The sequence below is a fragment of the Arthrobacter sp. P1_H7 genome (assembly GCF_056405215.1).
Genome location: NZ_JBFUCO010000014.1, coordinates 1 through 56468, shown reverse-complemented (window position 1 = coordinate 56468; position 56468 = coordinate 1). Strand labels below are relative to the sequence as shown.

Here is a 56468-nt window from a genome sequence, read left to right as displayed (position 1 = left end):
CCGGAGACCTGCTCGCAGATTTCGGTGAGCCGGGCCCGGAGGGAGTTCTCGCCGCCTTCGGGGCGGTAGAGTCCGCGGACCTTCATGGCGACCTTGCCGCCGTCGGCGCTTTCAATGTTCGCGATCTTGGCGAGCTGGTCGTTGTTGATCACGGGGAACGGCAGCGAGACCTGCGGCTGCCGGACCTGCTTGGTGTCCAGCAAGTTGCCGTTCGGGCCGATTGCGCACGTCAGGGACGTGACAAGCTCTTCACGGATGGCGTCCAGGGGCGGGTTGGTGACCTGCGCGAAGGACTGCACGAAGTAGTCGAAGAGCAGCCGCGGGCGCTTGGACAGCACGGCCACCGGGGTGTCCGAGCCCATGGCACCGAGCGGTTCGGCGCCGGTGCGGGCCATCGGGCCGAGCAGGATTTTCAGTTCTTCGGTGGTGTAGCCGAAGGTCCGCTGGCGGATGTTGACCGACGCGGCGGTGTGCACGACGTGCTCGCGTTCGGGCAGGTTCTTGAGGTCGATCAGGTTGTCCTTGACCCATTCGGCCCAGGGGTTCGCGGCGGCGACCTCGGCCTTGACCTCGGCGTCGTCAATGATCCGGCCGGCTTCCGTGTCCACCAGGAACATCTTGCCCGGCGAGACGCGGCCCTTCTTGACCACCTTTGAGGGTTCGACGTCGATCACGCCGACTTCGGAGGCGAAGATGATCAGGCCGTCCTCGGTGATCCAGTACCGGCCCGGGCGCAGCCCGTTGCGGTCCAGCGTGGCACCGACCAGGTTGCCGTCCGTGAAGGAGACGGCCGCCGGGCCGTCCCACGGCTCCATGAGCATCGAGTGGTATTCGTAGAAGGCGCGGCGGGCCGGATCCATGGTGGCGTGGTTTTCCCATGCCTCCGGGATCATCATCATGATCGAGTGCGTGATGGGCCGGCCGGAGAGCCAGAGCAGTTCGGCGACCTCGTCGAAGGAGGCCGAGTCCGAGGCGCCCGGGGTGCAGATCGGGAACAGCTCTTCGGGTGAGTCCCCCAGCAGCGGGCTGGAGAGCTGGGACTGCCGGGCCCGCATCCAGTTGCGGTTGCCCTTGACGGTGTTGATCTCGCCGTTGTGCGCGATGGTGCGGAACGGCTGGGCCAGCGGCCAGGACGGGAACGTGTTGGTGGAGAAGCGCGAGTGGACGATCGCGAGCTTGGTCTTGAAGCGCTTGTCCGACAGGTCCGGGTAGAACGGCTCGAGCTGCGCGGTGGTGAGCATGCCCTTGTAGACGATGGTCCGGGAGGAGAGCGACGGGAAGTACACGCCGAACTTGTTCTGGGCGCGCTTGCGGATCCGCCAGGCACGGGAATCGAGCTCGTTGCGCTCGAGGGTTTCCCCGGTGCTGGAGGCGAAGAAGGGCTGCGAGAAGTACGGCATGCAGGCCCGGGCCATGGCCCCGACCAGGTCGGCCACGATCGGGACTTCGCGCCAGCCCAGGACGGTCAGGCCCTCGTCCGCGGCGAGGCCTTCGATGCCGGAACGGGCGGCGTCGGATTCGCGCTGCTCGGCGGGCAGGAACGCGGTTCCCACAATGTACTGGCCGGGGGCCGGGAGTTCGAAGTCCGTGACTGCGCGGAAGAATTCGTCCGGCACCTGCATCAGGAGGCCGGCGCCGTCGCCGGTACCTTCATCGGCGCCCACGGCACCGCGGTGCTCCAGGTTGCGCAGGGCGGTCAGGGCGGCGTCGACGATGTCGTAGCCAGGCTCACCGCGGAGCGTGGCGATAATGGCCAGGCCGCAGGCGTCCTTCTCGTTCTCCGGGTTGTAGAGTCCGGCAGCGGCCGGAATCGCCGCGAAGCGGCTGAAGGGTGACGTGGCAGCCGAGGGCTGGTCCGGATCGGACCAGCTGGGGCTGTGAAGAGTTTGGGTCATTGGAGACGTCCTTCCTCCTGATCGTGCGTATGGGAGGGACAACATTGGCCCCACTCGGCACGCCGGTGTGTGACGGGCGCAACAGAGTGTTTTCTAACTGGAATTGTAGGCCAGCCCGGCCTCCTGTACTAACAGTTACGCAGGGTGCTGGCCCGGGCTTGCATGGACAGCTTCGATCTGCTGTCCACACCAAGCCCTCTTGCCACGACGCTGTGGAGTCGGGTCCGGTGAGCGGTGGCTCCGGTCAACCCGAAGTGCCGGCGCTGAGCTACTTGGTGCCCTCAGCCTCCGGCGCGGTTCCAGTTCCCTGGCGGCCGGAAACTCCGGCTGCCGGAGCTCCGTTGGCGGGCGCGGTGCCGCCCGTGGAGTCCTTGCCCGCATCCTCGGATGCGCGAACTGGTCCGCTTTGGTTATTCCGGAGATTAGCACGGGATTCACTATCTGAGACAGCAGCGTCCGAATGGCGGATAGTTGCCGCGTCTGCGGGAACGGTGGCGCGGTCGTCGTCGGTGGCGTCAGCGTCCGGCTTTGACACTGCCGCCTTTTCCTCAGCCGGCCTCGTCTCCACCGGCGTTGCCTCCACCGGTGCGCGGCCCGGGAGGAACGGAGTGTCCGGCTCGGTGCGCTTGCGCAGTCCGAGGAGGATGAAGGCGAGCAGGGCCCCTGCGAACACGATGATGCTGGTCCAGACATTGAGCCTGGTGGTGAGCCCGAAGAGGGTGATCTGTTCGGCGTCGTCGATCCGCATGGCCTCGATCCAGACGCGGCCCAGGGTGTAGTACATGGCGTAGACGCAGAAGAGGCGGCCGCGGCGGAAGCTGAATTTGCGGTCCAGGGCCAGCAGGATCAGCACGCCGGCCAGGTTCCACAGCGACTCGTAGAGGAACGTCGGGTGGAAGAGTGTCTCTGCCGGCATGCCGGCGGGGAAGTTCGGGTTGTTGGGATCGATCTGCAGCCCCCACGGAAGCGTGGTGGGGCCGCCGAAGAGCTCCTGGTTGAAGTAGTTGCCCCACCGGCCGATCGCCTGGGCCAGCAGCAGCCCGGGGGCCGCGGCGTCCATGAAGGCGCTCAGCTTCACCCCGGCGCGCCGGCACCCGATCCAGGCGCCCACGGCGCCGAGCACCACGGCGCCCCAGATGCCCAGTCCGCCGCGCTGGATCTGCGGAATCAGGGACAGGTCCCCTGTGCCGTCGAATCCCGGGCCGAAGTAGGCATCCGGAGAGGAGAACACGTGGTAGAGCCGTCCGCCGATAATGCCGAACGGGATGGCCCAGATGGCGATGTCCCAGACACTGCCCTCTGGGGCGCCACGGCGTGCCCAGCGGACCGAGGTCAGCCACAGGCCGGCAATAATGCCCGCGAGGATGCACAGGGCGTAGGCGTGGATGCGCAGGGACCCCCACGGCAGCGGGATGTCGAACCCGGACCAGCTAGGGCTCGGAATGCTCGCGGGAATCATCGCCGCCGCGTGGAGGACTGACTGCATTGCTTACGCTTCTTCCTTGGTAAGGCCGGTGCTGAGGTCTTTCGTCAAGGAGGCTACCGCATCCACGCCGCCGTCCCGGATGGCCGCGACGAGGGCGGTGCCGACAATCACGCCGTCGGCGTACTCGGCGATCTCGCGGACCTGGCCGGCGTTGGAGACGCCGAGGCCCACGCAGACGCGTTCGGCCCCCGCGGCGTGCGCGGCGGCGACGACGTCCCTGGCCGCGGAGCTGACCGAGGTCCGGGCGCCGGTGACGCCCATGATGGAAACGGCGTACACGAAGCCGCGGCTCGCATCGACCGTGCGCTTCATGCGTTCCGGCGAGGACGAGGGAGCCACGAGGAACACCCGGTCCAGTCCGTACTTGTCCGAGGCCGCCATCCATTCGGCGGCCTCGTCCGGGATGAGGTCGGGCGTGATGAGCCCGGCTCCCCCGGCCTCGGCCAGGCGGCGGGAGAACTCATCCACGCCCATCCGGACCACGGGGTTCCAGTAGGTCATGACCAGCACGGCGGCATCGGTCTTGCTCGTGATGCCGCGGACGACGTCGAAGACCTCCCGGACGTGAAAGCCCTTCGCGAGGGCCTCCGTCGTGGCCGCCTGGATGACCTGGCCGTCCATGACCGGGTCCGAGTACGGGATGCCGATCTCGATGAGGTCGGCGCCGTTCTCGGCCAGCGCGATGCCGGCTGCAATGGTCTCTTTAACGCTCGGGTAACCGGCGGGCAGGTAGCCGATCAGGGCCGCCCGGCCCTTGGCATGGGCGCGGTCAATGGCCGCGGCCGACTTGCTGGCGTGCTGCGCGGCGCGCTGGTTGACGTCCTGGCTGGTGCTCACAGCTGTTCCCCCTCTTTGGCGATTTCGGCTTCAGGTGAGTCCTTGTCCAGCAGGTCGAACCATTCCGCGGCGGTGGCCACATCCTTGTCGCCGCGGCCGGAGAGGTTCACCATCACGATCTTCTCCGAGGCTTCGCCCTCTGCGGCGAGCCGCTGCCCCACCTTGATGGCGCCGGCGAGGGCGTGAGCGGATTCGATGGCGGGGATGATGCCCTCTGTGCGGCACAGGAGGCGGAAGGCCTCCATGGCTTCGCTGTCCGTGATGGGCTCGTAGCTGACCCGGCCAATGTCGGCGAGGTAAGAGTGCTCGGGGCCGACGCCGGGGTAGTCCAGGCCCGCGGAGATGGAGTGCGACTCGATGGTCTGGCCGTCGTCGTCCTGCATGAGGTAGGAACGCGCGCCGTGCAGCACACCGGGCTTGCCGAGGGTGATGGTGGCCGCGTGGCGTCCGGTTTCGACGCCCTCGCCGCCGGCCTCGAAACCGTAGATCTTGACCGACGGGTCATCGAGGAAACCGTGGAAGATGCCGATCGCGTTGGAGCCGCCGCCGATGCAGGCACAGACGGCATCCGGCAGCCGGCCCGTCTGCTCCAGGATCTGGGCGCGGGCTTCCTCGCCGATCACTTCGTGGAAGTAGCGGACCATCGCCGGGAACGGGTGCGCTCCGGCGGCGGTGCCCAGCAGGTAGTGCGTGTTGCCCACGTTCGCCACCCAGTCGCGCAGGGCCTCGTTGATGGCGTCCTTGAGCGTCTGGGAGCCGTTGGTCACCGGGATGACGGTGGCGCCGAGGAGCTCCATCCGGGCCACGTTGAGGGACTGCCTGCGGCAGTCCTCGGCACCCATGTAGACCACGCATTCGAGTCCGAGCAGGGCTGCCGCCGTGGCGCTGGCAACACCGTGCTGGCCGGCGCCGGTTTCCGCGATGACGCGGGTCTTGCCCATCCGCTTGGCCAGCAGCGCCTGGCCCAGGACGTTGTTGATCTTGTGCGAGCCGGTGTGGTTGAGGTCTTCGCGCTTGAGGAAGATCCGCACCCCGCCGGCGTGCTCGGCGAAGCGCTTGGCCTCGGTCAGCAGGGAGGGCCGGCCCGAGTAGTTCTTGTTCAGCTCGGCGATCTGGGCCGTGAACTCGGGGTCGGCCTTGGCCTTCTCGAAGGTGTCCTCGAGCTCGTCCAGGGCTGCGATGAGCGACTCCGGCATCCACCGGCCGCCGTAGTTCCCGAAGTAGGGCCCCGGGGCGTGGCGCAGGGACGGTTCGCCCTGCGCGGGATGCTCCTCCGGGCGGCCGCCCTGCAGGAACGCGTCCACGGCACTTTCGTCAGAGCCGGCTGCTGGCGCATCGACCATCAGTCTCACCATCCTGTTCCACTGCTAGCGTTGGGGATCTGCAGATGAGATCCGCTCATTGGTCCGGGCAAAATTGCGGGCCCGGTACCGCTCACGGTCCGGACGGAGGCGCCAGGACCGGCCGGCCTCAGGCGCGGGCGGCGATTGCCGTCGCGCCGGCAGCCATGAATTCGGCGATCCGCTCGCGGGGCGTCGCGTCACTGACCAGCGCCTCGCCGACCAGGACCGCGTTGGCGCCGCGGGCCGCGTAGTGCTTGACGTCCTCGACGTCGCGCACACCGGATTCGGCGACCACGAGCGCACCGGCGGGAATGCCGCCGGCCAGCTCCGCGAACACGGAACGGTCGACGTCGAGCGTCTTGAGGTTGCGCACGTTGACGCCGATGATCCGGGCCTCCGCGGCTACTGCGCGCTCGATTTCCTCGGCCGTATGGGTCTCGACCAGCACGTTCATGCCAAGCTCGCGGCTGAGGGCCGTAAACTCACGCAGCTGGGCGTCCGAGAGCGAGGCCACGATCAGCAGGATCAGGTCGGCACCGTGTGCCCGGGCCTCCCAGATCTGGTACTCGTCAACCATGAAGTCCTTGCGCAGCAGCGGAATGTCCACTGCGGCCCGGACGGCGTCGAGATCGGCCAGGGAGCCGCCGAAGCGGCGCTCCTCGGTCAGGACGCTGATCACGGCGGCGCCGCCGTCGGCGTACTGCGCGGCGAGGGACGCGGGATCCGCGATGTCCGCGAGGCGGCCCTTGGACGGGCTGCGGCGCTTGACCTCGGCAATCACCTTGAGCTGGTCCCGGGTGCTTGAGGTCCCGCCGAGGGCGGCCCAGGCATCACGGGCGGGGGGGGCGCGCTCCTTCAGCTCCGCGAGCGTGACCAGACGCTGGCGCGCCTGCATATCCTCCCTGACACCGGCATTGATGTCGTCGAGAACGCTCACGCTCAGTGGCCGGAGTTCTTCAGCTTGCTGCCGCCGACGCCGTAGCCGGCCTTGCGCATGGCCCAGCCGGCGAGCAGGCCGGCCACCATGACCGCCGCACCCGCAACAAAGATCGGGGTGTTGGCGATGACGAAGGCGATGGACGCAATGAGGGCGCCGATCAACATCACGATCACGCAAGTCCACGCGGCCGGGCTGTTGCCGTGACCCGGCGCTTCGCTGTGATCGACGTCGTCGTAGACGCCCTTCGGTGCAGCGGACGTGGATGCGGAAACAGTGGCTTTGCTCATTGAAATCTCCTCAGGATGAATACTGCTTACATTCTGCCATTTTTTGGCGGTGATATTTGGCCGCGTTGCTGGGCCGCGCTGCTGGCCGCGCCCGTCATCGGCTCAGGTGGGGTCGTCACCGCGGGACAACCGGTCCCAGCTGTCAATCTCGTCCGCGGGGGCGGCCGGCGCATTACCAGCAGCCGCAGTCCCGCCGGCGGCGGCCGCGGTGGAGGCCGCGTCATATTTGGTGCGGCTCTTCCAGTAGCGGCCGGCCGGCACGATCGCGAGGGCGCTGAGGCCCAGCAGGACACCGGCGACGACGGCGAGGACGGGGAACACTGTGACGTCCACCTGCACGCTGCTGCCGCTGATCCCGGTGGCGGCCGCAATCGATCCCTGCGCCGCGGCCAGCGGGTCCGCCAGCACGACGGCTGCCGCGGCGACGATGCCCGCGGCCGCGAGGAGGATGATCGCCGTGATGACCCAGCGGGCCACGCGGCCGGCGATGGAGGCCGCGAGTCCGCCGGCGAGGGCCACAAGCGCCAGGGCCGTCACAGTGGTGGCAGCCTTGCTGCCCTGGACCTGCAGGCCGTCCTGGCTGGCCACGGCCGCGCCGAGCTGCTTGGGGTCAAGGTGCACGGTGAGCCAGGTCTGGGTGGTGGTCCCGAACACGGCAAGGGCCAGGGCAGCGATCACCAGGACCAGGGTGGACTTGCGGGCCCAGCCCGGGACGGCGGCCCGCGTGTTGCTTATCACAGTGCTCTTCACGGTGTTCGTGGCGGAGGCTTCCGGCTCCCCCATCAGGACTCCGCTCCGGCGTCGGGCGCTGAGTCGGTGACTGCGTCACCGTTGATGTTGTGCAGCGACCTGGCGGTGTGCACGGCGCGCAGCGGGGCGGCGGCCTTGTTCACGGTTTCCTGGGCCTCGGTCGGGTTCACCGAATCTGCGACGATCCCGCCGCCGGCCTGGACGTACGCGCGTCCTTCCCGGAGCAGGGCCGACCGGATGGCGATCGCCATGTCCATGTCCCCAGCGAAGTCCAGGTACCCCACCACGCCGCCGTAGATGCCGCGCCGGTGCGGTTCAAGTTCGTCCAGCAGGCGCAGGGCCCGCGGCTTCGGGGCACCGGAGAGGGTGCCGGCCGGGAACGTGGCCTTGAGGACGTCGTAGGCCTTGGCGGCCGGGGCGAGTTCTCCAACCACGGTAGATACCAGGTGCATGATGTGGCTGAAGCGCTCCACTTCCATGAATTGGGTGACGTCGACGGATCCTGCCACGCAGACCTTGGAGAGGTCGTTGCGGGACAGGTCGACCAGCATCAGGTGCTCGGCGCGTTCCTTCTCGTCCGCCAGCAGCTCCTCAGCCAGGGCCTTATCCGCCTCCACCGTCTTGCCGCGCGGGCGTGAGCCGGCGATGGGGTGGGTGATGACCTCGTGCCCGGTCACGGTGACGAGGGCCTCCGGCGAGGAGCCGACGATCGTGTATTCCCGGCCGGCGGCGTCCTCGAAGCTGAAGAGGTACATGTAGGGACTCGGGTTGGTGTTCCGCAGGACCCGGTACACGTCGAGGGGGTCGGCGCCGCACTCCATTTCGAAGCGGCGGGAGATCACCACCTGAAAGACCTCACCGTCCACGATCGCCTCCTTGCCGCGGTCCAGGGCGGCCAGGTACTCGGTTTCGTCCCAGCGTTCCTGCACGCTCGACGCGAAATCGAGGGCGGCCGTTGCCAGCACGGAGACGGGCTGCTCCACGGGGCGGCTGATTTTTTCGAGCAGGGCTTTGACGCGGGCGACGGCGTCATGCCAGGCATCGTCGACCCGTTCGGTGCTGTTGTCGAAGTTGATGGCGTTGGCGATCAGCAGGACGGTGCCGTCCATGTTGTCGTGGACCGCCATGTCCGTGACCAGGTTGAGGGCCATTTCCGGCAGTTGGAGGTCGTCCTCCGGCGGGCTGGTCAGTTTCTCCCAGTGCCGGACGGTTTCCCAGCCCAGGAACCCGACCAGGCCGGAGGTGAACGGCGGGAGGCCGTCGAAGCGCTCGGTGCGCAGCGCGGCGACGGTGTCGCGGATGGCGTCCACGGGGTTGCCGTCCAGGGGCACACCGACAGGGGGCTCGCCCAGCCAGTGCGCGCTGCCGTCCTTGGTGGTCAGTGTGGCGCGGGAGCGGGAGCCGATGAAGGAGTAGCGGGACCAGGCGCCTCCGACGGCCGCCGATTCCATCAGGAACGTTCCGGGCTGGCCGTGAGCGAGCTTGCGGTAGAGCCCGATCGGGGTTTCGGCGTCAGCCAGCACCTTGAGCCGGACGGGGATGACTCGGCTGTGGCCTGCGAGTTCGCGGAACTCTTCGAGGCCGGGGCTGATGATTCCAAGGTCCTGCATGGCTGTGCTTTCCGCCTGTTCTTTAGGTGGACCTGTCACCGGATCCGGTCGAGGGATCCTGCGTGGGGTCCGGTTCGTGAAGCTGTGGAAGCGCCGGGGCGCTCTGCCTGTTTGCCGGGGGCGCCTAGCCTCCGTGGCCGACGACGGCGTCGAGCTCGCGGCCGTCGAAGCAGGTCCGGGTTCCGGTGTGGCACGCCGCGCCGACCTGGTCGACCCGGACCAGCAGTGCATCGCCGTCGCAGTCCATGGCGAGCGACTTGACCCATTGCACGTGCCCGGAGGTGTCTCCTTTGCGCCAGTATTCCTGGCGGGAGCGCGAATAGAACGTCACGCGTCCGCTGGTCAGGGTGCGGTGCAGCGCCTCGTCGTCCATCCAGCCCAGCATCAGCACCTCGTGGGTGTCGAATTGCTGGACGATGGCGGCCACCAGGCCGGCGCTGTCGCGTTTGAGGGCGTCCGCCAGTCCGGCCGGAAGGGGGCTGCCGCTGACGGGGCTGCCATCGACGGCGCTGCCGCTGATGGGGCTGCCGTTGATGGGGCTGGGGGCGGAGGCGGGCTGCTCAGACATCAGATCAAGTCTAGTGCCTTCGGGCCGGTCACCGGCCTGCGGGCAGGTCCCGCCGCTTAACACTGGGTCGCCAATCGGGCCGCCCGCCGCGGTCCGGCACCGGATGGCGCCGGCGGGCGCGGTTGCGGCGGCGATTCCTGTGCCCACGCACGGCCGTCTCGTGCTAGTTTCACAAGTGATGCATTTCGTCGAACCGTCCCGAGAAGTCCTGGCCGAAACCCTGCTGGCGGCCGGCCCTGATGCCGCCACGCTCTGCACAGGTTGGCTCACCCGCGATCTTGCCGCGCACTTGTACCTGCGCGAGCGGAAAATCGCCGTCGGACTGGGCCTGCTGATCAAGCGCCTGTCCAAGGCCTCGGACCAGGCGACGGCCGAACTGGCGGGCACGCTGAAGACCACCGAGGACTACGCCAAACTGGTCAACGACTTCCGTTCCGGTCCCCCGGCGCTGTCCCCGCTGCGGATCAAGGCCCTGGACGAAAGCTCCAACCTGATCGAGTACTTCGTGCACACCGAGGACGTCCGCCGCGCCGTGGACCGCTGGGCCCCGCGGGCACTGGACCAGGCCTACTCGGACGCGCTGTGGGCTGAGCTCGTCAAGCGCGCCGCGATCCTGTACCGCGGCGTGGACCTGGGCATTGTGCTGGTGAGCCCCTCGGGTCCGCGGCACGTCGCCAAACGCGCCCCCGTGTCCGTGGCCATCGTCGGCGAACCGGGCGAGCTGCTCATGCACGCCCACGGCCGCACCCGCCACGCCCTCGTGACCTTCGAAGGCCAGCCGGACGCCGTCGCGCTCCTGCAGTCCGCCGAAGTCGGCCTCTAACTCCCACCAACGCAAATAAAGCAACGCGGGGTCACTTACCGCCCATAATCCCCTTCGGGACGGGCGCCAAGTGACCCCGCGTTGGTTTTGAGGGGGCGGGTGGGGACTAGCGGACTTCGAAGCCTGCGTCCCGGATCGCGGCCTTGACCTGCGCAATCATGTCCAGCGGGCCGAAGTGGAAGACCGAGGCCGCGAGGACGGCGTCGGCGCCTGCTGCCACGGCCGGCGGGAAATGCTCCGGCTTGCCGGCGCCGCCGGAGGCGATGAGCGGGACCTTGACCCCCGCCCGCGCCAGGCGGATGAGTTCCAGATCGAAGCCGTCCTTGGTGCCGTCGGCGTCGATCGAGTTCAGCAGGATTTCACCCACTCCGCGGTCGGCCGCTTCCCGTGCCCAGGCGATCGCGTCGATTCCGGTCCCCTGCCGTCCGCCGTGCGTAGTGACCTCGAAGCCTGACGGCGTGGGCTGCGAGCCCGGACGGGTGCGCCTCGCGTCGAGGGAGAGCACCAGGACCTGGGAACCAAAGTGCCGGGTGATCTCGTCGATCACGTCCGGCCGGGCCACGGCTGCGGTGTTGATGGCGGCCTTGTCCGCGCCGCAGCGCAGGAGCTTGTCCACCTCGGCCACGCCGCGGACGCCGCCGCCGACCGTCAGCGGGATGAAGACTTCCTCGGCGGTGCGGCGGACGACGTCGAACGTGGTCTCCCGGTTGCCGGAGGACGCCGTGACGTCAAGGAACGTCAGCTCATCGGCGCCGCTGTTGTCGTACCGGTGCGCCAGTTCCACCGGGTCCCCGGCGTCGCGGAGGCCCTCAAAGTTGATGCCCTTGACCACGCGGCCGGCATCGACGTCGAGGCACGGGATGACGCGCACGGCAACAGTCATGACTTCTCCTAGGTATTGACGGAGGTTTATTGACGGAGGGGAATTGCTGGTGGAACTCGGCGGGTGTGGCGCCTAGATGCGGCAGGCGTGGATGCTGCTGACCAGGATGGCGCGGGCGCCGAGGTCGTACAGCTCGTCCATGATCCGGTTGGTTTCCCGCTTGGGCACCATCGAGCGGACGGCCACCCAGTCCGAATCGCGCAGCGGCGACACGGTGGGCGACTCCAGGCCCGGGGTGAGCCCGGCGGCTTGCTCCACGAGCTCCTTGCGGATGTCGTAGTCCATCATCACGTACTGCCGGGCCACCAGGACGCCCTGGAGCCGGCGGATCAGCACTTCCGTTGCCGGGTTCTGCTCGCCCTTGCGGCCGATCAGCACCGACTCGGAATTCAGGATCGGCTCGCCGAAGATTTCCATGCCGGCGGCTTTGAGCGTGGTGCCGGTCTCGACGACGTCGGCAATCGCGTCCGCGACGCCGAGGCGGACGGAGGATTCCACGGCACCGTCGAGGCGGACCACCTTGGCCTTGATGCCGCGCTCGGCCAGGTAGCCGCGCAGCAGCCCGTCGTAGCTCGTGGCGAGGCGCTTGCCCTCAAGCTGGTCGATCGTGGTGAAATCGCCCACCGGGCCGGCGAAGCGGAAGGTGGATGCGGCGAAGCCCAGCGGCAGCAGCTCCTCGGCCTCGACCTCGGCGTCGAGCAGGAGGTCGCGGCCGGTGATGCCGACGTCGAGCGTTCCCTGGCCGACATACACGGCAATGTCGCGCGGGCGCAGGAAGAAAAACTCAATGTCGTTGTCCGGGTCCACCATGACGAGCTCGCGGGTGTCGCGGCGCTGGCGGTAGCCGGCCTCGGCAAGCATGGCCGAGGCGGCTTCGGACAGGGATCCCTTATTCGGGACGGCAACTCTAAGCATGGGAAAAAGTCTCTCTTGGGTTGGAAGTCTCTGTTGGGGCACATCGGCCACGCAGTGCACGGGATCCGCCAGCTAGGTCATGGCGGTGTCCGGTGCGGGCGCGGCTACAGATGCTTGTAGACGTCTTCCAGGGTGAGTCCTTTGGCGAGCATCAGAACCTGCAGGTGGTACAGCAGCTGGGAAATTTCCTCGGCGGCGGCCTCATCGGATTCATACTCGGCAGCCATCCAAACCTCGGCTGCTTCCTCCACGACCTTCTTGCCGATGCCATGGACTCCGGAATCCAGTTCGGCGACGGTGCGGGAGCCCTCCGGGCGGACGGCTGCCTTTTCACTCAGTTCTGCGAACAGCGACTCGAAATTCTTCACGCCCCCAAGCCTACTTGCTTCCGGCACGGGAACGCCCGCCGCGGCGTTGCATGACGGCGAAGGTGTGAGGCAATACATATCCAGCACAGCCATCACAGTCAATACAGCCGGCGCGGGCGGCCAGGGTGGAGCCCGCGCCGGCAAAAGCTGCAGCGTGGCGGCTCAGCCGAACTGCTTGAGCGTCACTGCCGTGGCCAGGGCAGCGGTAACGGCCTCGTGCCCCTTGTCCTCGGTGGATCCGGGCAAGCCGGCCCGGTCGATCCCCTGCTGTTCGGTGTCGCACGTCAGCACGCCGAAGCCCACGGGGACGCCGGTGCGGACGCTGACCTCGGTCAGGCCCAGGGTGGCCGCCTCGCAGACATATTCGAAGTGCGGAGTACCGCCCCGGATGACGACGCCGAGCGCCACGACGGCGTCGAAGTGCGGTGCCAGCCGGGCGGCCGCGACCGGGAGCTCAAATGTGCCCGGCACACGCAGGACGGTCGGCTCATTGATGCCGGCGTCCTTCGCGGCGCGCAGGGCGCCGTCGAGGAGGCCGTCCATGATCTGGGTGTGCCAGCTCGCGGCCACAATGGCCAGTTTGAGCCGTGAGGTTTCCTCGGGCTTGAAGGTGCTGAGGTCGATCTGGGGGGCGCCGTGGCCGCTCATGGGGTATTCCTTGCTGTTGTGTCTGGTGGTTGTGCTGCTGCCGGTCAGTCCTGGTCGTGCTCGAATCCGGAGAGGCCGACCGCCGGAGCGGGTTCACCGTCCAGGACCAGGCGGTGGTCCATCCGGTCCTTCTTCGTCTGCAGGTAGCGGATGTTCTGCTCCCGGGAGGGGACCTCCGTGGGGACCATCTCCACTACCTTGACGCCTGCCTGCGCGAGCCGGTCCTGCTTGTCCGGGTTGTTGCTCAGCAGCCGGATCTCGTGAAGACCCATTTCCGCGAGGATCTGGGCCGCGGCCTTGTAGCAGCGCGCGTCGACCGGCAGCCCGAGCTGCTCGTTGGCCTCCACGGTGTCAAACCCGGCCTCCTGCAGCGCGTAGGCCTTCATCTTGTTCGCCAGGCCGATCCCGCGGCCCTCCTGGCCGCGCAGGTACAGCAGGGTGCCGCCGAGTTCGTTGATCAGCTCGAGGGCATAGGCCAACTGCTCGCCGCAGTCACAGCGGTAGGAACCAAACACATCGCCCGTCAGGCATTCCGAATGGAGGCGGACAAGCGGCGCCTGCCCGTCAACCGGGGCCATCGGTGAACTGACCGCCAGGTGTTCCGCGCCGGTGGCCAGGTCGGTCCAGGCCTGAGCCACGAAATCGCCAAAGGCGGTGGGCAGCTGGACAATGGGTCCTGCGCTGACCGGATGCGGTTGACGGGCCATGTCCGTCTCTTCTTGGGTCTCCGAAGTCGTCACTATTTCTCCTCCATCAGACAGGATCCGCTGTGTGGCTGCCGTGCTGTCCCGCTTCAAGGTACGCCACCAGATCCGCAATCGAAATCAGGGGGCAGCCATGCTCGATGGCGAAGCCGCGCAATCCGTCCAGCCGCATCATTTCTCCGTTGTCGTACACAAGCTCTGCAATCACGCCCACGGGCTCCAGGCCCGCCAGCCGGCACAGGTCCACGGCCGCCTCGGTGTGGCCGGGACGTTCCCGCACTCCCCCCTTAACGGCGCGGAGGGGAAAAACATGCCCGGGGCGGGTCAATGAATTTGGCCGGCTTTGCGGGTCGGCCAGGATCCGGGCCGTCAGGGCGCGGTCCGTGGCGGAAATTCCGGTGCTGACACCCACGGCGGCGTCGCAGGACACGGTGTAGGCGGTGCCCTTGGCGTCTTCGTTGATTGCCACCATGGGCGGCAGGGCCAGGGCGTCGGCCCGGTCGGCGTCGAGCGGCACGCAGATCACTCCGGAGCTGTAGCGGACTGTCCAGCCCATCAGCGCCGGGGTGGCGTGCTCGGCGGCGAAAATGATGTCGCCTTCGTTCTCGCGGTCCTCGTTGTCCACCACCAGGACGGGGCGCCCGGCTGCCATGGCGCTGATGGCGTCCTCGATCGGATCGAGGCCAGCACGCCCGGTGCCGGTGCCGGCAGCGGGGAGCACGTCGGCCAGGTCGTGGCCGGGCTGGTCCTTGACCCGGCTCATTTCGCGGGCCTGTCCGTGCGGGCGGCTTCTCCGGCGGAACCTTCGGCCGCCCGGTGCGCGGCGGGCGACGTACCGCCGGCAAAGGACAGCAGGCGTTCGGTGTACTTCGCCAGGACATCGACCTCGAGGTTTACGTGGCTGCCGAGCGTTTTTTGGCCCAGGCCGGTCTCGGCCAGGGTGGTGGGGATCAGCCCCACTTCAAACCAGGGCGCCGGGTCGTTGGCCGGGCTGACTGTCGTGACGGTGAGGGAGACGCCGTCGACGGCGATGGATCCCTTTTCGGCGATGTACCGGGCCAGCCCGGCCGGCACCGAGAACCGGAGCCGGTCCCAGTTGCCAAGCCCTTCACGCTCCACGAGCTGGCCGACGCCGTCGACATGTCCCTGCACCACGTGGCCGTCCAGCCGTCCCCCGGCGGGGACGCAGCGTTCCAGGTTGACGGGATCGCCCGCAGTGAGTTCTCCGATGGTGCTGCGGTTGAGCGTCTCGCCCATGACGTCGACGCTGAAGTCCCTGCCGTCGATCTGCGTGGCGGTGAGGCAGACGCCGTTGACTGCAATGGAACCACCCAGGGCGAGGCCATCCGTGGTGCCGGGCGCGTGGAGCCGAACGGTGGCGCTGCTGTCCCCGTTGCGTTCAACGGACAGCACCTTCCCCTGCTCGGCGATAATTCCGGTAAACATCAATTGCCTCCTGCGGCGGTGTCCGCGCCGGTGCGGTGCGGGGTTGTATCGGATGAAGTAGGGGTGGCGGCCGGGGCAGCCGGTCGAAGATGCAGCCGGAGGTCGCGGCCGAGGACCTGGACGGCGCCGCCGGATGCCGGGTCCCATTCCCAGTGCTGGGCATCGGCCAAGGTAGTGATGCCGAGGTCGTCCAGGGCGGCGGTGCCGGAGCCAAGCAGTGTCGGCGCCAGGTAGACGATGAGTTCGTCGACCAGGCCGGCGGCCAGGAAAGCGCTCAGGATCCGGGAGCCGCCCTCGACCATGAGGTGCCGGACGCCGCGTGCGAACAGCTCGTCCAGGGCCTCGCGCGGGTCGCGGGTGGCCAGGTGCAGGACGTTGCCGTCGGCTCCGTGGATGGCGGCGTCGTCGGGGATGCCCCGGTACCCCATGACGGCGCGCAGCGGCTGTTTGCCGGCCGGTTCGCCCGCGGTGTTCCGGGCGGTGAGCCGGGGGTTGTCGATCAGGACCGTCTGGGTGCCCACCAGGATGGCGTCAATCCGGCCGCGCAGGGCGTGGTTGTCCGCGAGCGATTCCGGGCTGGAGATCCACTGGCTCGTGCCGTCGCTGGCGGCGATGCGGCTGTCGAGGGTCTGGGCGATATGCAGGGTGACGAAGGGCCGTTTGGCGGCGACGGCGTCGAACCAGCGCCGGTTCAGGTCCAGCGCCGCATCGGCTGCCAGCCCGGAGCGGACGCGGACGCCCGCGGCGCGGAGCGTCACGGCTCCGCCGGCGGCCGGGTCGTGGGGATCGTCGACGGCGTAGATGACGTCGGTGATGCCGGCGTCGATGATCGCCTGCGCGCAGGGCCCGGTGCGCCCGCAGTGGTTGCAGGGCTCCAGCGTCACGACGATCGCCGCGCCGCGGAGGTCCCGGCCCGCCGCCTTCGCCTGGCCGATCGCGTCAGCCTCGGCATGGGCAGTCCCTGCTCCGCGGTGGTATCCGGTGGCGAGGTGCGTCCCGTCGGCCCCGACAACGACGGCTCCCACGAGCGGGTTGGCGCCCCGCGGGCCCCGCGCCGCGGCGGCCAGGGCGGCCTGCATCGCAGCGTTTTCGGCTGCGCTGAACGGGGCTGCGCTGAACGGGGCCGCGCCGAACGGGACGGTGCCGCGCGGGGCGGTGCTGAACGAAGCGGTGCCGCGCGGGGCCGCGCTGGATCCGGCGCTCACGCCGGCGCTGTTGGGGGCGCTCACCTGGCCACCAGCGGGTCAAGGGATGCGGTTTCGACCGTGGCCGGCCGGTTCGCCAGCTTCGAGGCACGCCACCAGACAAAGAACCCGGCCAGGGTGAAGAAGCCGTAGAAGAGGTACATGACGGCGCTGGCGTAGTAGCCCGCGCTGAACAGCAGTGGCACACCGACGATGTCCACCGCCACCCAGATGAGCCAGAACTCCGTCCAGCCGCGCGCCATCCCGTAAGTCGCCAGCAGCGAGCCCATGAACGTCCACGCGTCGGCCCAGACCGGCGGGTAGGAGCCGAGGGAGTCGAAGACCGGGGTAAGCGCCATGGTGCCGGCCACGAGGCTGAGAGCCAGAATCACCCGGGTCCGGTTGCTGGCCCAGCGCGGCGCGAGGACCGCCCCGCTGCTGGCTGGCTGCCTGCCCTGCTGCCAGCGGTACCAGCCGTAGAGGGCGACGCCGATGAACATGACCTGGCGTCCGGCCTGGCCCCACAGCGTGGCGGGCGTGGCGGAACCGAAGACGTTGCCCAGGAAGACCGTCAGGAGCAGTAAGTTGCCGGCGATGCCGACGGGCCATGCCCAGACCCGGCGGCGCATGCCGCCAAAGGCGCTGGCGAGGCCAAAGATGTTGCCTAGCACTTCACGAAGAATCAGGACAGATCCGCCTACCGGGATCTGCGCTTCGAAGAGCCATCGCAAGGGGTCCATGCGTGTGTCGTTCCTTCCCTCAAGAACCGCGATGGCTCCGGGGGTATACGACAGCGCAATTATGCGGCGCCGTCGGGGCGCCGCAGTAACAGCTGTACGTGCTTCTCTCATCCAGACTTTAACTGTCGGTACCGGAATTTCACCGGTTCAACCGTTTGCCGGCATCCTTCCCGAAGGTAGGCGCTGGCGCGCGGGTCGCGGACTGTCACCGCCGGTTCGGACTTACACCGACCCCGGAGCACGTATGTGTGTTGTTATTCTGACACAACTGCGGGCCTGCCCGGGCTATTCCCCGGACGCCGATGTTACGCCCGGCGTCATCTTCGCAGCATTTCCCTGCCGGTCCGCTGCCGGGACCGGCGCGTCAGCGGGACCCGGCCGCCCGGAGCCTTTCGACGGCCTCCGCCGGATCCGCGGCGCCGTAGACGGCTGACCCCGCAACAAAAACGTTCGCCCCCGCCTCTGCGGCGCGCACGATCGTCTCCTCGGTGATGCCGCCGTCCACCTGCAGTGCCACTGCGGCGCCGGAACCGTCAATGGCGGCCCGGGCCCGTCGTATCTTGGGCAGTGTCAGGTCAAGGAAAGACTGCCCGCCGAAGCCTGGCTCCACCGTCATGATCAAGAGCAGGTCCAGTTCCGGGAGCATGTCCAGATAGGGCTCCACGGCGGTGCCCGGACGCAGCGCCATGCCTGCTTTGGCCCCGCGGGCGCGCAGTTCCCGCGCCAATTTGATCGGCGCGATCGAGGCTTCGGCGTGGAACGTCACCGAGGCCACCCCGGCGTCGGCGAAGCCCGGCGCCCAGCGGTCCGCGTCGGCGATCATCAGGTGTGCGTCCAGCGGCACCGGGCTGACGGCCTGGATGCGCTGCACCACGGGCAGCCCGATGGTCAGGTTGGGCACGAAGTGGTTGTCCATGACGTCCACATGCACCGCATCGGCATTGCTGATACGGCGCAGTTCGGCCTCAAGATTGACGAAGTCAGCCGAAAGGATGCTCGGGTTGATGCAGCACTGGGCCATGGATTTCCTTCTCGTTCGTACTTAGCTGGATCGTTTTTAGCTGGCAGTGCCCCAGTATCAGCGAAACTCAGGCCAACTTGCGAATCAGCGCCAGGAACATGGCGTCCGTCTGGTGCACGTGCGGCCAAAGCTGGGCGGTGAGCTCGTGCCCGGCCTCGAGGTGGCCGGTGAGGCTGACGCTGTCCAGCACGGCGCCGGCGTCGAGGAGTTCGAGGTCCTCGCGCTTGCGCAGGGCATCACTGACGACGGCGGTGGTCTCTGCCGGGTGCGGCGAACATGTCACGTACGCCACCACGCCGCCGGGCTTGACGGCGTCGATCGCGGATTTGAGCAGCTGGCGCTGCAGCGGGCCAAGGTCCACGAGGTCCTTGGGCGTGCGCCGCCAGCGTGACTCCGGGCGCCGGCGCAGGGCCCCCAGGCCGGTGCACGGGACATCGACCAGGACACGGTCGAAGGACTCCGGCTGCTCGGCGCCGATGTCCCGGCCGTCCCCGGTCCTGACCTCCCAGGCCTCCCTCGGGACCGCGGACAGGGCCTGGCGCACGAGTTTGGCCCGGTGCGGGGCGGATTCGTTGGCCAGCAGGTGGGCGCCCCGCTGCCGGGCCAGGGCGCCGAGCAGGGCGGCCTTGCCGCCGGGGCCGGCACAGAGATCCAGCCAGCGCTCCCCCGCGTCCCCGCTGTCCGTCCCGGCTTCGGCGCCGGCGGCCGTGCTGGGGTTTGTACCGAGATCGACGGCGGCCATGGCGCGGGCCACAAGCTGCGAGCCGACGTCCTGGACACGGGTGCTTCCGTCACGGACCGAGGCGAGCCGGCCAAGGTCCCCGCCGCTGGAGAGCGCGGATCCCTCGACGAGCTCACCCGGCGTGGCTCCGCTTTCCAGGGCCTCGTCCAGGCTGCCCACTCCCGGCAGTGCCACGAGGTTCACCACGGGCGCGGCGTTGTCCGCTTCGAGCAGCTCGTCAATCTCAGCAGCCGGCCGGCCGTGGACCACGAGCGACTGGCGGAGCGCGCGGACGATCCATTCAGGGTGGGCGTAGCGGATGGACGCGATCCGGGTGGCATCGGTCTCGGTGCTGAGCAGCAGGTCGAGCCACTCATCGAGGGTGCGGGCGGAGACTTTGCGCAGGACGGCATTGATCAGTGCCGAGGGCCCGGCCCCGATCACGGCGCGGGCCAGCCCCACCGTCTGGTCCAGGGCGGCGTGGGCGGGCACGCGCATGGCGAGCAACTGGTGCACCCCGATCCGCAGGGCATCGAGGATCGCGGGATCCAGTTCGTCCAGCGGCCGGTCCACGCAGCGGGCGAGGATGGCGTCATACGTGCCCTGGCCACGGAGGGCGCCGTAGCTGAGCTCGGTGGCGAAACCGGCGTCGCGCTTGTCCAGCCCGTGGTGCCGGATCCGGGCCGGGAGCACCAGGTTCGCGTAGGCGTCCTCGGCGGCCACGGCGCGGAGGACCTCAAAGGCAACCAGCCGGGCCGGATCGGCGCGGCGGGTCCGCTGGGATGGGGCGCTCTCGGTGAAGCCGCGCTGCGGGCCGCGGTTGCGTTCCCGGCCCTGGGCATTCCGCCGGCTGCCGCCCCCGGCGCCCTGGCCACTGCCTCGGCTGCTGCCGCTGGTCCCGGAACCGCTCATTCGAATACCACGCTTTCAAGTGTTGCCTGCCCACGCGCCCAATCAGCGGCGGCCATCATTTTCTTGCCCGCGGGCTGGACCCGCGTCAATTCCACCGGGTGCGATCCCGTACCAACGAGGACCCGTTTCCCGTCCATGGCCAGCTTTCCGGGCCGGAGCGCGGCTGAGTCCGCGGCCGGCAGGACCGGTTCCAGTTTGATCCGCTGGCCCTCCAGCAGGGTCCAGGCGCCCGGCTCCGGGGTGACGCCGCGGGCACGGCGGCCGATCGCCAGGGCGGGCTGCTGCCAGTCGAGCCGGCCGTCCTCGAGGCTAAGTTTGGGTGCCAGGCTGACATCGCCCTGCTGCGGCAGCGCGACGGCGTTGCCGGCGTCGATCGCGGACAGGGTCTGGGCCAGCAGGACCGCGCCACTGTGGGAGAGCCGTTCGAGCAGTGCCCCGGCGGTATCGGCGGGGTGCACGGTCTCGGTGAGGGTCCCGAAGACCGGGCCGGTGTCCAGCCCCTCCTCCAGGCGGAAGGTGACGGCACCGGTGACGTCGTCGCCGGCGATGACGGCGCGCTGCACGGGGGCTGCGCCGCGCCAGGCCGGCAGCAGCGAGAAGTGCAGGTTCACCCAGCCGTGGCGTGGAACAGCGAGGGCCGCACGGGGAATCAGGCCGCCGTAGGCAACGATCGCCGCGACGTCCGGTGCTGCGGCGGCAATGCGGGCGGTGACCCCTGCATCGACTTTGGCGGCGTGGATAATCTCGATGCCGAGCTCTGCGGCCCTGGCGGCCACGGGCGACGGCGTCAGGACGCGTTTGCGTCCCAGCGGTGCGTCCGGGCGGGTGAGGACAGCGACGACGTCGAACCCGGCGTCAACAAGCGCGTCGAGGGACGGCACGGCGACGGCAGGGGTCCCCGCGAAGAGAACCCTCACGGGGTGATTCCGAAGCTGGACCCGCCAAAGCTCGTCCCGACGCTCTTCGCGCGCTTGGTGGTTGTCTGTTCCGTGATGGCGTCGTAGTTGGCATTGCGGATGGCGCGCAGGGCGGCCTTACGGTCCTCGCCCTCGAGCCGGTCGGTGTAGAGGATCCCGTCCAGGTGGTCGGTCTCGTGCTGGAAGCAGCGCGCCAGCATGTCCTCGCCCTCGACGGTGACGGGGTTGCCATGCAGGTCTACGCCGGTCACCCGGGTATGGCGGTAGCGGCGGACGGGGAAGCCCAGGCCCGGGATCGACAGGCACCCCTCGACCTGGTCCGGCTGGAAGTCCTCGCTGTTTTCCAGCACGGGGTTGACGATGTGGCCCTCGACGCCGCCGATCCGGTAGGTGAAGACGCGCAGGCTCACACCGACCTGGGGCGCGGCCAGGCCGGCGCCCTCGACATCCTCCATGGTTTCGGTCATGTCGGCGACGAGCTTTGCCAGTTCAGGCCCGAATTCCGTCACGGGATCGGCGACTGTGCGCAGCACAGGATCCCCGATGATGCGGATATTCAAAATGGCCATGTGCAATCTGTCCTCACGGTGGGCGGCTAGGGATCCAGTCCAGTTTAGTTGCAGCTGCCCGGCTTCTGCTCTGGATGCCGATTCAGCGCTTCCGTCCAGCGCTTCTGTTCAGCGCTTCACGGGCGGCGCCAGCGGGAGCAGTGCTGCTCCGGCGGTCGCCGTGTCGGCGGACATTTCCCACACGCGGCGCAGCGCACAGAATTTCCACCAGTGGTGCTTCAGGACCTCGGGGTTGGCCCGCTGCGGACGGACCTCGGTCTCGCCGACCGCCACGGCCAGGAGAATCGGGGACTCGCCGTGCTGCCAGGCCTCCCATTCCCCCGCCACGGGATCCACGAGGCTTTCCTCCGCCTTCATGCCCGCCACGAGCTGCATGACGACTTTGTCATCCAGGGGTTTGACGGTGCCGTCCCGGCTGGTGCCCTTGGTCTTGTAGTCGATAAGACAGGTCCTGCCGTTGATCCGTGCCACGAGGTCCAGGGTGCCGGCATAGCCGACCGTCTTGTTCCACACCGTAATTTCCGGGGCGATGGGTTCAACGTCGAAGAGCTCCCACCATTCGTCGAAGCGTGCCGCGAAGGCTTCCTCGCCGTTGGCGGCCAGCGCCTCCCGTGTTTCCTTCATCTGGTGCGGCCGGCCGAGCGCGCGCAGCGCAACCTGCTCGCAGTAGTTGTGGACCCGGTCGCCGCGCTTGGCGGCATCGTCCCGGTACGACTCCGCCGCCTTGGCTGCCCGGCTGACCGCCTGGCGCAGTTTGGCCGGGCTCCCCAAGATGCCGGGGAGCTCGGGATCCTGGGCCAGGCTATTCGCGCCCATGTACCCGAACCAGCCATCCAGCCCGTGTGGCTGCTGGCCGATCACCGTGGTGATGGAAGGGACGGAGAACTGTGCGGACGTGGAGCGGGCGTACATGCGGCCATAGTCCGTGGCGTGGGCGAGGAGTGGAGCGGTCATATGAAGACTCTTTCACGGGGGTCAGACAACGATGAAAAGCAAAATGGCCTGCCCCGCTGAGTCAGCGGAACAGACCATTTCGTTAGTGGGCGATACTGGGTTCGAACCAGTGACCTCTTCGGTGTGAACGAAGCGCGCTACCACTGCGCCAATCGCCCTAACGACATTGAATGCTAGCCCACCCGGGCGGATTTTAGAAATCGGCCCGGGGAACCCGGCCGCGCCGCGGATCCGTGGCCAACGCTCCCCCGCAACAGGCCCGTGCGCGGGTGATGTCCACCAATCCTCCACCGGCCCTTCCACTCCTCCCAGGCAGTGGTCCCGGGAATAGCCCCTGCACCGCTTCGGGCCACCGCTTGAGACGGCCGCAAATTACAGCGCTGTAATTAGAAAAATCCCCTAGAACTCGGGGAAGTAGGGCCATGGAACATGGGTAGACGTGCCTCGATTTGTAGATTCCCAGAACCTCCTATAGAGTTCTTACTCGTTGGAACGCGAGGAAATGCCGAATGCGGCAAGGAAATGCACACCAACAATGCGGACGTAGCTCAGCTGGTAGAGCACCACCTTGCCAAGGTGGATGTCGCGAGTTCGAATCTCGTCGTCCGCTCGCAGGACACTGTCACGGCAAAGGTTCTTCGGAATCCTGTCTACACGGTGGGTTGGCCGAGAGGCGAGGCAGCGGCCTGCAAAGCCGTATACACGGGTTCGAATCCCGTACCCACCTCGGTGAAAACCCTGGTTTCCGGTTTCGATCGGATGCAAGGGGCGATTGGCGCAGCGGTAGCGCGCTTCCCTGACACGGAAGAGGTCACTGGTTCGATCCCAGTATCGCCCACCAGAGCAAGGCAACTTGCTTGATGCAGTACCACCGGCCCAGCCGGCATGGACTAAATGCGGACGTAGCTCAGCTGGTAGAGCACCACCTTGCCAAGGTGGATGTCGCGAGTTCGAATCTCGTCGTCCGCTCTCTTCATTACAACTCCACTCCGGATCCTTCCGGTTGCGGGCGATTGGCGCAGCGGTAGCGCGCTTCCCTGACACGGAAGAGGTCACTGGTTCGATCCCAGTATCGCCCACCACAAGAGCAGCTCCCCCGGAGCCGCTCTTTTTTGTGTTCCTCTTTGTGTACTTCGTTCGTGCACTGCGGATTGGTGTACTCCGGGCCCTTCTACCCTGTGCACCTGGCCTTCCATCTTTTATCCTCTGGGCGGACACCCTTGGCACCCCCGCCACCTCCCGCTAGGGTAGAGAACGCTAGGAGCGATCTGGCTCCGCGACCGAAGGGAGGTGCCCGTGGGTTTACTTGACGATCTAAAGGGCAAGGCTCAGCAAGTTATTGGTGGCAACGAAGAAGCCATCAAGGGCGGCATCGAAAAGGCAGGCGACTTCGTCGACTCCAAGACCGGCGGAAAGCACGCCGACAAGATCGATGCCGTGCAGCGAGGCGCTTCCGACTTCGTGGACAAGGCGAACGACCGGCCGAACCCGGCCCCGGTCGCCGATCAGACTCCCGCAGCCGGTGAGCCCCCCGTAGCCGGGGAACCCCGCCAGCCAGGCCTCTGACCCAGATCCGTCAGCGAGGTGCCGGTCCCGCCGAGAGGCGGCGCCGGCACCTCCGGCATTTAACGGCGCCTCTGGCATTAGCAGCACGTCGCACGGCTTCGCTTAACGAAGCAACGCGGGGTCACATCGCGTCCATCCCGTGCGTCAGGATGGGCGCTATGTGACCCCGCGTTGTCGTTGGAGGGGGCTGGGCTAGGACGGTTCGTGGTTTTGGCCCTCGCGGGCCAGCGCGGTGAGCCTGGAGACGGCGCGGAAGTACTTCTTCATGTACCCGCCGGTCATCATTTCCTCGGTGAACAGCTGGTCGAACGGCACACCGCTGGCAAGGATGGGCACGTCCTTGTCGTACAACCGGTCCGCCAGCACCACAAAGCGCAGCGCAACGGCCTGCTCGGTAATCGTGTGCACGTTCTTCCAGACGACGCCCTCGATCCCCTCAAGCAGCTGGCGGTAGCGGCTCGGGTGCACGCCGGCCAGGTGGTTGATCAAGGTGCTGAACTCATCGCGGGCCACGGTCTTGCCGTCGAACTCGGCATGCATCTGGTGGGTCAGGTCATCATTGCGCAGCGGCGCGGGCGCGGCCGGGAGGCCACGGTGGCGGAAGTCCTCGCCGTCGATCCGCACGACGTCGAACTGGTCCGCCAGCACCTGGATTTCGCGGGCGAAGTCGACGGCGGCGAAGCGCCCGTCCCCGAGCGACCCCGGCAGCGTGTTCGATGTGGCGGCAAGCTTCACGCCGGCGTCAGCGAGTTCACGCATGAGCCGGGACATGAGCACAGTGTCGCCCGGATCATCGAGCTCAAATTCATCGATGCAGACCAGCTTGTAGTGGCTCAGGGCCTCTACGGTCTTGCGGAAGGACAGCGCACCGACGAGGTTGGTGTATTCGACGAACGTGCCGAAGGCCTTGGGTCCAGGGGCGGCGTGCCACAGCGAAGCCAGCAGGTGGGTCTTGCCCACGCCGAATCCGCCGTCGAGGTAGATCCCGGCCCGGGAAGTGTCCTTCTTGCCGAAGAGCCGCTTGAACAGGCCGTCGCCGTCGCGTGCGCCCACGCCCGCCGCAAAATGCTGCAGCGCATGGACCGCATGGGCCTGGCTGGGCTGGGCGGGATCGGGGCGGTAGCTGGAAAACGACACCTCACCGAACCGCGGCGACGGATAGAACCCATTGAGGAGTTCATCCACGGAAACTGCCGGCGTACGGGCGGCGAGCTGTTCGATCTGTACCAAGGTGGTCCGTTCTGCTGGTCTCTTGTCCCCAGCAAGAATACCGGCAAAGCCTGCCCGGCCCGCCTGCGCGCGTGCGGACCCGCGGCCGGCGTGAGGAAAACCACATTTCCCCGTGTGAACCCGGTGGAGCATTCCCGCCGGCCCGTGACTAGTGTTGTTACAGGCCCGGCGCCGCGCACAGTTTTCCGCGCCCGGCCTCCTGACCGTTCCAGTGAAAGGCCATCGCAATGTCCTACCCCGTTGAGCAGAACGAGAAATTCGCCGCCTACGCCCACCCTGACCGCCTGGTGTCCACGGAATGGCTGGCCACGGCGATCGAGGACGGGGCCCTCGACGGCGGCAATCTCGTGGTGGTCGAATCCGATGAAGACGTCCTGCTGTACGAGACCGGCCACATCCCCGGGGCAGTGAAAATCGACTGGCACACGGACCTCAACGACGAGGTGACCCGCGATTATGTCGACGGCGAAGCTTTCGCCGCGCTGGCCGCGGCCAAGGGCATTTCCCGGGACAGCACGGTGGTCATTTACGGCGACAAGTCGAACTGGTGGGCCGCCTACGCCCTGTGGGTGTTCACGCTCTTCGGCCACGAGGACGTCCGGCTCCTGGACGGCGGCCGGGACAAGTGGATCGCGGAAGGCCGGGCGCTCTCGACCGTCACGACCGTCGCCACCCCCGCCGACTACCCCGTCGTGGAGCGGGACGACGCCCCGATCCGCGCCTTCAAGGATGACGTCCTGGCGCACTTCGGCAAGCCGCTGATCGACGTCCGCTCGACCGAGGAGTACACCGGCCAGCGGACCCACATGCCCGCCTACCCGGAAGAGGGCGCGCTGCGCGGCGGCCACATCCCCACGGCGGCCTCCATCCCCTGGGCCCGCGCGGCGGCCGGCGACGGCACCTACCGGAACCGCGGCGAGCTCGAGGCCCTGTACCTCGGCGAGGCCGGGCTGAACGAAGGCGACGACGTCGTGGCGTACTGCCGGATCGGCGAGCGGTCCAGCCATACCTGGTTTGCGCTGAAGTACCTGCTGGGCTTCGAGACCGTCCGGAACTACGACGGTTCCTGGACCGAATGGGGCAACGCCGTGCGCGTCCCGATCGTCAAGGGTGCCGAGCGCGGCGCGGTTCCGGCCGGCCGTTAGCCGCGGGCACCATGGAGCGGGACGGGGCGCGACAGGGACACAATCGGCGCGCGTGCGTAAGCTGGGAATGATGAATACTTCAGCCCTCCCCGCCGCACTGGCGGACATTGTCGACGATTTCCAGGCCCTGACCGAAGCAGAGCGGCTGCAGCTGCTCCTCGAGTTCTCGCAGGGGCTTCCCGAACTTCCGGAGCGGCTCCGGGACCACCCGGAGCTGCTCGAGCAGGTCGTGGAATGCCAGACGCCGCTGTTCCTCACCGTCGAGACCGAACAGGCCGACGGCGCCGCTCCGGAGCGTGTCCGGCTCTACTTCAAGGCACCCAAGGAGGCCCCGACCACCCGCGGGTTTGCCGGAGTGCTCCACGAAGGACTCGATGGCCTCAGCGCCGCGGAAATCCTGGCCGTCCCGGACGACATGCCCGAGCTCCTGGGCCTCACCCGGGCCATCACTCCGCTGCGCATGCGCGGAATGACCGCCATGCTCGGCCGGATCAAGCGCAAGGTCGTCGCGTCCGAAAACCTGTAGCAGCCGGCACAGTCCTGATCTCCGGCCCCACAACAGTCAGCCGACATGGCCCGCAAGCACGCGTCGCAGGGAACTCCGGCCACCGCAGCACTCGCGGCCGCCGGGGTTCCCTTTGTGGCCCACCCCTACACCCATGACCCCGCGGCGGCCAGCTACGGCCTGGAAGCGGCGGAAGTGCTCGGCGTCGACCCTGCCCGCGTCTTCAAAACCCTGATGGTCGACGTCGACGGCCGGCTCGCCGTCGGCGTCGTGCCCGTGAGCGGCAACCTTGACCTCAAGGCGATGGCCGCGGCCTTGGGCGGCAAGAAGGCAGAGATGGCCGACCCGGCCGCGGCGCAGCGGCGGACCGGATACGTGCTCGGCGGCATCTCCCCGCTCGGCCAGCGCCAGGCCTCCCCCACCGTGGTGGATGACAGCGCACTGGCGCTGGAGACCATCCTCGTTTCGGGCGGACGGCGCGGCCTGGACATCGAGCTGGATCCGGCCGAGCTCATTCGACTCACGGCTGCCCGCACCGCAAGAATCGGGACCCGGCGCGACTGACCGCCGTCCTCGTCGAGACGACGGTTCAGTGAACTGTCAGTCCGCCGCGGCGTTCCCGGCCGCCGGCTCCTGGTCGCCGGGGTTGACGCGGGGCGCCAGCTGCTGCCGGAGCCAGGCCGAGACCTGCCGCTCCCAGCGCTCCGGGTCCACGTTCCATTCCTTGGTATGCAGGGCCCTGTCGAAGGGCTCGAAAGTGACCATCTCGGGGTTTTTCTCGGCCAGCGCCGCGGAGGGCCCGTAGGGTACGTATTCGTCGTCCACGCTGTGCACAATGAGGGTCGGCGTCCTCAGCTCCACGGCCCGCGAGACCCAGTCCATCGCTTTGAGGTCGACGGGCGCGGCCAGCCCGGTCAGCCGCCGGCCCAGGCGGTGGCTGAGCATCAGTTGCCCGTAGCGGCCCACGGAGGACGGGATCCGGTTCAGCTCCGCATGGTGGGCCAGCACGTTGACCCAGTTGATCACCGGCGCGTCCAGGACCATGGCCCGGATCAGGTGGCGGTGCCGGGAAAGGTCAGCCGTCTGGAGGCAGATCGCGCCGCCCATCGACCAGCCGAACAAAACTACCTCGCGGGCGCCCTGCTGCACGGCGTAGCCGATGGCAGCCTCGACGTCGCGCCATTCGGTGGAGCCCAGGCCGTAGCGCCCGTCGCTGGCTGACGGGGCCAGGCCGTCGTTTCGGTAGGAGATCAGCAGGCTGGACATGCCCAGTTCGCTGGCGGTCCGGACGGCCCGCAGCCCCTCCTGCCGGGTGGCCCCGCGCCCGTGCACCATGATCGCCCAGACGTCCGGGGCCACATCCTCCGCCGCGGCCGGCGCGGCGCGGACGAGCCAGGCCGGCGCGGTCCCGGCGTCGACGTCGATCAGCACGTCCTCCACCGGAAGCCCCAGCGCGGCCGGATCCGGATAGGCCGCACCGCTCCACCAGCCGCGCCGGGCGGTGGCCATGTCCCCGCTGTAGACGTGCTCGACCTCGCGCAGCACGGTGCGTTCGGCCGGCGAGTAGGACAGGATCCGGCCGATCCGCGCGTGGCCGCGGCCGCCGTCGAAGAAGAACCCGTACACCCCGTCCACGGTGGCGTCCGGGGTGGCGGCGAAAATGACCCGCAGCGCCCGCCCCTCGCGGATGACGGCCAGCACTTCCTGGTCCTCTGCCCGGAACCGGGCCGGGGTGATGACGCGGCGGGCGAAGTAGAGGGCGAGGGCGGAGGAGCCGGCGGCGAGCACGCCCGCGGCGGCGCTGCCGCCGATGATGCCCCCCAACGCCCACTTGGCGCTTCCGGACGTCGCGGCGCCGGGGGCTGCAGCAACGGGCACTGCTGCTCCGCGGGCAACGGTGCGGCGGGCAGCGGTCTGGCGGAGGTCCCGGCGGAGGTCCGGGCTGAGGCGCAAGGAGGATGCCATGGCACCATTCTTACCGAATCGCAGCCCAACCATGGCATTGGCGGGGTTTCAGGCGCACGGCCGGGCAGGGACAGACACGCCGGGGTCGGGTGGGACACAACCATGCAGGTCAAGACGAGCGCGACTAGGCTGGGGTCATGAGTGATCCAATCGTCATTTTGACAGAAGAGCCCCTCGGTGCGGATGACCGCGTCAATATCGAAACCCTGGTTGCCGGCGGTGATGCGCCCCTGCTGATCCTGGTGCCGGCCAACACCGAGCGGCACCTGGTGGTGGATTTCCTGGAAAACCTTTCCATGCTTGAAATCGCCAAGGCCTTCCGTGAACTGACGGCACACTCCGATCCCGCCGTGGAGCGGGCCGAAGCAGCCGACACCCTGGCCGCCTCGCTGGCCGCGCTGGCCGGCCTGGGCGGCGGGGTCTCAGGCGAAGTTGTCGAGGGCAAGGCCGTTGACGGCCTGGTTGCCAAGGTCAAGGAACTCAGCGCCGGACAGGCCGTGGTCATCACCCGCCCGCACGCCGTGGCCGATACGTTCCACACCGACTGGGCCACCAAGGCACAGGACAAGCTGGGGCTGCCCGTCCTGCATCTGTACGCCGGTTCGGGATTTATCGGGGACTCCTGAGCGTTATTGAGGCTATGAGCATCTTTAACAGGCCCAAATCCATGCCCTCGGCAGTGCCCGCCACCGAACCAGCGACCGAACCCGCAGCCGACCCCGCCGCCACGGCGTTTGACCAGACGCCGGCCGGGACACCGGCCGAAAAGCCCGTCGAAAAGACGGATGCCCAGTGGCGCGAGGAACTGACCCCGGAGGAGTACCGCGTGCTGCGCCAGGCCGGCACCGAGCGGCCGTACACCGGCGAATACTGGGACACCCACACCCGGGGTGTCTACAAGTGCCGGGCCTGCGGCACCGAACTCTTCACCAGCAACGAAAAGTTCGACTCGCACTGCGGCTGGCCGTCGTTCTGGGCGCCGCTCGCCGAGGGCACCGTGCGCTACATCCATGACCGCACCATTGGCATGGACCGGGTGGAAGTCCGCTGTGCCACGTGCGATTCCCACCTGGGGCATGTGTTCGACGGCGAGGGCTACGGCACCCCCACCGACCAGCGCTACTGCATCAACTCGGTTTCCCTAAAGCTCGTTCCCGCGGACGACGCCGGGCAGTAGCCGGCAGCCCTGCCTCTCCTTCCGCTGGAACGGCCTTTCAGAATCACTTGCCACAGACTTTCTTATGCTCAAGGCAATTTTGCATTAGAGCCTCTGTTTGCTTGCTACGCTCGATTTAGATACAGCGACACGCTCCACAGCAAACAGAAAGGCGACCGTCGACGATGACCACGACCGCTCTTACCGCCCCCGCCCCGATCACCGCCGGCAACCACGAATGGCTGCGGCTCAAGGCTGCCGCCACCGCCCTGCGCGCCCTTCAGGTCCAGGACGGATCCGTGCCGGACGCCGAAGCCCACGAAACCGCGGCCGGCTACGTTGACACCATCACCACGGCGGTCGCGGCCCTGGCCCCGTCCTTCCCCCACGACGCGAACTACCTGGACCTGCTGGTCACCGACTTCGCCCGCTGGGCAGCTGGCGGCTTTGGCGTCCCGGACTTCCTGGATTCCCTGCAGGCCTTCCAGCCCCAGCAGCACCGGGTCAACGGACTCCAGCACCTGGTCGTGTTCCCGATGTACACCCAGAACGGCAGCAGCAGCCGCCTCGTCGAGGCCGTGCTGATCGAGGTCATCTGGCCCGAGTTCATCGGCGGCCTGGAAACGGGCGAATACTCCAACAAGCTCTTCGTCCCGATCCGGTTCCTCGACTTCACCGCGGGCTACGACACCAACTCCGCCGTCCTCTTCCCGGAGACCGTCGCCGTCCGCGAGACCCCGACGTTCACGTGGGGCGCGATCTTCGCCGACCGCGAGGCCGCCCGCTTCCGCCGCGTCCTGCGCGCCGCAGCCGAGATCACCTCCCTGCAGCTGCCCGAGGAGGCCGCCGGGCTCCTGGAGGACCAGGAGCTGACGCAGGAAACCTTTGTCATGTGGGACCTGATCCACGACCGCACCCACATGCGCGGGGACCTGCCCTTCGACCCGTTCATGATCAAGCAGCGCATGCCGTTCTTCCTCTACTCGCTGGAGGAGCTGCGCTGCGACCTGACCGCCTTCCGCGAATCGGTGAAGATCGAGAAGGACGAGGACGCTGACCCGGAGGCCCGCCGGCACGCCAAGCTGGTCCAGTACGCCGTGATCTTCGACCGCATCTTCCGCTTCGCCATCACCGGCACGCGCGTGCGCAATTACGACGGCCTTGGCGGCCAGCTGCTCTTCGCCTGGATGCACCAGCACCACGTCCTGCACTGGACCGACAGCAAACTCAGCATCGACTGGGACGAGGCTGCCGGCGTCGTGGTTGAACTCGGCGCCAAGATCGAGGAACTGTACTGGCGCTCGATCGACCGCCCCAAGATGGCCCACTGGCTCGCCGCCTATGAGCTCATCTCCGGCACGGTCACGCCCAACCCGGCCTCGGTCTGGGCCAAGGGTCCGGACGCCCTCCCCCTGGACGGTCCGCCCCGCGGCCTCACGGACCAGGTCCTCGACGACGAGTTCCCGCTCTCCATGTTCTACGAGGCGCTGGAGAAGAAGATGCGCCCCGTCATCGAATCCACGGCCGGCATCACAGGATCGTCAGATACCGGCACTAACACCGGATCAGTGTCCGGCGACGGCACCCGGGCCCTGAACGCCGGATGAGCGCCGGACGCGCTTTGAACGTTCTGGTCACGGGGGGCAGCGGGCCGTCGGGAATCGCGACGGCCCGCGCCCTGCGCGACGCCGGCCACAGGGTCTTCACGGTCGGCTCGGATGCCGCGCGCATCGAGGCAGCCGCCGCTGAGGCCGGCGACGGCGTCACGCCGCTCGTTTGCAACCTCGCCAGCCTGGCCGACGTCCGCGCCTTGCGGGAAAGCATTGCCGGCCTGGCCGGACGCGTCGACGGCGTGATCCACCTGGTGGGCGGCTGGCGCGGCGCGAAAGGCATCACGGACCAGAGCGACGACGACTGGGACTTCCTGGAGCGCAACGCCGTCACGACACTGCGGAACGTCACCCGCGTCTTCTTCGACGACCTCGCTGCCTCTGACACCGGACGCTTCGCCATGGTGTCCTCCACGGCCGTGAGCGCCCCGACGGCGGCCGGGGCGAGCTACGCCGCGGCCAAGGCTGCCGCCGAGGCCTGGACGCTAGCGGTCGCGGACGGCTTCCGCCGGGTCCACGCCGCGACCGCCGGCACCGGCATTCCCGGGCAGGATAGCGCGCAGCAGGACAAAGCCAGCCAGGACAACGCCGGGCAGCGCAGCGCCGCCGTCATTTTCGTGGTGAAAGCCCTCGTCAACGAGGAAATGCGGGCCAAAGCCCCGGACCGCAAGTTCCCGGGCTTCACGGACGTGGCTGACCTGGCCGCGGCCGCAGCCGGACTCTTCAGCGCTCCTGCCGGCGACCTGAACGGTCAGCGGCTGCTGCTCAGCCGCTGACCCGGCCCAGCACCTGCGGCCCTGATCCAGCGCCCCCGGGCTTAGCCCCGGCGGCCCGACCTCTTAGACTGAAAGCGTGAGCAAAACGATGACCAGCACAGTTGAAACTGTCCCTGCCGGCACTGCGGTGCGGCTCCACGATCCCTCCGTCCGCGGCTTCGCCTCGGACAACTATTCCGGTGTGCACCCGGAGGTTCTCGCTGCCCTGGCCGCCGCCAACGAAGGCCACCAGGTTTCCTACGGCGAAGACGACTACACCACGCGCCTGCAGCAGCTGATGGAAGAGCACTTCGGTGAAGGCATCGAGTGCTTCCCGGTGTTCAACGGCACGGGAGCCAACGTTCTGTCCCTGCAGTCGCTGCTCCCGCGCTGGGGCGCAGTCATTTGCGCCTCCACCGCCCACATCAACATGGACGAAAACGGTGCGCCGGAGCGGATCGGCGGCATCAAGCTGCTGCAGGTCCCCACCACCGACGGCAAGCTCACCCCCGCACTGATCGACCAGGAAGCCTGGGGCTGGGGCGATGAGCACCGCGCCCAGCCGCTGGCCGTGTCCATCACCCAGACCACCGAGCTTGGCACCTGCTACACCCCGGAGGAGGTCCGGGCCATCGCTGAGCATGTCCACGCAAAGGGCATGAAGCTGCACATGGACGGCGCCCGGCTGGCCAACGCCGCCGCCCACCTGGGCGTCCCGCTGCGGGCCTTTACCCGCGACGCCGGCGTGGACATCCTCTCCTTCGGCGGCACGAAGAACGGCCTGCTGTTCGGCGAGGTTGTGGTCGCCCTGAACCCGGAGGCCGCACACGGCCTGGTCTACCTGCGCAAGATGAACATGCAGCTGGCCTCCAAGATGCGGTTCATGTCCGCCCAGTTCATTGCCCTCCTCGAGGGTGACCTGTGGTTGCGCTCCGCCTCGCACGCCAATGCCATGGCGGCCCGGCTGCGCGCCGGCGTCGAGGCGATCCCCGGCGTCGAACTGACCCAGAAGACCGAGTCCAACGGCGTCTTCGCCGTCCTGCCGGCCGGTGTTGCGGACCGGCTGCGCAAGTCCTTCCGCTTCTACGACTGGAACGAGGCGGCCCGCGAGGTCCGCTGGATGTGCTCCTTCGACACCACCGAGGATGACGTTGATTCCTTCATTGCGGCCATCAAGCGCGAGCTCGCCGCTGCCTGAGCTGTGCACGGCTTCCCCTGCCCGGCGGCGAGCCTGCCGGGCAGGGCTCCGGCCGTTGCATAACCTTCCAAGGTGAGCTCCCTCGATCAGGTTCCGGCAGATTTCCTCTTCGCCCTGGGGACCCTTCGGCAGGCACGGTGCCGCAGCGAGCTGCACCTGGACGAAATTCCGGCCCCGTCCCGGCTGGCACCGTTCGCGGTGGCCCTGGGCGCGGAAGTGATCGGCCCGGGCGACTCCCCCGCCGGCGGACCGGTCCACGGCCCGGCCGCCGCGGCCCTGGCACGGGCGTCCGGCAGCGACGACGTCGAGCTGGCCACCGGCCGCTTCATTCTGCTCCACGATCCCGACGGCTCTGCCGTGTGGGACGGGGAATTCCGGATCGTCACCTACATCCGCGCCCAGCTGGAACCCGAGATGGGCAACGACGAACTCCTCGGGTCCGTGGCGTGGACCTGGCTGGTCGAAGCGCTGGAGAACCATCAGGCTCCGTACCGCTCCGCCGGCGGCACCGCCACCCGGGTCCTCTCGGAGAGCTTTGGAACGTTGTCGGACCGGCCGAATTCAATCGACATTGAGCTCCGGGCCTCCTGGACCCCGGCCACCCCGGACATCACCTCGCACCTGGAGGCGTGGTCGGACATGGTCTGCACCTTCGCCGGACTGCCGCCCCTGCCCGAGGGCGTGACGGCCCTTCCCCGCCGCCCCCGCGGACACGCATGAGGCGCCTGTTCGGCCGCGGTCACGGTCTTATACGCCATGTTGTCGGTAAACTGTAGAGACCATGACCCCTCAGAATCCGGAAACCAGCACGGCCGGCGCCAATCGCACTACGGCCGAGGCTGCTGACACCACAGCCCACATCACCGTGGAAGGCTTCGACAGCCTGGTCCCTGAAGTGATCGACCTCGACATTCCCCGCGACGGCGTGCCGCTGGTCATTGAAACCCAGTCCGGACTCGAACGTTGCGCCGCGGCTCTCGCGGCCGGCCACGGCCCTGCGGGCGTGGATGCGGAGCGGGCCTCGGGCTTCCGCTACGGCCAGCGCGCCTTCCTGGTCCAGATCCGGCGCGAAGGCTCAGGGACCTGGCTGATCGATCCCGAACCTTTCGGGGACCTCAGCATCATCAATGACGCTTTGCGCGGCGTCGAATGGATCCTGCACGCCGCGAGCCAGGACCTGCCCTGCCTGTCCGAACTCGGCATGTGGCCGGACAAACTCTTCGACACCGAGCTCGCCGCCCGCCTGGCCGGGCTGCCCCGGGTGGGCCTGGCCGCCGTCATCGAACAGCTCCTGGGCTTCGGCCTGGCGAAGGAACACTCCGCCGCCGACTGGTCCACCCGCCCCCTGCCGGAACCGTGGCTGCGCTATGCCGCGCTCGACGTCGAAGTCCTGACCGAGCTGCGCGAGGAACTGATTGAGCTCCTCGTGGCGGACGAAAAGCTGGAATACGCCGAGCAGGAATTCGCCGCCATCCTCGAGGCCGGACAGGCCCCGCCGCGCGTTGATCCGTGGCGCAAGACGTCCGGACTGCACCAGATCCKGGACCGCCGCCAACTGGCCGCAGTCCGGGAGCTGTGGCTGGAACGCGATTCCCTGGCCCAGAAGCGTGACGTCGCCCCCGGCCGGCTGATCCCCGACTCCGCGCTCGTCGCCGCCGCCAAGGCGATGCCCTCCACGGTTCCCCAACTCCTGGGCACCAAAGGCTTCCACGGCCGCGCCGCGCAGCGGGAAGCCCCCCGCTGGCTGCGCTGCATCGGTGTGGCCCGGGCCCTGGAGGACCTGCCGCCGCTGCACTTGCCCACCAACGCTCCCCCGCCCCCGCGCGTCTGGGCGGACCGGGACCCGGAGGCGGCCGCCAGGCTGGCCACGGCCCGTCCGAAGCTCCAGGCCAGAGCCGAGGAGCTGAACCTGCCGGTGGAAAACCTGCTGACCCCGGATTATCTCCGGCGGGTCGCCTGGCGTCCACCGGCAGAGTGCAGCGAGGAAGGCGTGGCCGAGGAACTCGCGAACCTCGGAGCGCGCCAGTGGCAGATCGAAATCACGGCCCCGCTCATTGCCGAGGCCTTCCTGCACCCCGAGCCGCTGCCCGCAAAGGAGCCCAAGGCCGCCGCGGAGGCGCCGTCGGGGTCCACGGCCTAGCAGGTCTTTTCGGGGCTGCTCAATTTCTCCTTGCCAGCCATGTTACTGGCGAGTAACATAATGCATGATGTCGTTCGGAACCCTCCCGCCTGTGGCAACCCCTGCCCAGGGCTTTTTGCCGCTAGCGCGGTTCCGGCACCATGTCTCAATGAGGAGTACGCCGTGAGCCAAGCCCGCACCAGCGGAAAACCCAGCAGCGCAAACCCGAGCATCGGAAGAAACAGGACCGTGCGCGACGTCGTCTTTGTCGACGGCGTCCGCACCCCGTTCGGCCGCGCTGGCGAAAAGGGCATCTACGCCGGCACCCGCGCCGACGACCTCGTGGTCAAGTGCATCCGCGAACTGATGCGCCGCAACCCCTCGCTTCCGGCGGACCGGATCGACGAGGTCGCGATCGCCGCCACCACCCAGACGGGCGACCAGGGCCTGACCATCGGCCGCACCGCCGGCCTGCTGGCCGGACTCCCCCGCACCGTGCCCGGCTTCGCGATCGACCGCATGTGCGCCGGCGCCATGACCGCCGTCACCACGACGGCGAGCGGCATCGGCTTCGGCGCGTACGACGTCGTGATCGCCGGCGGCGTGGAACACATGGGCAACCACCCGATGGGCGCCGGCGCGGACCCCAACCCGCGCTTCATGTCCGAACGGATCGTGGACCCCGCCGCGCTGAACATGGGCAACACGGCCGAGAACCTGCACGACCGCTTCCCGGCCATCACCAAGGACCGCACCGACGCCTACGCCGTCGCCTCGCAGGACAAACTCGCCGCAGCCTACGCCAACGGCCAGATCCAGCCCGACCTCGTTCCCGTCGCCACGATGAAGCCGGGCCGGGGCTGGACGGTCAACACCGTGGACGAACCCCCGCGCCCCGGAACCTCGCTCGGTGACCTGGCCACACTCAAGACGCCGTTCCGCGCCCACGGCCGGGTCACGGCGGGCAACGCCGCCGGCCTGAACGACGGCGCAACCGCAGCCCTGCTGGCCTCCTCCGATGCCGCCGAGGAACTCGGGCTGCCGGTCAGGATGCGCCTGGTGAGCTATGCCTTCGCGGGCGTGGAACCCGAGGTCATGGGCATCGGCCCGGTCCCGGCGACCGAGAAGGCGCTCAAGAACGCCGGGCTCGGCATCGGAGACATTGGCCTCTTCGAAATCAATGAGGCCTTCGCCGTCCAGGTCCTGAGCTTCCTGGACCACTTCGGGATCGCCGACGACGACCCCCGGGTCAACCGCTATGGCGGCGCGATCGCCGTCGGGCACCCGCTGGCGTCCTCGGGGGTCAGGCTGATGAACCAGCTGGCCCGGCAGTTCGAGGAGGACCCCTCGGTCCGCTTTGGCATGACCACCATGTGCATCGGCCTGGGCATGGGCGCCACCGTAATCTGGGAGAACCCGCATCACGAGGATTACGGCACCGAAGCTCCCACCGAAGCACAGCAGGCAGAGACCACGACCACCGAGACTGGAGCCACAGCATGAGCGCCGCTGATTTCCGCAAGCTTGCCGACCTCTTCCCGAACGAGACGGTCACCCACTCCTATGTCCAGGACATCGAACTGCCGCCCGGAGGTGGGAAGACGACTGACGGCAAAAGCCCCGGCACCTTCGCGCTGGTCACCCTCGACAACGGTCTGGACCACTCCAAGCCCACCACGCTCGGGCCCAACACGCTGATCGAACTCGGCACGGTCCTGGAAGGGCTGAAGGAGCGCGCCGCCCGCGGCGAGATTGTCGGCGTCGGCGTCACCGGCAAGCCGTACTTCCTCGTGGCCGGCGCCGACCTGTCCACGGTCAAGTCCGTCAGCGGACGTGAACAGGGCCTGTGGATGGCCCAGCTGGGCCACGAGGTCTACTCCACCCTGGCCGGCCTGGGCGTGCCGAGCTTCGCGTTCATCAACGGCCTGGCCCTGGGCGGCGGCCTGGAGATCGCGCTGCAGTCCACCTACCGCACGGTCTCCACCGGCGCCGGCGCACTGGCCCTTCCCGAGGCGTTTATCGGACTCATCCCGGGCTGGGGCGGGGTCTACATCCTGCCGCGGCTGATCGGGCCGGAGAACGCCCTCAAAGTCATGATCGAAAACCCGCTGAGCAACAACCGCACGCTGACCGGGCCGCAGGCCTACCAGCTGGGCATGGCGGACGCGATGTTCGAGCCGGCCGACTTTGTGGAACAGTCCCTGGCCTGGGCCGCGAAAGTCATTGCCGGTGCCGTGGCGCCGGAGCGGGCGAACGCCGTGGACCCGTCCGCTCCGGAGGTCGTCGCCCGCTGGGCGGCCGCCGTCGCCAAGGGCCGGGCCTTCGTGGAGGCCAAGACCTCCAACGCTTCCCCGGCGCCCGCCAAGGTCCTGGACGTCATGGAGGCCAACCGCACCCTGACCCAGGCGCAGTCCGCTGAGCTCGAATGCGAGACGCTGGCGGACCTCATGCAGACCGACGAGTTCCGCTCCACCGTCTACGCCTTCCTGGACCTCGTACAGCGGCGCTCCAAGCGCCCCGCCGGCGCCCCGGACCGCAAGCTCGCCCGACCGGTGACGAAGATCGGCGTCGTGGGCGCCGGGCTGATGGCGAGCCAGCTGGCCCTGCTCTTCGCCCGCCAGCTCAAGGTTCCGGTGGTGCTCACGGACATTGACCAGGCCCGCGTGGACAAGGGAGTGAGCTACGTCCACGCCGAGGTGGACAAACTGCTAGCGAAGGGCCGGATCAGCCCCGACGCCGCCAACCGCACCCGCGCGCTGGTCACGGGATCCGTTTCCAAGGAGGCCTTCGCCGACGCCGACTTCGTCATTGAGGCCGTCTTTGAGGAACTCAACGTCAAGAAGCAGGTCTTCAAGGAAGTCGAGGCGATCGTCTCGGAAGAGTGCATCCTCGCGACCAACACGTCCTCGCTGTCCGTCACGGCGATGGCGGCGGACCTCGAGCACCCGGAGCGCCTGGTCGGCTTCCACTTCTTCAACCCGGTGGCCGTGATGCCGCTGCTGGAGATCGTGCGGGCACCGAAGACCGACGACGCCGTGCTGGCCACCGCGTTCGAGCTCGCCAAGGGCCTCAAGAAGTCCGCCGTGCTGGTCAAGGACGCCAGGGCGTTTGTGGTCAACCGCGTCCTGCTGCGCCTCATGGGTGAAGTCACCGCGGCTTTCGACGAGGGCACACCCGCGGACGTGGCAGACAACGCGCTGCGGCCGATGGGGCTGCCCATGACGCCGTTTGTGCTTGGCGCCATGGTGGGCCTTCCCGTGGCGCAGCACGTCCAGGAATCGCTGCACGCGGCGTTCGGGAACCGCTTCAGGGTCTCGGAGAACCTGCAGGCGCTGATCGACAACGGTGTGAAGTCCATTTGGGCCGTTCAAAATGGGGCACCCGTGCCTGGTCCGGACGGCAAGCCGTTCATCCCGGCCGAAACGCTGGCGCTGATGACCTTCGGCAGCAGCCCGTCCACCGGCGAGGAGGTGCTGCGCAGGACGCAGGACGCACTGGCGGAGGAAATCGGACTCATGCTCGAGGAGGGCGTCGTGGCCGGCCCCGAGGACATTGACCTCTGCATGATCCTCGGCGCGGGCTGGCCGATGTTCCTGGGCGGCATCACCCCGTATCTGGATCGGGTAGGCGCCTCGGAGCGGGTCAACGGGAAGAAATTCCTGGCCCCGGGCGTGGCCTCCGAACCGGCCTAGAGCCGGACTCCGCCCGCTCCCGCCTTTGTTGGCGCCGTMGCCCGGACTTTGGTCMGGGCGGCGGCGCTGCTTTCGTGGGAGTGGCCGGGCATCCCGGCGGCGCCACGCTGCTGCTAGCACTCGCAGATCATCAGCACGTTGCCGTCGGGGTCCTTGAAGTTAAACCACCGGCTGTCCCGGATCTCCGTGACCTCCGAGCCCATGGCCTGCAGGTGGACGTGCGCAGCCTCGCGCCCACCCCGCTGCCCTAGTCAGATTTCCCGCAGGCTCCCGCCGCTGAGTTCCAGGACGCGGTGCGCGTTCCTCCGTGCGTAGTCCAGGTCATGGGTGACCATGACGACGGCGGCGCCCCGCGCGGCGGCGCGGCCGACGCCGCCCTGCAGCGCCTCGAGCCCGTGCCGGTCCAGCCCGACGGTTGGCTCGTCCAGGGCCAACACTGCCGGTTCGCGGGCCAGGACCGTGGCCAGGGCGAGCAGCCGCTGCTGAGAGGCGGACAGTTCGGCGGGGTGTGCCGCCTCGGAACCGGACAGGCCTACCTCGGCCAGCGCCGCCCGGGCCCTGGCCTCGGCGCCGGCTTTCCCGAACAGCTGCCGGAGTCCGAATGCCGCTTCCCGCAGAACGGTCAGTTCGAAGAGCTGGTCCCGGGGGTGCTGGAACAACAGGCCCATGGAGGCCGCGACTTTTCCCACCGGCACGCCGGCAATGCTGCGGCCGCAGACCAGCACGTCCCCCTCCGTGGGCCGGAGCAGTCCGTTGAAATGGCGCAGCAGTGTCGATTTGCCGGCGCCGTTGGGCCCGGTCACGGCGATGATCTCGCCCGGCCGCACGGCGAAGTCCACGTCCCGGAGGACCCGGTCCTGCGCACCGGTCCCGGGCAGCCGCGGGTCCCGGGCGTAGCCGAACCCAACCCCGCGCAGTTCCAGCGATGCCGGCCCAGGACCGGGCGCCGCCGCAGGCACCGGCCCGGGCCGGCGGCCTCCGGCGGCAACGCCGGCAACGCCGGACCCAGCGGACCGTACGGCGCCCGACCCAATGCCGCCGGGCTCCACAACGCTGGACTCGACACCGCGCGGCCCGTGTACGCCAATCACTCCAGCGCGCTCGAGTTCGGCCGAGCCGGCCAGCTGCGCGGGCGTCCCGGCCGCGGTGACCCTCCCGGCAGGGGTGACCCTCCCGCCGTCGGGCCCGGTCTGGGCGTCAAGAATCGTCCAGTGCGTGGCTTCCCCGGCGAGCCGGTCCGCCGCCTGGCTCAGCAGGACGACGCCGGTCCCGGTGCCGCGGAGGCTGCGGACCAGATCCTCGACTTGCGCGGCTCCGGCCGCGTCCAGCGATGCCAGCGGCTCGTCCAGGATGAGCACGTCCGGTTCCGTGATGACGGCGCAGCCCACGGCGAGCCGGCGCAGCTCGCCGCCCGAGAGCGTGGCCGGGTCCCGGTCCAGCAGGCGTGAGAGTCCCGTGCGGGCGGCGGTGCGCTCCACCGCGCGGAGCATGTCCTCCCGGGCCGTCGCGCGGTTTTCCAGGCCGAAGGCCAGCTCCTCCGCGACTGTGGCGCGCACCGAGGAGAGCATCGCCGCGGCGTCCTGCGGAACGAAGGCGACGCGGCGGGACCACTCGGCGGGGTTGATCCGGGGGTCGTCGGGCACGCCGCGGAATTCCAGCACGGTGCCGCCGAGCTCCAGGCTGCCGCGGAATTGTCCGGCGTGACCGGCCCGGAGCCAGCCGGACAATAGTTTGCCCAGCGTGGATTTTCCGCTCCCGGAGCCGCCCAGGACGGCCGTCAGCGAACCCGGCGTGACCGAGAGCGCGGTGTCCCTTAGCGCCGGGGTGTCCTCGCCGTGGAATGTGAACGCCTCGATCCGGATCTGCAGCGCGGTTCGGGTGGTGGCCGTCATGACGGCACCCCGGCAGGCCAGGAGGCCACAATCCGTCCGGCGACAGCGGCCGCCGCGAGCACGAGCGCAGCAGCCCGGAAGAGCCGCTGCGCGGGCGGGTCGGCGACTTCGCGGTAGCTGGTGCGGGGTCCCGGGCTGCCGAAGCCGCGGGCGTCGAGCGCCTGGGCGCGGCTGCCGGCGTCGTCGATCAGGGCGAGGACCAGCGGCACCATCTGCAGGCGGAGGGCGCCGAGGCGGGACAGCAGGCCGCGTCCGACCACCATCCCGCGGGTTTCCTGGGCCTGCCGGATCCGGTCCAGGCGGCCCGCGACGGCGGGCAGGAGGGTGAGCGTGGAGGCCAGGACGAAGCCGAACTGCGGTGGGATCCTGCGCCCGGCGAGGGCGGAGACGAGGTCGGGGACGCTCACGGTGAAGGAAAAGAGCAGGAACACCAGCACGCAGGCCGTGGTCCGCGTTCCGAGCTCCAGCGCGAAGCCCAGGCCCTCGGTCGTGACCCTGGCCGGGCCCCACTGGGCCAGCACGGTCTGGCCCTCTGGGAAGAAGAGGCCGTGCAGCACCAGCAGGGACAGGCACAGGGGCGTCAGGATCACCGCTCCGGCGGTCAGGACGCGCCCCGCGACTCCACGGCGCGCGGCAAGGATCACCGCAGCGAGGGCCACGGCGACAGACAGCGGCCAGTACGCGGCCGCCGTCGTGACGACGGCGGCGCACGCGGCGAGGGTCAGCGTGGTGAAGGGGTGCAGACGCGGTGTCATGGTTGCTGTGTCAGAGTCGCTGTGTCAGTGTCGCAGTGTCAGAGTCGCAGTGCCAGAGTGTCGCAGCCGCCGCGGGGCTCAGGCGTCCGCTGCCGGGGCCTTGCCGGCGAGCACCCGGTAGCGCCGCACGAAGGGGAACTGGAAGGTGGTGCGGCGGGGCAGGGCGTAGGCGAGCAGCGCCGCGAGGGTGAAGACGATCGCCTTGTCCATGGGGTCGGAAATCAGCGCCTGCTTGGTGATGGCGGCCAGGAGGGTGTCCCCCATGGCGCGGAAGGCGCTGACGATCGCCCCGGTACCCAGCCCTGACGTGCCGCCAAAGACGAACGCGGCGATCGGGGCGGAGACGACGCCGGCCAGGATGCCGGTGACGAAGCCGGCGACGGGGGCGAGGTAGAAGCGGCGGAACAGGCCGCCGCGGGCGGCCATGCCGGCCAGGAAGCCGATGAGGGCGGCACCGGCGGCGAACGGCAGGACGGTGGGGTTGAACAAGGACCAGACGATGCTGCTCAGCGCGCCCGTGGCGGCACCGGCGGCCGGCCCGGCGAGGACGGCGATCAGGACGGTGCCGATCGCGTCGATGTAGAACGGCAGGCCCGTGCTGCCCATCAGCTGGCCGAGGACGACGTTCAGGACCAGGGCCACCGGGATCAGGACCACGGTGGAGGTGGGCAGCGCCGGCAGGACGGCCACAATCAGCAGCACAGCACCGAGCAGGAAGCCGCCGAGGGCGACGAGGGCCGAGAAGCTTGCCGGGCCGTTGGCAATGTCCGCGGGCTGGGTCAGCACCAGGAAGACGTACGTGGCGGCGATCGCGGCGGCGCCGGCGATTTCGAGCAGGCGGCGCCTGCGGCCGGCCGCCTGTCCGGGGGCAGTGATGGTCAGGGCTGGCTGTGACATGGGGGGTGTTCCTTTGGCTGGGTGCAACAAGTTCCGCCTCATGTCACCTCGGCGCAGCTACCATCCTAGCGAGCGGCGGTCATTCTAGCGATCTGCAGGCCCGCCCGGGCACTCCCCGCCTTGACTCGGCGAGGATGTCCGGTTTCAGCCCGTCGGCGCCCGGGGTCTCACCGCGTGCGCGAGGGCGCCAACCGAGGAAATCAATTCGTCGAAACAGTGCCCGGGGTTGTTGTCGAAGACGATCCTGGCGTTCGGCGCCAGCCCCCACAGCCCGCGGAAGTCGGCCACCGTGGTGCCCATCAGCAGGGGCGAATCCGTTTCGACGTCGACCGTGGCCAGCCGGGTGGCGAACGGTGTGCGCCCCGCGGCGGCGCAGGCCGCGAAGGCGTCGTGCACGTGCGCCACATAGCCCTGGTCATAGAGCCGGTGAAATTCCATGTAGAAGCGCAGGGCGTTGGACAGGCAGGCGACGAGGGGGTTCCCGGACTGGCTGCGCTGGCCTTCGGGCTGCTCCGGGAGGACGAGTTCGGGCTCCGGCGCGCCGGCGGCCTCGCCGAGGAGGCGCAGGTGCTCCGGGTGCATCTCGATCCGCTCGGTAACTTCCAGGGCACACAGGATCGGCAGCTTGTCCTCGGGCAGGCCCCGGTAGGCGGCAAACACTTCCTTGGCGGCATGCGGGTCCACCGAAGTATTCCATTCGGCCGTCGGGGTGGTGTTGCCCTGGTAGTAGAAGCTGCCGCCCATGATCACGAGTCCCTTGAGCAGCCGGGGAAGTTCCGGTTCCCGGCGCAGGGCGAGGGCGAAGTTGGTCAGCGGTCCGGTGATCAGGCCGGTGAGCTCCCCCGGGTGCGCCCGCACCTCCTCCACCCAGACGTCGACGGCGTGCCGCGCCGAGATCTGCTGGTGCGGCGGCGGAAGTTCGGCGTAGCCGATGCCCTGCGGCCCGTGGGTCTCCTCGGTGGTGACCAGCGGGATCTCCAGCGGGACCTCGGCGCCGATGGCCACCTCGATGCCCTCGCGGCCGCACAGCTCCAGCAGGGCCAGGTTGTTCAACGCCACCTGCCGGGCGCCCACGTTCCCGGCGGTGCACGTGATCGCCTGGACGTGGACCTCGGGCCGGGACAGCAGGTAGACCAGGGCCAGGGCGTCGTCGATCCCGGTGTCGACATCCATGAGGATCGAGTGCGTGACGGCAGGGCCGGCCGCGGGGTCGCCCCCAGCGCCGTTCAGATCCGCATCCTTCAGGCCCGGACCGTTCAGAACAGCGCCACCTTGGGCGTGCGCGGGAAGAGGTCGTCCAGCTCGGCGAGGTCGGCATGGCTGGGTTTCCAGGCCACGGCGGCGGCATTCTGGCGCACCTGATCCGGCGTGGTGGCGCCGGCGATGACGCTGCTGACGGACGGCTGGGCGGCAAGCCAGGAGAACGCCACCTGGACTTCGGTGAGCCCGCGGTCGGCGGCGAACTTGCCGAAGGCACCCAGCTGTTCCCAGTCGGCGTCGTGGACCAGGTTGGTGCGGGTGTGGCTGAGCCGGCTTCCCTCGGGTGCCTGGCCGGCGGAGTACTTGCCGGTGAGCAGGCCGTTGGCGAGCGGGAAGTACGGCAGGACGCCCAGGCCGTAGGCCTCGGCCGCCGGGGTCACCTCGAGTTCGGCGCGCCGGTCCAGCAGGTTGTAGTGGTTCTGGCTGGAGATGAAGCGGGCTCCCCCGCGGGCGCGCGCCACGTACTCGGCCTCGGCGATCTGCCAGCCGGCCCGGTTGGAGTGGCCGATGTAGCGGACCTTGCCGCTGGTGACGAGGTCGTCGAGGGCCGAGAGGGTCTCGTCGATGGGCGTGAGCGGGTCCGGGGTATGGAACTGGTAGAGGTCGATCCAGTCCGTCCCGAGCCGGCGCAGCGAGGCCTCCGCCGCCTTGACGATGTAGCGGCGGGATCCGCGCGCACCGAAGTCCTCGCCGTTGGCGCCGCGCATGTCCATGCCGAACTTCGTGCCGATGACCGCGTCGTCGCGTCGGGCACCAAGGGCCTTGCCGAGCATTGACTCGCTGAGGCCGGGCTCGCGGCCGTAGGCGTCCGCGACGTCAAAGAAGGTGATCCCGGCGTCGAGCGCCGCATGCACGACGGCGTCGGTGCCTTCCTGCGATTCAGTCGCGGTCCCGGACCGGCCCAGGTTGTTGCAGCCAAGTCCCACGACAGAGACGGACAGTCCGGAATTTCCAACGCGGCGGTATTCAGTCATGGTTTTAGCCTATATTGCCCCGGCGGGTGTCCCGGCCAGGCCGCCGCGGGCGGCGGAGCCGGACCGCCGCTACCCTGCCGGCAGCTTCAGTCCGTGCTCGTCCATGGCGTCCTGGAGCTGCGCGAGGGTGCGCGGGCAGACGCCCGGCATCCCGGCAAGCCGGCGCCGGCCAAGCTGCACCAGGTGTTCAAGGGATTCGACCCCCGCGTGCGCGAGCGACTTCCGCGCCGGCGCCGCGAGTCCCGCGGGCAGCGGGGTGCAGCCTGGTTTCGAGGGTTTGCGCGTCATTGCGTTGCCTTTCAGTCCGTGCCCCCAAACTGGTGTGAGCCGTGCCCGGCTCCTTGCCCGTGCTGCTTAAAGCGTGAAGCTGTTTGCCGGCTTCGGCGAGTGCTTGAGCTTGAAAGTATCCTCGCCAAACGGCGCGGCGCCAATGCTCAGTTTGGTGAAGTCGAGGTCTTCGCCACGGATGCAGACCTTGATGGCGTTGACCGTCTTATTCACGTCCGGGGTGAGGCAGAAGATGTTGAGCCGCGCGTCGGAAAATTCGCTGCGGTCCACGATCCCCAGGCCCCGCCAGGCCAGATGGCTGATCAGGGCGTCTTTGGCTTTTTCCTCGAGGTACCGGTCGCGGCTGGTCCCCTCTTTGGTCTTCAGCGCGTACTGGGCGACCACCCAGGACTGCTCCTCCGCCGGAATTTCGGCGTATCCGTCCTCGGCGCACTGGACCGCGAAAGCGTCAATGAGGCGCTCCGCGGCCTCGGCGTCCGCGACGTCGGTCTCGTCCGTCTTGCTCTGGTGTCCGACGACGCCGTGGTTCATCACGAACTGGCTGTAGTCCTCATCAAACCAGGCCTCCCTAAAGTGCAGGGTGCCCTCTTCGTCACGCTTGTAAACTCGGATAATTCCACTCATATGCCAGTTCCTTCCTGGGCCGTCCGGCGCCGGATTCAGTGGCGCCCCACGGGTAGTGCTCAACGGATGTGCTGGCTACAGCAGCGGGATGCTGCCGGTGCTGGGGTGTTCCTGGCCGGGCAAGGGGCGCGCAAACGGCACCTTGGTGCCCAGGACCTGGGCGACGACGTCGTGCGTGATCTGCTGGGCGGTCAGGCCGACCCGTTCGAGCACCTGGCATCGCGTGCCGTGATCGAGGAACTCGACCGGCAGGCCGACCTCGTTGAGGGCGGTGTCCACGCCCGCGGCACGCATCTCCTGGCGGATCCGGGAGCCGACGCCGCCGGCCCGCACTCCGTCCTCGATACAAATGACCAGGCGGTGGCGCGCGGCGAGACCGATGATGGACTGCCGTACCGGGAGGACCCAGCGGGGATCCACCACCGTGGAGCTGATGCCCTGGGCACCGAGCCGGCTGGAGACGTCCAGTGCGAGTTCTGACATGGCGCCCACGCTGACGATCAGGACGTCGTTCTCGCTTGAGCCCGCGGGCCGGCGGGCCAGCACGTCCACGCCGTCCTCCAAACGTTCGACCGCATCGACTTCGGGGCCGACGTTGCCCTTGGAGTAGCGGAGCACGCTCGGGGCGTCTTCAATGGCCACAGCCTCACGCAGTTCCTCCCGCAGCCGGGTGGCGTCGCGCGGCGCCGCGAGGTGCAGCCCGGGGACGATCTGGACCATGGCCATGTCCCACATGCCGTGATGGCTTGCGCCGTCGGGTCCGGTGACGCCGGCCCGGTCCAGCACGATCGTGACGCCGGCTTTGTGCAAAGCCACATCCATCAGCAACTGGTCGAAGGCACGGTTCAGGAACGTCGCGTAGACCGCGACCACCGGGTGCAGTCCCCCGAACGCCATGCCGGCAGCGGAGGTGAGGGCGTGCTGCTCGGCAATGCCGACGTCGAACACGCGCTCCGGGTGCCGGGCAGCGAACTTGTGCAGCCCGACCGGAATCAGCATGGCACCGGTAATCCCGACGATGTCTTGGCGCTCGTCGGCGATGTCGGCGATCTCGTCGGCGAACACCGCGGTCCAGGACTTCGCGCCACCGGCCTCGGTGGGTGCGCCGGTCTCCGGATCGATGATCCCCACGGCATGGAACTGGTCCGCTTCATGGGCACGGGCCGGGGCGTAGCCGTGGCCCTTTTCCGTCATGGCGTGCACGATCACTGGGCCGGCATAGTTCTTGGCGGTGGACAGGGCGTTTTCCATGGCCTGGAGGTCGTGGCCGTCGACGGGACCGATGTACTTCATGCCGAGGTCCTCGAACATGCCCTGCGGGGCCCACCAGTCCTTGATGCCCTTCTTCATGGCGTGCAGGCTCTTGTAGGTGAACTGCCCCGCGGGGCCGCCCTTCTGCAGTTTGCGCTTCCACCACTCGAGCGTGCCTTCATAGGAGGGGGCGGCCCGGAGGGAATCGATCGTGGGGCGCAGGGACGCGAGGTAGTCGGCGAACCCGCCAACCGTCGGGGCGTAGGAGCGGCCGTTGTCGTTGACCACAATTACGACACGGCGCTTCTTGTCCGCCGCGATGTTGTTGATGGCCTCCCAGGCCATGCCGCCGGTCAGGGCGCCGTCGCCCACCACCGCGACGACGAAACGGTCGCCGTCGCCGGTCAGCTGGCGGGCGCGCGAGATGCCGTCGGCCCAGGACAGCGAGGAGGAAGCGTGCGAGCTTTCGACGATGTCGTGCTCGGATTCGCCGCGGTCCGGGTAGCCGGACATGCCGCCCTGCTGGCGAAGCGTGCTGAAATCCTGCCGTCCGGTGAGGAGCTTGTGCACGTAGGACTGGTGCCCTGTGTCAAAGACAATGCTGTCGCGGGGGGAATCGAAGATCCGGTGTACCGCGATGGTGAGCTCGACGACGCCGAGGTTCGGGCCCAGGTGCCCTCCCGTCCGGGAGACGTTGCCGATCAGGAAATCCCTGACCTCGGCTGCCAGCTGATCCAGCTGCGCCCCGGACAACTTACTCAGGTCCTGCGGATTCCGGATGGTGTCCAAGATTCCCAACGGCCCCTCCTTCGGGTGGTAGACATGCCTTTTAACTCTAACGCCTCCGGGCGGCCGGTCAGTGACCGGCCGGGGCCGTTGCATGCGTTACCGGAGCCTGCCCGGCAGCTCCGCTAGTGCGCGGAGATCTGGCGCAGGACGTACTGCAGGATCCCGCCGTTGCGGTAGTAGTCCGCTTCGCCCGGGGTGTCGATGCGCAGGACGGCGTCGAAGGACGTGACGGAACCGTCTTCGGCGGTGGCCGTGACCTTGAGGGTCTTCGGCGTGGTGCCTTCGTTCAGGGCGGTGACGCCCTCAACTGCGTAGGTTTCCGTACCGGTCAGGCCCAGGCTGGCGGCGTTCTGGCCGGCCGGGTACTGCAGCGGCAGGACACCCATGCCGATCAGGTTGGAGCGGTGGATGCGCTCGTAGCTCTCGGCCACGACAGCCTTGACGCCCAGCAGCGCTGTGCCCTTGGCGGCCCAGTCACGGGACGAACCGGAGCCGTACTCCTTGCCTGCCAGAACCACCAGCGGGGTGCCGGCGGCCTGGTAGTTCTGCGCGGCGTCGTAGACGTAGGCCTGCGGGCCGTCAGCCTGGCTGAAGTCGCGGGTGAAGCCGCCCTCCACGCCGTCCAGGAGCTGGTTCTTGATGCGGATGTTCGCGAACGTGCCGCGGATCATGACCTCGTGGTTGCCACGGCGTGAGCCGTAGGAGTTGAAGTCCTTGCGCTCCACACCGTTGGCCAGCAGGTACTGCCCGGCCGGGGTGTCCGACTTGAAGGAACCGGCCGGGGAGATGTGGTCCGTGGTGACGGAGTCGCCGAGCTTGAGCAGCACGCGCGCACCGGTGATGTCCTGGACCGGCTCCGGCTGGGCCTTCATGCCCTCGAAGTACGGGGGCTTGCGGACGTACGTGGACTTCTCGTCCCAGGCGAAGGTGTCGCCGGCGGGGGTGTCGAGCGCCTTCCAGCGATCGTCGCCCTCAAAGACGCCTTCGTAGCCGCGGGCGAACATTTCCTTGTCGATCGAGGAGTCGATGACTTCCTGGACCTCGACGGGGTTCGGCCAGATGTCCTTCAGGAAGACGTCGTTGCCGGCCTCGTCCTGGCCCAGGGCATCGTTGTCGAAGTCGAAGTCCATGGAACCGGCCAGGGCGTAGGCGATGACCAGCGGCGGGGAGGCCAGGTAGTTCATCTTCACGTCCGGGTTGATCCGGCCTTCGAAGTTACGGTTGCCGGAGAGCACCGCGGTGACGGAGAGGTCGTTGGCCTGGATGGCCTCGGAGATCTCGGCGTCGAGCGGACCGGAGTTGCCGATGCAGGTGGCGCAGCCGTAGCCCACGATGTAGAAGCCGAGCTTCTCCAGGTACGGGGTCAGGCCCGACTTGTTGTAGTAGTCGGTGACCACCTTGGAACCGGGAGCCACGGAGGTCTTGACCCACGGCTTGGACGTCAGGCCCTTGTCGACGGCGTTGCGGGCCAGCAGTGCGGCGGCCAGCATCACGGACGGGTTGGACGTGTTGGTGCAGGAGGTGATCGAGGCGATCGAGACCGCGCCGTGGTCGAGCTCGAACTCGCGTCCGTCCGCGGTCTTGACGCTGACCTTGTTGGACGGGCGGCCGTTGGACTTCGGGCCGTGCGCGTGCGGGGCCACGTCGCTCGGGTGCGACGACGAGGCGGTGAACGAGGGCGAGTCCGAAGCCGGGAAGCTTTCGTCGATCGCTTCGTCCAGGCTTCCGTCGGCCAGGTCTTCCTTCACGTAGTTGCGCAGGTCCTCGCGGAACTGGGCCTTGGACTCGGTGAGGATGATGCGGTCCTGCGGGCGCTTCGGGCCGGAGATCGACGGAACAACCGTGGACAGGTCCAGCTCGAGGTACTCGGAGAACTTGATCTCGCGGGAGGGGTCGTGCCAGAGGCCCTGTTCCTTCGCGTACGACTCCACGAGGGCGACGTTCTCCTCGGACCGGCCGGTGAGGCGCAGGTAGTCGAGGGTGACGTCGTCGATCGGGAACATCGCGGCGGTGGAGCCGAACTCCGGGCTCATGTTGCCGATCGTTGCACGGTTGGCCAGCGGCACAGCCGCGACGCCTTCACCGTAGAACTCGACGAACTTGCCGACCACACCGTGCTTGCGCAGCTGCTCGGTGATGGTCAGGACGACGTCGGTGGCGGTGGCGCCGGCCGGGATGGAGCCGGTGAGCTTGAAGCCCACGACGCGCGGGATGAGCATGGACACGGGCTGGCCGAGCATGGCAGCCTCGGCCTCGATGCCGCCGACGCCCCAGCCCAGCACGCCCAGGCCGTTGACCATGGTGGTGTGCGAGTCGGTGCCGACGCAGGTGTCCGGGTAAGCGCGCACAACGCCGTCGACTTCACGGGTCATGACAGTGCGGGCCAGGTACTCGATGTTGACCTGGTGCACAATGCCGGTGCCCGGCGGGACGACCTTGAAGTCGTCAAATGCAGTCTGGCCCCAGCGCAGGAACTGGTAACGCTCACCGTTGCGCTGGTATTCGATCTCCATGTTGCGCTCCAGTGCGCCGGAGTTACCGAAAGCGTCAATCTGGACCGAGTGGTCAATCACCATTTCGGCCGGTGCCAGCGGGTTGACCCGCTTCGGGTCTCCGCCGAGCTCCTTGACGGCCTCACGCATGGTGGCGAGGTCAACGACGCACGGCACGCCGGTGAAGTCCTGCATGATCACGCGCGCCGGCGTGAACTGGATCTCGGTGTCGGGCTCGGCGCTGGGATCCCAGCCTGCCAGCGCACGGACGTGGTCGGCCGTGATGTTGGCACCGTCCTCGGTCCTCAACAGGTTTTCAAGCAATACCTTGAGGCTGAACGGAAGGTTTTCTGCACCTTCGACGGAGTTCAACCGGAAAATTTCATATTCGGATCCGGCTACATTAAGTTTGCCTTTTGAACCGAAGCTGTCCACAATGCTCATCGCAGGACTCCTCTCGCAACAGTTTCATCTTTGTCGCGCCGCTGGACCCTTGCTAGTTAGGTCGGCCTAACTAATACAGGCATCAGTACATCAAGGTACGCAATGCAGGTAAGAAACACAGGGAACGGCCGTTAACTTAACGCCAGTGGTTAATTAACGCCAATGGTTAATAAACCACTGGTGGAGCGCGACGACGGACTACTACGCCCATCCTAGTGGCATCACGGTTGGGGAGTCAGTAACGCCACAGTCTCCATGTGGTGGGTGTGCGGGTACAGGTCGAAGGCGCGCAGCCCGGCCATGCCCCAGCCGCCCTGCCGGAAATAGCCCAGGTCGCGGGCGAACGAAGCCGGGTCGCAGGAGACGTAGGCGACGGCCCGGGGACCGGCGTCGATCAGCTGCTTGACTACCGCCTTGCCGGCACCCGCACGCGGCGGGTCCAGGATCAGGGCGTCGAAGTTGCGGGGTTTTTGCCGCAGCACCCGCTCCACGCGGCCCTGGACGATCTCCACCTGGGCGGCGTCGTGCAGGTTCTTGCGTGCATCGCGGCTGGTTCCGGGCGCTCCCTCGACCGACAGCACGGATCCGGTCACCCCCACGGCATCGGCCAGCGGTGCCGTGAACAGCCCGGCCCCGGCGTACAAGTCCGCCACCACCGAGCCCGGCGCGAGGTAGCCGCCGTCGTGCAGGAAGCCGGTGACGGCGCCGACGAGCGTCTCCGGGGCATCCCGGTGGATTTGCCAGAAGCCGTCGCCGGTGACCCGGTAGTCGTGGCCGGCGGCCGACTCCTGGACGTAGGTGCGGCCGCGCAACTGCAGTACCTCTCCGGTGGCCGGGTCCAGGCTGGCCACCGAGACGTCGTCGGGCAGCTGCGCCAGGATGCCGCTGAGCCGCTTGGACCGGGTTCCCGGGGCGGGCACCAGCAGCACCAGCGGCCGGGAGCCGTTCGCCGGGGCGGCGACCTCGACCCGGTCGATGCCCTGCAGGTCGATGTCCCAGAGCCGGAGCGCGTTGATTCCGTCCACGGCCAGCGGCATGTCCCGCACGGGCAGGATGGCATCGGAGCGGTGGGCGTGCATGCCGAGCTTGCCGGCGGGCGTCACGGCGAAGCCGGCGCGCGTGCGCCAACCCAGGCCGGACGCGGCCGTCTCCCCCGCACTGCCCGTGCCCGCGGCCGTGCCGACGGCCTCGACTGTGATCTGCCCTGCGGGCGCAAATTCGACGCCGGCGAGCCGCTTGAGCTGTTCGGCCAGGACGTCGGCCTTGAGGCTGCGCTGGCGGGCCAGGGATATGTGGCCGAGTTCGGCGCCGCCGACGGGCGGGTGCCGGTGCGACCAGGAGCGCGCGGAATCGGCGAGGTCCCAGAAGTGCGGCACGCGGTCCGGGGAGGGCTCCAGGACCTCGACCACATCGGCGCGCCAGAATTTCGCGGCCGGGCCGTCGTCGGTGAGCCGGACGCGGACCTTTTCGCCGGGAATCCCGTGCCGGGCGAAGATGACGCGCCCCTCGTGCCGGGCCACGCAGTGCCCGCCGTGCGCGACGGGTCCGACGTCGACGACGAGATCGGTGTGGGTGTGCGTCCGGGTGTCGGGGATCATTGGATATCCTGCAGGTTCTTGGCTTCTTCGGACGATTTCAGCTGCCACGGCACACTGGCCACCATGACGCCGGGCTCGAAGTGCAGCCGGGTCTTGATGCGCAGCGCGGTCTGGTTGTGGACCAGCTGCTCCCACCATTTGCCCACGACATACTCCGGGATGTACACCACGATCAGGTCGCGGGGCGAATCCCGGCGCATGCTCTTGATGTACTCCATGATGGGGGTCACCGTTTCACGGAACGGGCTGGCCAGGACGGTCAGCGGCACCGGGATTTCGAGCTTCTCCCAGTCCGCAACAGTCGCCTCGGTCTCCTCCGCACTGATGTCCACCGTGATGGCGTCCAGCCGCGACGGACGTGAGGCCCGGGCGTAGGCGAGGGCGCGCAGGACCGGTTTGCGCACGTGCGAGACGAGCAGCACGGCGTGTACACGGGTGGGCAGGGCGCGCGGCGAGGAGTCCTCGTCCACGGCGAGTTCCTTGGCCACGTTGTCATAGTGTGCCCGGATGCTCCACATGATCAGGAACAGCACGAACATGGCCAGCAGCGCGATCCAGGCCCCCTGGGAGAACTTGGTGATGAGGACGATGATCAGCACCAGTGCGGTCATGCAAAAGCCCACCGTGTTGATGGTCCGGGACTTGATGATGCGCAACCGCACGGCGGGGTCCTTGGACAGTTTCAGTTCCCTGCCCCAGTGCCGGATCATGCCCAGCTGGCTCATCGTGAAGGAGATGAAGACGCCCACGATGTAGAGCTGGATGAGCTTTGTGACGTCGGCGTTGAAGGCGAGGATCAGCACGATGGCGCCGGCCGCCAGGGCCAGGACGCCGTTGCTGAAGGCCAGCCGGTCGCCACGGGTGCGCAGCTGGCGCGGCAGGTAGCCGTCCTGCGCCAGGATCGAACCGAGGACCGGGAAGCCGTTGAACGCCGTGTTGGAGGCGAACACGAGGATGACGCCGGTGGCGGCCACCACGATATAGAACGGGATGGAGCCCTCGCCGAAGACGGTCTGTGCGATCTGGCTGATGGCCGGATTCTGGATGTAGCCCTCCTCCAACGGTTTGCCGTCCAGGAGGAATTCGGTCGCCGGGTCCAAGACGATGTGGACCTGGGTGGCGTTGGCCAGATAGATGATGCCCGCGAGCATGGCGGAGGCAATCACGCCGAGCAGCAGCAGGGTGGTGGCCGCGTTCTTGCTCTTGGGCTTCTGGAAGTTGGGCACACCGTTGCTGATGGCCTCGACGCCGGTCAGGGCAGCCGCGCCCGAGGAGAACGCACGCAGCAGCAGGAACGCGCCGGCCAGACCGACAAGTCCCTCATCGAAGCCCGGCTCCGGCACAATTTCGAACGCCGCCGAGGGTGCCTGCCCCAGCTGGCCGGTGGCGGCCTGGAAGATCCCGACGGCGGTCATGCCCAGGATGGAGGCCATGAAGATGTAGGTCGGGACGGCGAAGACGCTGCCGGCCTCCTTGATGCCGCGCAGGTTCACGAGGGCCAGGATGATGACCCCGATCGTGGCAATCGCCGCCTGCTGTCCGTGCAGCGAAGGCACGGCGGTGGTCAGGTACGTCGCGGCCGAGGACATGGACACGGCCACAGTCAGCACATAGTCAACCAGCAGCGCCGAGGCCACGGTGAGGCCGGCAAACTTGCCCAGGTTGACGTTGGCGATCTCGTAGTCGCCGCCGCCGGAGGGGTAGGCGTGGACGTTCTGGCGGTAGGAGGCCACGACGGTCAGGAGCACCACCATGACGGCGAGGCCCACCAACGGCGAGATGGCCACCGCACTCACGCCGGCCAGGGCCAGGGTCAGGAGGATTTCGTCGGGCGCATAGGCCACGGAGGACAGCGCGTCCGAGGCGAAAATGGGCAGCGCGATCCGCTTCGGCAAGAGCGTGTGGGCCAGACGGTCGTTCCGGAAGGGCTTGCCTACCAGCACCCGCTTCACGGCATTGAAAATTGTCAGCACCACACAAAGCTAGTCTGATTCGGACGCGATGTCATGACGGTGAAGCCGGCGTACACAAGGGCGCCGGCCGGCGCCCCGTGGCCGTGGCCTTCCGGGACCGCGTGGCCGGTAGAGTTTTACGCAGTATCAGACGCAGAACCAAGAGGAGGCCCATGTGGCGCACTTCGTGATCATGGGTTGTGGCCGTGTCGGGGCAACCCTGGCGCACACGCTCGAGGACGCCGGGCATTCGGTGGCCATCATCGACCAGGATGACCGGGCCTTCCGGCGGCTCCGCACAGGATTTTCCGGACGGAAGGTCACGGGGGTCGGGTTTGACCGCGAGACGATGAAGCGCGCCGGCGTCGAGGAAGCCTATGCCTTCGCGGCCGTTTCCAGCGGCGACAACTCCAACATCCTCGCCACCCGGGTGGCGCGGGAGACCTTCCACGTTCCTCATGTGGTGGCCAGGATCTATGACCCGGGCCGCGCCGAAATCTACCAGCGCCTCGGCATTCCCACCGTCGCCGCAGTCCGCTGGAGCGCCGACCAGGTGCTGCGCCGCATCCTGCCCGAACAGCACATTGCCGGTGACTTCCGGGAACCCTCGGGCCGGCTGGTACTCGCGGAGGTTGACCTCAACCCCGACTGGATCGGGCACCCGATCTCGTCGATCGAGAAGGCGGCCGGCATCCGGATCGCATATCTGACCCGGTTCGGCGAAGGCATGCTGCCCGCTGCCGCCACGTCCTATCAGGACGGCGACACTGTCCACGCCATGCTGAACGTGGAGCGGAGCTCCGAGATCGGCCACATTCTCGCCAAATCCCCCGCCAAGGAGTCCTAAGTGAAAGTCGTCATCGTCGGTGCCGGAAGCGTCGGGTCCTCGATCGCCCGCGAGTTGCTGGCCCACAAGCACGAAATCCTGCTGATCGACGAGAAGCCGGAGGTCATCGGCCGGAGCGGGCTGCGCGGCGCCCACTGGCTGGTCGGTGATGCCTGCGAGCTGAGCACTCTGCAGGACGCCAAACTCGAGGACGCCGACGTCGTGGTCTCCGCCACCGGTGACGACAAGGTCAACCTGGTGGTCTCGCTGCTGGCCAAAACGGAATTCGGCGTCGGGCGTACCGTCGGCCGGGTCAACAACCCCAAGAACGACTGGATGTTCGACGACTCCTGGGGCGTCGACGTCGCGGTCAACACCCCGCAGCTGATGACCGCCCTGGTGGAGGAGGCGGTGGAGATCGGTGACCTGGTCCGGCTGCTGACGCTGCAGACCGGGGTGTCCTCGCTGGTGGAGTTCACGGTCCCGCACGACTCGCACGTGATCGGGCTGACCGTGGGCGATGTCCAGTGGCCCGAGGACGCCACCCTCGTCGCGATCCTGCGGGACCAGGCGCCCATCACACCGAGCCGCGACGACGTGATCGACGGCGGCGACGAGCTGTTCTTTGTCACCACGATCGCGGCCGAGGACGACCTCCGCGCCCTGCTGGCACCCGAATCCCCGCTGGAGGACCAGCACCCGGTGACCTCGGACCAGCACGGCCACGGCACCCAGCCGGCCGGGGACGACGGCTTCGACGGCTGATCCCCTTGTTGACCTAAAGATGCGCTATCAGTAATGGCCGTTCCCGGGCTTTGTGCTGTCTCACCTCATCGTTGACACTTCATGTCTCAACTGATCGTGGACGGTTCATGTCTCAGGACTTCGTGGACGGTTGCTTGCCCGTGCCGTTGAGGCCGATGTAGACGGTTCCTTTGGGCGGGCGCGGGTGGCTGATGATTTC

52 protein-coding genes, 6 tRNA genes and 1 riboswitch (1 of these 59 running past the window's edge) are annotated in these 56468 nt (G+C 68.3%); of the genes, 21 read left to right on the top strand and 37 right to left on the bottom strand.

Annotation, left to right across the window (positions count from 1 at the left end; genetic code table 11):
- The 9 genes from gltB to hisI form a co-directional block, all read right to left on the bottom strand.
- A protein-coding gene (gene gltB, locus AC1DXI_RS14875) for a glutamate synthase large subunit (protein WP_476939275.1) crosses the window boundary here: on the bottom strand, positions 1–1895 show its beginning. The gene continues 2722 nt to the left of window position 1, outside the view; the window shows 1895 of its 4617 coding nt (coding positions 1–1895); it begins with the start codon at positions 1893–1895; its stop codon lies beyond the left edge, outside the window.
- A gap of 268 nt (positions 1896–2163) precedes the next feature.
- Positions 2164–3381 (bottom strand): prolipoprotein diacylglyceryl transferase, encoded by a 1218-nt coding sequence (lgt, locus tag AC1DXI_RS14870; protein ID WP_476939274.1) that lies wholly within the window; start codon positions 3379–3381, stop codon positions 2164–2166.
- Between the two features lie 3 nt (positions 3382–3384).
- Positions 3385–4218 (bottom strand): tryptophan synthase subunit alpha, encoded by an 834-nt coding sequence (trpA, locus tag AC1DXI_RS14865; RefSeq protein ID WP_476939273.1) that lies wholly within the window; start codon positions 4216–4218, stop codon positions 3385–3387.
- Complete coding sequence (trpB, locus tag AC1DXI_RS14860) at positions 4215–5561, bottom strand: tryptophan synthase subunit beta (RefSeq protein WP_476939272.1); 1347 nt, start codon at positions 5559–5561, stop codon at positions 4215–4217. Before trpB ends, trpA begins: the two co-directional genes overlap by 4 nt.
- Before the next feature lie 127 nt (positions 5562–5688).
- Positions 5689–6498, bottom strand: coding sequence for an indole-3-glycerol phosphate synthase TrpC (trpC, locus tag AC1DXI_RS14855; RefSeq protein ID WP_476939271.1), 810 nt, complete (start codon positions 6496–6498; stop codon positions 5689–5691).
- A gap of 2 nt (positions 6499–6500) precedes the next feature.
- Positions 6501–6788, bottom strand: a complete 288-nt coding sequence (locus AC1DXI_RS14850; RefSeq protein ID WP_476939270.1) for an HGxxPAAW family protein — start codon at positions 6786–6788, stop codon at positions 6501–6503.
- A 102-nt stretch (positions 6789–6890) separates the two neighbouring features.
- Positions 6891–7571: a Trp biosynthesis-associated membrane protein gene (locus AC1DXI_RS14845; protein WP_476939269.1), complete on the bottom strand. Its 681-nt coding sequence runs from the start codon at positions 7569–7571 to the stop codon at positions 6891–6893.
- Positions 7571–9148, bottom strand: a complete 1578-nt coding sequence (locus AC1DXI_RS14840; protein WP_476939268.1) for an anthranilate synthase component I — start codon at positions 9146–9148, stop codon at positions 7571–7573. The genes AC1DXI_RS14845 and AC1DXI_RS14840 overlap by 1 nt, the downstream gene beginning before the upstream one ends.
- Positions 9149–9272: 124 nt before the next feature.
- Positions 9273–9716: a phosphoribosyl-AMP cyclohydrolase gene (hisI, locus tag AC1DXI_RS14835; RefSeq protein ID WP_476939267.1), complete on the bottom strand. Its 444-nt coding sequence runs from the start codon at positions 9714–9716 to the stop codon at positions 9273–9275.
- Positions 9717–9894: 178 nt separating this feature from the next.
- Here hisI and AC1DXI_RS14830 point away from each other — a divergent pair, with 178 nt between their 5' ends.
- The gene (locus AC1DXI_RS14830) at positions 9895–10539 is read left to right on the top strand and encodes a TIGR03085 family metal-binding protein (protein ID WP_026536974.1); all 645 of its coding nucleotides are present in this window, start codon (positions 9895–9897) and stop codon (positions 10537–10539) included.
- Positions 10540–10645: 106 nt separating this feature from the next.
- Here AC1DXI_RS14830 and hisF read toward each other — a convergent pair whose 3' ends face one another.
- From hisF to AC1DXI_RS14755, 15 genes are all read right to left on the bottom strand, one after another.
- A complete protein-coding gene (hisF, locus tag AC1DXI_RS14825) occupies positions 10646–11422 on the bottom strand; it encodes an imidazole glycerol phosphate synthase subunit HisF (protein ID WP_026536975.1) in 777 nt (258 codons plus the stop codon).
- 72 nt (positions 11423–11494) lie between these two features.
- The gene (gene hisG, locus AC1DXI_RS14820) at positions 11495–12337 is read right to left on the bottom strand and encodes an ATP phosphoribosyltransferase (protein WP_026266261.1); all 843 of its coding nucleotides are present in this window, start codon (positions 12335–12337) and stop codon (positions 11495–11497) included.
- Between the two features lie 104 nt (positions 12338–12441).
- On the bottom strand, positions 12442–12705 hold the full coding sequence (locus tag AC1DXI_RS14815) for a phosphoribosyl-ATP diphosphatase (protein ID WP_018772463.1): 264 nt from the start codon (positions 12703–12705) through the stop codon (positions 12442–12444).
- A 162-nt stretch (positions 12706–12867) separates the two neighbouring features.
- On the bottom strand, positions 12868–13353 hold the full coding sequence (ribH, locus tag AC1DXI_RS14810) for a 6,7-dimethyl-8-ribityllumazine synthase (protein ID WP_018772462.1): 486 nt from the start codon (positions 13351–13353) through the stop codon (positions 12868–12870).
- Between the two features lie 44 nt (positions 13354–13397).
- Positions 13398–14060: a GTP cyclohydrolase II gene (ribA, locus tag AC1DXI_RS14805; RefSeq protein ID WP_476939287.1), complete on the bottom strand. Its 663-nt coding sequence runs from the start codon at positions 14058–14060 to the stop codon at positions 13398–13400.
- 46 nt (positions 14061–14106) lie between these two features.
- The gene (gene ribB / locus AC1DXI_RS14800; RefSeq protein WP_476939266.1) at positions 14107–14820 is read right to left on the bottom strand and encodes a 3,4-dihydroxy-2-butanone-4-phosphate synthase; all 714 of its coding nucleotides are present in this window, start codon (positions 14818–14820) and stop codon (positions 14107–14109) included.
- Complete coding sequence (locus AC1DXI_RS14795; protein WP_476939265.1) at positions 14817–15503, bottom strand: riboflavin synthase; 687 nt, start codon at positions 15501–15503, stop codon at positions 14817–14819. Before AC1DXI_RS14795 ends, ribB begins: the two co-directional genes overlap by 4 nt.
- Positions 15503–16732: a bifunctional diaminohydroxyphosphoribosylaminopyrimidine deaminase/5-amino-6-(5-phosphoribosylamino)uracil reductase RibD gene (ribD, locus tag AC1DXI_RS14790; RefSeq protein WP_476939264.1), complete on the bottom strand. Its 1230-nt coding sequence runs from the start codon at positions 16730–16732 to the stop codon at positions 15503–15505. Before ribD ends, AC1DXI_RS14795 begins: the two co-directional genes overlap by 1 nt.
- On the bottom strand, positions 16729–17427 hold the full coding sequence (pnuC, locus tag AC1DXI_RS14785; protein WP_476939263.1) for a nicotinamide riboside transporter PnuC: 699 nt from the start codon (positions 17425–17427) through the stop codon (positions 16729–16731). Before pnuC ends, ribD begins: the two co-directional genes overlap by 4 nt.
- Before the next feature lie 94 nt (positions 17428–17521).
- Positions 17522–17673, bottom strand: a riboswitch (FMN riboswitch).
- Positions 17674–17791: 118 nt separating this feature from the next.
- Positions 17792–18448: a ribulose-phosphate 3-epimerase gene (gene rpe / locus AC1DXI_RS14780; RefSeq protein ID WP_476939262.1), complete on the bottom strand. Its 657-nt coding sequence runs from the start codon at positions 18446–18448 to the stop codon at positions 17792–17794.
- 67 nt (positions 18449–18515) lie between these two features.
- A complete protein-coding gene (locus tag AC1DXI_RS14775) occupies positions 18516–20081 on the bottom strand; it encodes an RsmB/NOP family class I SAM-dependent RNA methyltransferase (protein WP_476939261.1) in 1566 nt (521 codons plus the stop codon).
- Positions 20078–20998, bottom strand: a complete 921-nt coding sequence (gene fmt / locus AC1DXI_RS14770) for a methionyl-tRNA formyltransferase (protein ID WP_476939260.1) — start codon at positions 20996–20998, stop codon at positions 20078–20080. The genes AC1DXI_RS14775 and fmt overlap by 4 nt, the downstream gene beginning before the upstream one ends.
- The gene (def, locus tag AC1DXI_RS14765) at positions 20995–21567 is read right to left on the bottom strand and encodes a peptide deformylase (protein ID WP_079553669.1); all 573 of its coding nucleotides are present in this window, start codon (positions 21565–21567) and stop codon (positions 20995–20997) included. Before def ends, fmt begins: the two co-directional genes overlap by 4 nt.
- A 108-nt stretch (positions 21568–21675) precedes the next feature.
- Positions 21676–22521, bottom strand: a complete 846-nt coding sequence (locus AC1DXI_RS14760) for a cytochrome (RefSeq protein WP_079553671.1) — start codon at positions 22519–22521, stop codon at positions 21676–21678.
- 86 nt (positions 22522–22607) lie between these two features.
- A tRNA-Val gene (locus AC1DXI_RS14755) sits at positions 22608–22679 on the bottom strand.
- Between the two features lie 379 nt (positions 22680–23058).
- Here AC1DXI_RS14755 and AC1DXI_RS14750 point away from each other — a divergent pair.
- The 6 genes from AC1DXI_RS14750 (at position 23059) to AC1DXI_RS14725 (ending at position 24087) form a co-directional block, all read left to right on the top strand.
- Positions 23059–23131 (top strand) — tRNA-Gly (locus AC1DXI_RS14750).
- A gap of 46 nt (positions 23132–23177) precedes the next feature.
- Positions 23178–23248, top strand: a tRNA-Cys gene (locus AC1DXI_RS14745).
- Between the two features lie 39 nt (positions 23249–23287).
- A tRNA-Val gene (locus tag AC1DXI_RS14740) sits at positions 23288–23362 on the top strand.
- Between the two features lie 55 nt (positions 23363–23417).
- Positions 23418–23490: transfer RNA gene (locus AC1DXI_RS14735), tRNA-Gly, on the top strand.
- Positions 23491–23528: 38 nt separating this feature from the next.
- Positions 23529–23603 (top strand) — tRNA-Val (locus AC1DXI_RS14730).
- Between the two features lie 214 nt (positions 23604–23817).
- The gene (locus AC1DXI_RS14725) at positions 23818–24087 is read left to right on the top strand and encodes an antitoxin (protein WP_476939259.1); all 270 of its coding nucleotides are present in this window, start codon (positions 23818–23820) and stop codon (positions 24085–24087) included.
- 192 nt (positions 24088–24279) lie between these two features.
- On the opposite strand, the gene zapE is transcribed toward AC1DXI_RS14725, so the two are convergent.
- A complete protein-coding gene (gene zapE / locus AC1DXI_RS14720) occupies positions 24280–25317 on the bottom strand; it encodes a cell division protein ZapE (RefSeq protein WP_018772448.1) in 1038 nt (345 codons plus the stop codon).
- Positions 25318–25544: 227 nt separating this feature from the next.
- Between zapE and AC1DXI_RS14715 the strand changes: the two genes are divergently transcribed.
- The 3 genes from AC1DXI_RS14715 to ybaK all read left to right on the top strand — a co-directional run bounded on the left by AC1DXI_RS14715 (position 25545) and on the right by ybaK (position 27531).
- On the top strand, positions 25545–26462 hold the full coding sequence (locus tag AC1DXI_RS14715; RefSeq protein ID WP_018772447.1) for a sulfurtransferase: 918 nt from the start codon (positions 25545–25547) through the stop codon (positions 26460–26462).
- Between the two features lie 70 nt (positions 26463–26532).
- Positions 26533–26988: a SufE family protein gene (locus AC1DXI_RS14710; RefSeq protein ID WP_476939258.1), complete on the top strand. Its 456-nt coding sequence runs from the start codon at positions 26533–26535 to the stop codon at positions 26986–26988.
- A 45-nt stretch (positions 26989–27033) separates the two neighbouring features.
- On the top strand, positions 27034–27531 hold the full coding sequence (gene ybaK, locus AC1DXI_RS14705; RefSeq protein ID WP_026536988.1) for a Cys-tRNA(Pro) deacylase: 498 nt from the start codon (positions 27034–27036) through the stop codon (positions 27529–27531).
- 36 nt (positions 27532–27567) lie between these two features.
- Here the strand turns inward: ybaK and AC1DXI_RS14700 are convergent, their stop codons facing one another.
- Positions 27568–28932, bottom strand: coding sequence for an alpha/beta hydrolase family protein (locus AC1DXI_RS14700; RefSeq protein WP_476939257.1), 1365 nt, complete (start codon positions 28930–28932; stop codon positions 27568–27570).
- Between the two features lie 137 nt (positions 28933–29069).
- Between AC1DXI_RS14700 and AC1DXI_RS14695 the strand changes: the two genes are divergently transcribed.
- From AC1DXI_RS14695 to AC1DXI_RS14655, 9 genes are all read left to right on the top strand, one after another.
- A complete protein-coding gene (locus AC1DXI_RS14695) occupies positions 29070–29558 on the top strand; it encodes a hypothetical protein (RefSeq protein ID WP_018772443.1) in 489 nt (162 codons plus the stop codon).
- A gap of 14 nt (positions 29559–29572) precedes the next feature.
- The gene (gene msrB, locus AC1DXI_RS14690; RefSeq protein WP_476939256.1) at positions 29573–30109 is read left to right on the top strand and encodes a peptide-methionine (R)-S-oxide reductase MsrB; all 537 of its coding nucleotides are present in this window, start codon (positions 29573–29575) and stop codon (positions 30107–30109) included.
- A 164-nt stretch (positions 30110–30273) separates the two neighbouring features.
- Positions 30274–31695: a DUF6421 family protein gene (locus tag AC1DXI_RS14685; protein WP_476939255.1), complete on the top strand. Its 1422-nt coding sequence runs from the start codon at positions 30274–30276 to the stop codon at positions 31693–31695.
- Complete coding sequence (locus AC1DXI_RS14680) at positions 31692–32474, top strand: SDR family oxidoreductase (protein ID WP_476939254.1); 783 nt, start codon at positions 31692–31694, stop codon at positions 32472–32474. Before AC1DXI_RS14685 ends, AC1DXI_RS14680 begins: the two co-directional genes overlap by 4 nt.
- A gap of 88 nt (positions 32475–32562) precedes the next feature.
- Positions 32563–33651, top strand: a complete 1089-nt coding sequence (locus AC1DXI_RS14675) for a threonine aldolase family protein (protein WP_026536992.1) — start codon at positions 32563–32565, stop codon at positions 33649–33651.
- A gap of 72 nt (positions 33652–33723) precedes the next feature.
- Positions 33724–34371 carry a DUF3000 domain-containing protein gene (locus tag AC1DXI_RS14670; protein WP_018772438.1) on the top strand — a complete coding sequence of 216 codons (648 nt, stop codon included), beginning with the start codon at positions 33724–33726 and terminating at the stop codon, positions 34369–34371.
- A gap of 61 nt (positions 34372–34432) precedes the next feature.
- Positions 34433–35791, top strand: a complete 1359-nt coding sequence (locus tag AC1DXI_RS14665) for an HRDC domain-containing protein (RefSeq protein ID WP_476939253.1) — start codon at positions 34433–34435, stop codon at positions 35789–35791.
- A gap of 162 nt (positions 35792–35953) precedes the next feature.
- Entirely contained in the window at positions 35954–37273 is a 1320-nt protein-coding gene (locus tag AC1DXI_RS14660) for a thiolase family protein (protein ID WP_476939252.1), read from the top strand.
- Entirely contained in the window at positions 37270–39462 is a 2193-nt protein-coding gene (locus AC1DXI_RS14655; RefSeq protein ID WP_476939251.1) for a 3-hydroxyacyl-CoA dehydrogenase NAD-binding domain-containing protein, read from the top strand. The genes AC1DXI_RS14660 and AC1DXI_RS14655 overlap by 4 nt, the downstream gene beginning before the upstream one ends.
- 251 nt (positions 39463–39713) lie before the next feature.
- On the opposite strand, the gene AC1DXI_RS14650 is transcribed toward AC1DXI_RS14655, so the two are convergent.
- The 11 genes from AC1DXI_RS14650 to AC1DXI_RS14600 form a co-directional block, all read right to left on the bottom strand.
- Complete coding sequence (locus AC1DXI_RS14650; protein ID WP_476939250.1) at positions 39714–41354, bottom strand: ABC transporter ATP-binding protein; 1641 nt, start codon at positions 41352–41354, stop codon at positions 39714–39716.
- Positions 41351–42109 carry an energy-coupling factor transporter transmembrane component T gene (locus tag AC1DXI_RS14645; RefSeq protein ID WP_476939249.1) on the bottom strand — a complete coding sequence of 253 codons (759 nt, stop codon included), beginning with the start codon at positions 42107–42109 and terminating at the stop codon, positions 41351–41353. The genes AC1DXI_RS14650 and AC1DXI_RS14645 overlap by 4 nt, the downstream gene beginning before the upstream one ends.
- A gap of 78 nt (positions 42110–42187) precedes the next feature.
- On the bottom strand, positions 42188–43006 hold the full coding sequence (locus AC1DXI_RS14640; protein WP_476939248.1) for an ECF transporter S component: 819 nt from the start codon (positions 43004–43006) through the stop codon (positions 42188–42190).
- Positions 43007–43150: 144 nt separating this feature from the next.
- A complete protein-coding gene (locus AC1DXI_RS14635; RefSeq protein WP_476939247.1) occupies positions 43151–44179 on the bottom strand; it encodes a nucleoside hydrolase in 1029 nt (342 codons plus the stop codon).
- Between the two features lie 83 nt (positions 44180–44262).
- Positions 44263–45240, bottom strand: coding sequence for an aldo/keto reductase (locus AC1DXI_RS14630; RefSeq protein WP_476939246.1), 978 nt, complete (start codon positions 45238–45240; stop codon positions 44263–44265).
- A 69-nt stretch (positions 45241–45309) separates the two neighbouring features.
- Positions 45310–45528 (bottom strand): helix-hairpin-helix domain-containing protein, encoded by a 219-nt coding sequence (locus AC1DXI_RS14625; protein WP_370120154.1) that lies wholly within the window; start codon positions 45526–45528, stop codon positions 45310–45312.
- 66 nt (positions 45529–45594) lie between these two features.
- Positions 45595–46152 (bottom strand): hypothetical protein, encoded by a 558-nt coding sequence (locus AC1DXI_RS14620; RefSeq protein WP_476939245.1) that lies wholly within the window; start codon positions 46150–46152, stop codon positions 45595–45597.
- A gap of 75 nt (positions 46153–46227) precedes the next feature.
- A complete protein-coding gene (gene dxs, locus AC1DXI_RS14615) occupies positions 46228–48201 on the bottom strand; it encodes a 1-deoxy-D-xylulose-5-phosphate synthase (protein ID WP_476939244.1) in 1974 nt (657 codons plus the stop codon).
- 113 nt (positions 48202–48314) lie between these two features.
- On the bottom strand, positions 48315–51128 hold the full coding sequence (locus tag AC1DXI_RS14610; protein ID WP_476939243.1) for an aconitate hydratase: 2814 nt from the start codon (positions 51126–51128) through the stop codon (positions 48315–48317).
- 221 nt (positions 51129–51349) lie between these two features.
- A complete protein-coding gene (locus tag AC1DXI_RS14605; protein WP_476939242.1) occupies positions 51350–52726 on the bottom strand; it encodes a class I SAM-dependent RNA methyltransferase in 1377 nt (458 codons plus the stop codon).
- Positions 52723–54699 (bottom strand): APC family permease, encoded by a 1977-nt coding sequence (locus AC1DXI_RS14600; protein ID WP_370120143.1) that lies wholly within the window; start codon positions 54697–54699, stop codon positions 52723–52725. The genes AC1DXI_RS14605 and AC1DXI_RS14600 overlap by 4 nt, the downstream gene beginning before the upstream one ends.
- A gap of 154 nt (positions 54700–54853) precedes the next feature.
- Between AC1DXI_RS14600 and AC1DXI_RS14595 the strand changes: the two genes are divergently transcribed.
- Together AC1DXI_RS14595 and AC1DXI_RS14590 are read left to right on the top strand one after the other, a co-directional pair.
- Positions 54854–55525 carry a potassium channel family protein gene (locus tag AC1DXI_RS14595; RefSeq protein WP_018772422.1) on the top strand — a complete coding sequence of 224 codons (672 nt, stop codon included), beginning with the start codon at positions 54854–54856 and terminating at the stop codon, positions 55523–55525.
- Positions 55526–56269: a potassium channel family protein gene (locus AC1DXI_RS14590; RefSeq protein WP_018772421.1), complete on the top strand. Its 744-nt coding sequence runs from the start codon at positions 55526–55528 to the stop codon at positions 56267–56269. It begins immediately after the preceding gene.
- Positions 56270–56468 lie beyond the last annotated feature (199 nt).

What these genes read in the sequence shown, in the direction of transcription:
- lgt (WP_476939274.1), bottom strand. Translation starts at nt 3,381, where the DNA reads ATGCAGTCAGTCCTCCACGCGGCGGCGATGATTCCCGCGAGCATTCCG.
- trpB (WP_476939272.1), bottom strand. Translation starts at nt 5,561, where the DNA reads ATGGTCGATGCGCCAGCAGCCGGCTCTGACGAAAGTGCCGTGGACGCG.
- AC1DXI_RS14850 (WP_476939270.1), bottom strand. Translation starts at nt 6,788, where the DNA reads ATGAGCAAAGCCACTGTTTCCGCATCCACGTCCGCTGCACCGAAGGGC.
- AC1DXI_RS14845 (WP_476939269.1), bottom strand. Translation starts at nt 7,571, where the DNA reads ATGGGGGAGCCGGAAGCCTCCGCCACGAACACCGTGAAGAGCACTGTG.
- AC1DXI_RS14840 (WP_476939268.1), bottom strand. Translation starts at nt 9,148, where the DNA reads ATGCAGGACCTTGGAATCATCAGCCCCGGCCTCGAAGAGTTCCGCGAA.
- hisI (WP_476939267.1), bottom strand. Translation starts at nt 9,716, where the DNA reads ATGTCTGAGCAGCCCGCCTCCGCCCCCAGCCCCATCAACGGCAGCCCC.
- AC1DXI_RS14830 (WP_026536974.1), top strand. Translation starts at nt 9,895, where the DNA reads ATGCATTTCGTCGAACCGTCCCGAGAAGTCCTGGCCGAAACCCTGCTG.
- hisF (WP_026536975.1), bottom strand. Translation starts at nt 11,422, where the DNA reads ATGACTGTTGCCGTGCGCGTCATCCCGTGCCTCGACGTCGATGCCGGC.
- hisG (WP_026266261.1), bottom strand. Translation starts at nt 12,337, where the DNA reads ATGCTTAGAGTTGCCGTCCCGAATAAGGGATCCCTGTCCGAAGCCGCC.
- ribH (WP_018772462.1), bottom strand. Translation starts at nt 13,353, where the DNA reads ATGAGCGGCCACGGCGCCCCCCAGATCGACCTCAGCACCTTCAAGCCC.
- ribA (WP_476939287.1), bottom strand. Translation starts at nt 14,060, where the DNA reads ATGGCCCGTCAACCGCATCCGGTCAGCGCAGGACCCATTGTCCAGCTG.
- ribB (WP_476939266.1), bottom strand. Translation starts at nt 14,820, where the DNA reads ATGAGCCGGGTCAAGGACCAGCCCGGCCACGACCTGGCCGACGTGCTC.
- AC1DXI_RS14795 (WP_476939265.1), bottom strand. Translation starts at nt 15,503, where the DNA reads ATGTTTACCGGAATTATCGCCGAGCAGGGGAAGGTGCTGTCCGTTGAA.
- pnuC (WP_476939263.1), bottom strand. Translation starts at nt 17,427, where the DNA reads ATGGACCCCTTGCGATGGCTCTTCGAAGCGCAGATCCCGGTAGGCGGA.
- rpe (WP_476939262.1), bottom strand. Translation starts at nt 18,448, where the DNA reads ATGGCCCAGTGCTGCATCAACCCGAGCATCCTTTCGGCTGACTTCGTC.
- AC1DXI_RS14775 (WP_476939261.1), bottom strand. Translation starts at nt 20,081, where the DNA reads ATGAGCGGTTCCGGGACCAGCGGCAGCAGCCGAGGCAGTGGCCAGGGC.
- def (WP_079553669.1), bottom strand. Translation starts at nt 21,567, where the DNA reads ATGGCCATTTTGAATATCCGCATCATCGGGGATCCTGTGCTGCGCACA.
- AC1DXI_RS14760 (WP_079553671.1), bottom strand. Translation starts at nt 22,521, where the DNA reads ATGACCGCTCCACTCCTCGCCCACGCCACGGACTATGGCCGCATGTAC.
- AC1DXI_RS14715 (WP_018772447.1), top strand. Translation starts at nt 25,545, where the DNA reads ATGTCCTACCCCGTTGAGCAGAACGAGAAATTCGCCGCCTACGCCCAC.
- AC1DXI_RS14710 (WP_476939258.1), top strand. Translation starts at nt 26,533, where the DNA reads ATGAATACTTCAGCCCTCCCCGCCGCACTGGCGGACATTGTCGACGAT.
- ybaK (WP_026536988.1), top strand. Translation starts at nt 27,034, where the DNA reads ATGGCCCGCAAGCACGCGTCGCAGGGAACTCCGGCCACCGCAGCACTC.
- AC1DXI_RS14700 (WP_476939257.1), bottom strand. Translation starts at nt 28,932, where the DNA reads ATGGCATCCTCCTTGCGCCTCAGCCCGGACCTCCGCCGGGACCTCCGC.
- AC1DXI_RS14695 (WP_018772443.1), top strand. Translation starts at nt 29,070, where the DNA reads ATGAGTGATCCAATCGTCATTTTGACAGAAGAGCCCCTCGGTGCGGAT.
- msrB (WP_476939256.1), top strand. Translation starts at nt 29,573, where the DNA reads ATGAGCATCTTTAACAGGCCCAAATCCATGCCCTCGGCAGTGCCCGCC.
- AC1DXI_RS14685 (WP_476939255.1), top strand. Translation starts at nt 30,274, where the DNA reads ATGACCACGACCGCTCTTACCGCCCCCGCCCCGATCACCGCCGGCAAC.
- AC1DXI_RS14680 (WP_476939254.1), top strand. Translation starts at nt 31,692, where the DNA reads ATGAGCGCCGGACGCGCTTTGAACGTTCTGGTCACGGGGGGCAGCGGG.
- AC1DXI_RS14675 (WP_026536992.1), top strand. Translation starts at nt 32,563, where the DNA reads ATGACCAGCACAGTTGAAACTGTCCCTGCCGGCACTGCGGTGCGGCTC.
- AC1DXI_RS14655 (WP_476939251.1), top strand. Translation starts at nt 37,270, where the DNA reads ATGAGCGCCGCTGATTTCCGCAAGCTTGCCGACCTCTTCCCGAACGAG.
- AC1DXI_RS14650 (WP_476939250.1), bottom strand. Translation starts at nt 41,354, where the DNA reads ATGACGGCCACCACCCGAACCGCGCTGCAGATCCGGATCGAGGCGTTC.
- AC1DXI_RS14645 (WP_476939249.1), bottom strand. Translation starts at nt 42,109, where the DNA reads ATGACACCGCGTCTGCACCCCTTCACCACGCTGACCCTCGCCGCGTGC.
- AC1DXI_RS14640 (WP_476939248.1), bottom strand. Translation starts at nt 43,006, where the DNA reads ATGTCACAGCCAGCCCTGACCATCACTGCCCCCGGACAGGCGGCCGGC.
- AC1DXI_RS14635 (WP_476939247.1), bottom strand. Translation starts at nt 44,179, where the DNA reads ATGGATGTCGACACCGGGATCGACGACGCCCTGGCCCTGGTCTACCTG.
- AC1DXI_RS14630 (WP_476939246.1), bottom strand. Translation starts at nt 45,240, where the DNA reads ATGACTGAATACCGCCGCGTTGGAAATTCCGGACTGTCCGTCTCTGTC.
- AC1DXI_RS14625 (WP_370120154.1), bottom strand. Translation starts at nt 45,528, where the DNA reads ATGACGCGCAAACCCTCGAAACCAGGCTGCACCCCGCTGCCCGCGGGA.
- AC1DXI_RS14620 (WP_476939245.1), bottom strand. Translation starts at nt 46,152, where the DNA reads ATGAGTGGAATTATCCGAGTTTACAAGCGTGACGAAGAGGGCACCCTG.
- AC1DXI_RS14610 (WP_476939243.1), bottom strand. Translation starts at nt 51,128, where the DNA reads ATGAGCATTGTGGACAGCTTCGGTTCAAAAGGCAAACTTAATGTAGCC.
- AC1DXI_RS14605 (WP_476939242.1), bottom strand. Translation starts at nt 52,726, where the DNA reads ATGATCCCCGACACCCGGACGCACACCCACACCGATCTCGTCGTCGAC.